28 protein-coding genes (2 of these 28 running past the window's edge) are annotated in these 57671 nt (G+C 71.3%); 7 read left to right on the top strand and 21 right to left on the bottom strand.

From position 1 onward, the window contains the following. The 12 genes from AB0M73_RS15975 to eccCa form a co-directional block, all read right to left on the bottom strand. On the bottom strand, positions 1-18124 hold the 5' portion of the coding sequence (locus AB0M73_RS15975) for a putative nucleotidyltransferase substrate binding domain-containing protein (protein ID WP_363891354.1). 9764 nt of this gene lie to the left of the window's left edge; only the first 18124 of its 27888 coding nucleotides appear in the window; the start codon lies at positions 18122-18124; its stop codon lies beyond the left edge, outside the window. A gap of 78 nt (positions 18125-18202) precedes the next feature. After that, a complete protein-coding gene (locus AB0M73_RS15970; protein WP_363891353.1) occupies positions 18203-19741 on the bottom strand; it encodes a hypothetical protein in 1539 nt (512 codons plus the stop codon). A gap of 10 nt (positions 19742-19751) precedes the next feature. Further along, complete coding sequence (locus AB0M73_RS15965; RefSeq protein WP_363891352.1) at positions 19752-20183, bottom strand: YbaB/EbfC family nucleoid-associated protein; 432 nt, start codon at positions 20181-20183, stop codon at positions 19752-19754. Between the two features lie 28 nt (positions 20184-20211). Further along, positions 20212-23340, bottom strand: coding sequence for a hypothetical protein (locus AB0M73_RS15960; RefSeq protein WP_363891351.1), 3129 nt, complete (start codon positions 23338-23340; stop codon positions 20212-20214). An 80-nt stretch (positions 23341-23420) separates the two neighbouring features. After that, positions 23421-23993: a hypothetical protein gene (locus AB0M73_RS15955; RefSeq protein WP_363891350.1), complete on the bottom strand. Its 573-nt coding sequence runs from the start codon at positions 23991-23993 to the stop codon at positions 23421-23423. Positions 23994-24009: 16 nt separating this feature from the next. Next, on the bottom strand, positions 24010-24297 hold the full coding sequence (locus AB0M73_RS15950) for a hypothetical protein (protein WP_363891349.1): 288 nt from the start codon (positions 24295-24297) through the stop codon (positions 24010-24012). 43 nt (positions 24298-24340) lie between these two features. After that, positions 24341-24670, bottom strand: coding sequence for a WXG100 family type VII secretion target (locus tag AB0M73_RS15945; protein ID WP_043724963.1), 330 nt, complete (start codon positions 24668-24670; stop codon positions 24341-24343). A gap of 71 nt (positions 24671-24741) precedes the next feature. Then, positions 24742-27900, bottom strand: coding sequence for a right-handed parallel beta-helix repeat-containing protein (locus AB0M73_RS15940; protein ID WP_363891348.1), 3159 nt, complete (start codon positions 27898-27900; stop codon positions 24742-24744). Then, a complete protein-coding gene (locus tag AB0M73_RS15935; RefSeq protein ID WP_363891347.1) occupies positions 27897-30926 on the bottom strand; it encodes a hypothetical protein in 3030 nt (1009 codons plus the stop codon). Before AB0M73_RS15935 ends, AB0M73_RS15940 begins: the two co-directional genes overlap by 4 nt. Position 30927: 1 nt before the next feature. Further along, entirely contained in the window at positions 30928-32283 is a 1356-nt protein-coding gene (gene eccB, locus AB0M73_RS15930) for a type VII secretion protein EccB (protein ID WP_363891346.1), read from the bottom strand. A 3-nt stretch (positions 32284-32286) separates the two neighbouring features. Beyond that, positions 32287-33771, bottom strand: coding sequence for a type VII secretion integral membrane protein EccD (gene eccD / locus AB0M73_RS15925; RefSeq protein WP_363891345.1), 1485 nt, complete (start codon positions 33769-33771; stop codon positions 32287-32289). A gap of 73 nt (positions 33772-33844) precedes the next feature. Then, positions 33845-37792, bottom strand: coding sequence for a type VII secretion protein EccCa (gene eccCa / locus AB0M73_RS15920; RefSeq protein WP_363891344.1), 3948 nt, complete (start codon positions 37790-37792; stop codon positions 33845-33847). Positions 37793-38666: 874 nt separating this feature from the next. Between eccCa and AB0M73_RS15915 the strand changes: the two genes are divergently transcribed. Together AB0M73_RS15915 and AB0M73_RS15910 are read left to right on the top strand one after the other, a co-directional pair. Further along, complete coding sequence (locus tag AB0M73_RS15915) at positions 38667-39737, top strand: phospholipase D-like domain-containing protein (RefSeq protein ID WP_363891343.1); 1071 nt, start codon at positions 38667-38669, stop codon at positions 39735-39737. Between the two features lie 25 nt (positions 39738-39762). Next, a complete protein-coding gene (locus tag AB0M73_RS15910; protein WP_363891342.1) occupies positions 39763-40749 on the top strand; it encodes a class I SAM-dependent methyltransferase in 987 nt (328 codons plus the stop codon). 43 nt (positions 40750-40792) lie between these two features. On the opposite strand, the gene AB0M73_RS15905 is transcribed toward AB0M73_RS15910, so the two are convergent. After that, positions 40793-42373: a hypothetical protein gene (locus AB0M73_RS15905; RefSeq protein WP_363891341.1), complete on the bottom strand. Its 1581-nt coding sequence runs from the start codon at positions 42371-42373 to the stop codon at positions 40793-40795. 77 nt (positions 42374-42450) lie between these two features. On the opposite strand from AB0M73_RS15905, the gene AB0M73_RS15900 reads away from it, so the two are divergent. Next, positions 42451-43188 carry a methyltransferase domain-containing protein gene (locus AB0M73_RS15900; protein ID WP_363891340.1) on the top strand — a complete coding sequence of 246 codons (738 nt, stop codon included), beginning with the start codon at positions 42451-42453 and terminating at the stop codon, positions 43186-43188. A gap of 57 nt (positions 43189-43245) precedes the next feature. Here the strand turns inward: AB0M73_RS15900 and AB0M73_RS15895 are convergent, their stop codons facing one another. The 3 genes from AB0M73_RS15895 to AB0M73_RS15885 all read right to left on the bottom strand — a co-directional run bounded on the left by AB0M73_RS15895 (position 43246) and on the right by AB0M73_RS15885 (position 47070). After that, positions 43246-43548, bottom strand: a complete 303-nt coding sequence (locus AB0M73_RS15895) for a DUF1540 domain-containing protein (protein WP_043724954.1) — start codon at positions 43546-43548, stop codon at positions 43246-43248. A gap of 289 nt (positions 43549-43837) precedes the next feature. Next, positions 43838-45076 (bottom strand): cysteine--1-D-myo-inosityl 2-amino-2-deoxy-alpha-D-glucopyranoside ligase, encoded by a 1239-nt coding sequence (mshC, locus tag AB0M73_RS15890; protein ID WP_363891339.1) that lies wholly within the window; start codon positions 45074-45076, stop codon positions 43838-43840. Positions 45077-45135: 59 nt separating this feature from the next. Then, positions 45136-47070: a DUF6541 family protein gene (locus AB0M73_RS15885; protein WP_363891338.1), complete on the bottom strand. Its 1935-nt coding sequence runs from the start codon at positions 47068-47070 to the stop codon at positions 45136-45138. Between the two features lie 143 nt (positions 47071-47213). Between AB0M73_RS15885 and AB0M73_RS15880 the strand changes: the two genes are divergently transcribed. Continuing rightward, positions 47214-47906 carry a dienelactone hydrolase family protein gene (locus AB0M73_RS15880; protein WP_363891337.1) on the top strand — a complete coding sequence of 231 codons (693 nt, stop codon included), beginning with the start codon at positions 47214-47216 and terminating at the stop codon, positions 47904-47906. A gap of 54 nt (positions 47907-47960) precedes the next feature. Here AB0M73_RS15880 and AB0M73_RS15875 read toward each other — a convergent pair whose 3' ends face one another. Beyond that, complete coding sequence (locus AB0M73_RS15875; protein ID WP_363891336.1) at positions 47961-48578, bottom strand: methyltransferase domain-containing protein; 618 nt, start codon at positions 48576-48578, stop codon at positions 47961-47963. A 138-nt stretch (positions 48579-48716) separates the two neighbouring features. Between AB0M73_RS15875 and AB0M73_RS15870 the strand changes: the two genes are divergently transcribed. Continuing rightward, on the top strand, positions 48717-49217 hold the full coding sequence (locus tag AB0M73_RS15870; protein ID WP_363891335.1) for an FBP domain-containing protein: 501 nt from the start codon (positions 48717-48719) through the stop codon (positions 49215-49217). A 67-nt stretch (positions 49218-49284) separates the two neighbouring features. Beyond that, positions 49285-50052 (top strand): hypothetical protein, encoded by a 768-nt coding sequence (locus AB0M73_RS15865; RefSeq protein WP_043724941.1) that lies wholly within the window; start codon positions 49285-49287, stop codon positions 50050-50052. Between the two features lie 48 nt (positions 50053-50100). Here the strand turns inward: AB0M73_RS15865 and AB0M73_RS15860 are convergent, their stop codons facing one another. Together AB0M73_RS15860 and AB0M73_RS15855 are read right to left on the bottom strand one after the other, a co-directional pair. Beyond that, complete coding sequence (locus tag AB0M73_RS15860) at positions 50101-52056, bottom strand: VWA domain-containing protein (RefSeq protein ID WP_043724938.1); 1956 nt, start codon at positions 52054-52056, stop codon at positions 50101-50103. After that, the gene (locus AB0M73_RS15855; protein WP_363891334.1) at positions 52056-53459 is read right to left on the bottom strand and encodes an ATP-binding protein; all 1404 of its coding nucleotides are present in this window, start codon (positions 53457-53459) and stop codon (positions 52056-52058) included. Before AB0M73_RS15855 ends, AB0M73_RS15860 begins: the two co-directional genes overlap by 1 nt. 150 nt (positions 53460-53609) lie before the next feature. Between AB0M73_RS15855 and AB0M73_RS15850 the strand changes: the two genes are divergently transcribed. Continuing rightward, positions 53610-54380 carry a nucleotidyltransferase domain-containing protein gene (locus AB0M73_RS15850; protein WP_363891435.1) on the top strand — a complete coding sequence of 257 codons (771 nt, stop codon included), beginning with the start codon at positions 53610-53612 and terminating at the stop codon, positions 54378-54380. 2 nt (positions 54381-54382) lie between these two features. Here the strand turns inward: AB0M73_RS15850 and AB0M73_RS15845 are convergent, their stop codons facing one another. Both AB0M73_RS15845 and AB0M73_RS15840 read right to left on the bottom strand, forming a co-directional pair. Then, positions 54383-55861 carry an alpha/beta hydrolase gene (locus AB0M73_RS15845; RefSeq protein WP_363891333.1) on the bottom strand — a complete coding sequence of 493 codons (1479 nt, stop codon included), beginning with the start codon at positions 55859-55861 and terminating at the stop codon, positions 54383-54385. A gap of 58 nt (positions 55862-55919) precedes the next feature. Then, positions 55920-57671, bottom strand: the 3' portion of a protein-coding gene (locus AB0M73_RS15840) for a BTAD domain-containing putative transcriptional regulator (RefSeq protein WP_363891332.1). 1113 nt of this gene lie beyond the right edge of the window; only the last 1752 of its 2865 coding nucleotides appear in the window; its start codon lies beyond the right edge, outside the window; its stop codon occupies positions 55920-55922.

Genomic DNA, 57671 nt, shown 5'->3' with positions numbered 1-57671 from the left:
CCCAGTGGCTGCCGGACTCGATCCGGTTCGCGATGTCGTCACGGGTGCGCTGGTCGACACCGGGCAGGTAGCGCTCCGGGTCGTTGCGCACCTCGTCCGCGACCTGCTTCCAGACGTCCCGGCTCTGGTGCTCGGCGCCCAGGTGCTCGTTCACCCGGCTGGCGAAGGACCGGCCGATGCCGGAGCCGGTGTACAGGTGGCGCTGGATCTGCGGCTCGGCCGGCAGCGGCTTGGCGTGCAGGCCCCGCGGCACCTCGTGTTCCCCGCTGAACATGCCGTGCGTGGTGTCGGGGACGGCCGCGTGGTCGTTCGCGACATCCTCGATGTCCTTGATGTCCTTGGGCTGGTAACGGGAATTCGGATTCGCCAGACCATCGCCCATCGGGCTCTTGCCGTCGTCGATCCGGTTGCGCAGATCGTGCCGACCACCGTCGATGTTCTTGGCCCGACGACCGTCGTCACTGTTGAGCACCCGGACGTTGTCGTCCTTGCCCGAGATCCGGTTCGGGTTGTCCTCGCTGTGCGCCCGGTCGTTGTAGCGGTCGGGCAGGCCGAGGTAGTGGCCGATCTCGTGCGCGTACTCGCGGTCGGTCGCGTCCAACGGGAACCGGTGCTGGTTCACCGCACCGTCCTGGTTGACCTTGATCGACTCGTGCGCCGCCGCGGGGTCGTCGTGGAACTCGACCCGGACGTGCAGCTCGTCGCCCGAGCTGGGCAGCTTGTGCTGGTTGTTGAACGCCTTGTCGACGCCGTCCTGGATGCGCTGCTTCAGTGCGTCCAGATGGGACTGGTCGACACCGGGGCCCCGGTCCAGGTGCAGCTTGACCGTGTGCTCCCGCACCCAGCGGCCCGGCTCCACCTCCATCCGGCGCACGTCGTAGTGGATCTTGCCGTCGACCTTGCTCAGGTCCGCCGGCCGGCCGTCGGCGTGCGTGCGCGCAACCTTGCGGACGACATCCGGGTCGTCCAGCCGTACCGTCCGATGTGGAGCCCGGTCGCGGCCCTCGTTGTACTGGCGGTTCCAGTCCTCTTGCGACACGTGTTCGGGCCGCCGCGGCGCCGAACCGGCGCCGGGCTCGACCGGGTGCGGAGCGGACACCTCGGTGTTGTGGTCGAACTCCGGGGCGTTGCGCTCCGGCAGCGTCTGCGGGTGGTCGGGATCGTGCCGCAGCGCGCCGTACTGGTCGACGTACGCGGCGACCTCGTCCGCCGTCGGCCGCCGCGGCACGATGGCGCTCAGCGGCCCGTGCACGTTCGGACCGAGCACCTCGCTGGCCGGGGTGTTCATCCGGAAGGTTGTCGTCTGGTAGTCCCGGACGGGGCCACCGATCATCGTCTCGCCCGGGTTCATGAAGGCGATGGCGTCGCCGTTGGCGAACGAGACGGTCTTGGTCAGCACCTTGCCGACCGGCTGGTTCGGGTCGCTCGGGTCGTAGCCGTGGATGAACTGCCGCTGGTCGCCCGGCCCCATGTTGCTGTTGCCGATGGCGACGCCCGCCGCGATGTCGAAGCTCTCGCTGAATGGCACGTACCGGGACTGGTCGGTGTCGAAGCTCGGCCGGTTCTCGGTGCCCCGCGGCGGGATCTCGCCGTTCTCCACCGCGTGCCAGGTCTGGTGGAAAGCGGCGATGCCGCGGTGCAGCGTCAGCCCCGTGGTCATGTACTGGTGAACCTGGTCGAGCACCTGCTGCTGCTCGGCCGCGCTCACCCGGTCGTCGAGCAGGTGCGAGCTGATGAAGACGTCGCGGTCCTTGACCTTGTAGAAGCCGCCGACGTCGTGCGCGTCGACGTGGTGGCCGTTGCCCAGGTCCAGATCGAACGTCGGCGGGCCGGTGAGCGTGGACAGCGCGTCGGCCGCCCGGTTCCACCACGGGGCCGGCCGCCCCTCGGACCGACTCGCCTCGGCCCGGTCGTCCTGGAGCTGCCGGGTGAAGTCCACGAACTTCTGCAGGTGCTCGGTCGGGTGTCCGCCCTGGCGCGCGTGCTCGATCTGCTGCTGGACGTGGTCGTGCACCATCCGCAGCTCGGCGTCGCTGTAGCCCCGCCAGCTGTGCGCGGTCGGGTCGTCCTCCTGCCGCAGCGCGTGCAGGGTGACCGCCGTGTCGCGCTCGTCGCGCAACTGGGCCAGGCGACGCTCCAGGCGCTGCACGTCGCGGTCCGCCGCCTGCTGGCGGTTGGCCTGCTCGTTGGCGCGGAACAGGTCCGCCACGTTGCGCCGGTCGCGCTGGGCCCTCGCCTCGGCGAGCCGGTTCTCGACGCCGCGCACCCGCTGGTCGACGATGTCCGGCCGGGCGGCATGCTGCGACGCCTCGATCATCCGCTGGATCGCGGCCGACCGCTCGGGGTCCCGCTCGTACGACTGCCGCATGTCGGTCAGCGTCTTGGTGTCCAGGCCGTACAGCGACGCCTCGAACGAGCGCAGCGGCGTCCCCTCGTGCACTGGACCGAAACCGCCGGGCACCACCATGTCGATGTCCGGCGCGGCGGACCGCGGCGGCTGCTCGGATCGCATGAACGGCTGGGGCTTCGGCTCGGGCCGCGGCGCGGGCGGCGCCTCATGGCCGGCCTCGTCGTGCTGCTGGTCGTCTCGATGCTGGTCGTTGTGCAGGGCGTTCAGATCGTCGATGCCGCGGTCACGCCCCAGCTGCCCGGTGAAGTCCACGAACTTCTGGAGGTGCTCGGTCGGGTGCCCGCCCTGGCGGGCCGGCTCGATCTGCTGCTGCACAACGTGGTGCACGGTCGCGAGATCGTTGTCGTCGTAGCCGCGCCAGCTGTGCCCGGCCGGATCGTCCTCCTGCCGCAGCGCGTTGAGGGTGATCGCCGTGTCGCGCTCACCGCGCAGCTGGGCCAAGCGGTTCTCCAGCAACTGCACCTGGCGCTCGTCGTCCTCCCGGCGGTTGGCCTGCTCCTCCCGGCTCGACCGGGTCCGAAGCGCGTCGGGCAGCCGGCTCGGCGCGGCGTTCTGGTCGCGGCGGGCCTTCGCGTCGGCGAGGCCCTCCTCGGCGGCCCGGATCCGGCGGTCGAACAGGTCGGGCCGCATCGCGTGCCGCGAGACGTCGATCATCTTCTGGACCGCGGCCGACCGCTCCGGGTCGTTGCTGTGCAGCTGCTGCATGGTGGTCAGCGAGTCGCGGTCGAGGCCGAACAGCGACGCCTCGAACGAGCGCAGCGGCGTTCCCTCGTGCACGGGGCCGAAACCGCCGGGCACGGTCATGTTCATGTCCTGGCCCTCGGCCCGCGTCGACGGTCCCGGCCGCATGAACGGCTGCGGCCTCGGCTCGGCCACCGGCGCGGGCTCCGGCTCGTGGGTCAGGTGCAGGTCGTCGTAGCCCCGGTCGCGGCCCAGCTGCTCGGTGAAGGCCACGAACTTCTCGAGGTGCTCGGTCGGGTGCCCGCCCTGGCGGGCCGGCTCGATCTGCTGCCGGGCATGGTCGTGCACGGTCCTGAGGTCGTCGTCGCTCAGGTCCCGCCACACGGGCGCGTTCGGGTCGTCCGGGTGCCGCAGCGCCTGCATGGTCAGCGCCGCCGCGCGGTCGTTGCCGACCTCGGCCAGGCGCTCCTCGTGCTGCTGCACCCAGCGCTGGGCCGTCGGGCCGGGATTCGCCTGCGCGTCGCGGTGGGCCCGCGCGTCGGCGAGCCCGTTCTCGATGGCCCGCAGCTGGTTGTCGAAGGTGTCGGGCCGGCCGGCGTGCCGCTCCAGGTCGATCATCCGCTGGACGGCGGCCGACCGCTCCGGGTCGTCGGCGTACGTCTGCCGCAGATCGGTCAGCGCCTTGTGGTCGAGGCCGTACAGCGACGCCTCGAAGGCCCGCTGCGACCGCTCCTCGTGCACCGCGCCGATGCTGCCGGGCATGAGGTGGTCCACGCCCGGGGTCCCGGTGTGCGCCGCACCCGGCCGCATGAACGGACCCGGCTCCGGCTCCGGCCCGGTCTCGTGGGCCGGGCCGCCGAACAGCGAGTGCTCGGGGGCGGCACCGCTCAGGCCCAGCTCCCGCACCTGGTTGTACACGCCGTACAGGCGCTCCGTCGGCTGCCCCTCCAGCCGCGCGTTGTGCATCAGGTCGTTGACGTGGTCCTCGATGGCGACGAGGTCGTTGCGCGACAGCTTCTCCCAGCCGGGCGCCTTCGGGTCGGCCGGCAGGTTCAGCGCGTACTCCGTGAGCGCCTCGGCGCGCTCCGCCTCCATCCGCCGCACCTCGGCGGCGAGCTGACGCTCGTGCTGTGCGAGCTCCTGCTGGGCCTCCTGGTGCTGCGCCTGCTCGCGCTCGGTCGCCGCCGGGTCCGGTGGCACGTCCGCGGCCTGCCGCAGGTCGTCGAGTTGCCGCTGCTTGTCTTCGATCTCGTGCCCGAGGTCGCCCAAGTGCTGCTCGAGGCCGCCTTCCTGAAGGCGGTTGATCCGCGTGACGGGGTTGTCGAGCCCCGGCTCCATCTCGAGTCGGCGGATCGGGACCTGCTGCTCGAACTCCTCGTTGCGGCGCTGCTGGCGCTCCGCGATGCCCTCGGTGAAGCGGTCGAACCGCTGGACCCGGTCGTTGAGCCGCGACGCCTCGGCCAACCGGTCGCGGTAGTCGTCGTGCTCGGTCAGCGCCAGCGTGTGTTCGATCTGCTTGACCAGATCCTTGGCGTCGGCCTCGGCCGCGCGGTGCGGGGCGAGGTCCTCGGCCGGCTCGAACATGTGGGTCACGCGGTGGCTGAGGGACTCACGCTCCTCGAAGCCCCGCCGGTAGTTCTCCACCGTGTCCTTCGCATCGTCCAACGCGGTCCGCAGCGCGTCGGTGCCCTGCCGCGCGACCTGCACCCAGGCCCGGCGCGCTGCCGGCTCGTTCTGCACCCGCTCGTGCAGCTTGCGCAGGTCCGACGAGTCGAAACCGGCCCGCTCGGCCAGCTCGACCTGCCGGCCCAGGTGCTCGTCGAGTTGGCGGAGCGCCGGGTAGCCGAGCTTGCGCAGCCCGTCGGCGTTGGGGCCGGCCACGTAGCGGTCGACCGCCTGCATCATGTTGGCCTTGCCCAGGTTGGCGTCCAGGTGGGCCAGCTCCTGGCTGGTGCTCCTGAGCCGGCCTTCGAGGCTGGTGATGTGCGTCTTGCGCTGGCTCTCGGCCGTAACGTCGCCGCCGCGCAGCAGCTTGTTCACCCAGCCGGTCCGCGACTTCGCGTCCCGGATCCGGTTCTGGAGGCCGGCGGCCCGGTCCTCGAGCACCTTCCGGTAGCCGGACGGGCCGTCGGGGTGGTTGGCCGCCCGCTTGAGGATCTGCGTCTGCCGGGCGTGGTTGTACGCCGTCCGGTCCTCGCCGTAGCTGGCGTCCTCGACGTGGTGGCCGACCTGCTCGGTGGTGCGGCCGCTCAGCCACGCCTCCGTGCCGTCGAGCATCTCCTGGTGGGTCTGCTCGCCCAGCGCGGAGTAACGGCCGTCGTGCGACTGGATCTCCACCGGCGGCGCGTCTTCCGGGCCGTGGTGGGTCTGCACGCCGTTGTGGTCGACGACGACGTGCGCGCCCAGCGCGTTGGCCACGGCGTCGGGCAGGTGCTGTCCCACGTGCGAGTCGTGCCAGGACGGGGTCTGCACGGCCTTGCCGACCAGGTCGGCCGACGACGGGATGGCGCCGTGCTCGACCACGGAGTTGGTGATGTGGTCGACGATGTCGTGGTCGCCGCCGGTCAGCCCGGGGCCGTCCATCATGCCGCGCACGGTCTGCCACCGCCGCGCCGACGGCGTGGCCAGGTCGTCGGCCAGGTTCGTCCGCCACTGCGCCAGCTTGGCGTCGCCGGTGAGCCCCGGCTGGTGCGGCTCCAGGTCGGGCGCGAACTTCTCCAGCGTGCGCTGGTCGACGTGGTCCGCGGCCCACCGGGACAGGCCCTGGTGGTCGAGGCCCTGGTACTGGTGCTGCTGCGGGTTCTGCTCGATGTGGTGCGCCACCGAGTCGGTGGCGGCGTCCACGGCCGACCGGCCGCCGAACGGCGTCGCGTGCGCAACCGGCACGTTCTGCATCGCCGAGCTGCGCAGGATCGACTCGACCAGCCCGTCGTCCACAGTGGACGGATGTGCCTGCTTCGGCGGGGCCGGTGGGGCCTCCGGCTCGACGTGGTGGTCGCCGACCGACTCGGCGTCGTAGGAGCCCGGCATCCGATAGGAGGACTCGCCGGCGTCGCGGTCGAAAGCCGGCGCCGCGCGGCCCTCGTCCTGCTGCTGGTGGAGGTGGTCCCGCATGTGCTGCTGGTATCGCTGCACGGTGTCGTGGGCCTGGCGCAGCTGGTTGGCCTCGTGCGAGCTCAGCACGTAGGTGTCGCCGTCCACCCGGGACTCGTGGTTGGTCCGGATGGGATTCCACTTCGACTGCGCCGGCGGCAGCCGGTAGTTGTCGTTCTCCACGCCGAACTTGCCGTGCATGCGCTGCCGGATCGCGGTGACGTCGTTCATCGCGTTGCGGACGTCGTGGGCCAGGTCGCTCGGGACCACGCCGCGCCGCTCCAGCTCGGTGACCCGGTCGATGGTGTTGGCGTGCTCGGTGATGCCGGAGTGCACGGCCAGCCAGCGGGTGCCCATGGTCAGCGAGCGCAGGAACTGGTCCTTGATGTTGGCCGGTCCGGCCGGCATCTCGCGCGGCCGGGTGTTGGCCCGCTCGGCCAGGCTGTCGCGCACCTCGTGGCGGACGTTGTCCGGCACGGTGGTGTAGCTCGCCTTCATGGCGTCGAAGGAGGGCGTGTGCCCGGTGCGGTCGGCGTGGTTCATGCCGTCGACCGGCACCACCCGGGAGTCGTAGATGACACCGAAGTTCGGCGCGCCGCTGGGCTGGCTCATGCTGCGGGTGGCCACGGCGTCCGGCCGCGCGTCCTGGTGGATCGGCAGCCACAGCGTGTCCGCCTCGAACAGCACCTTCTCGTCGCCGGTCGAACGCGGCAGCTTGCTGATGTAGCGCTCCCGGCCGAGGTTGAGCATGTCCTCGGTGAGGCTCTGCATCAGCTGGAGGTGCTGGTGCTCGCGCGAACCCGGCGGGACGTCGCCGATGATGGCGAAGTCCAGGTCGCTGGCCGGGCCGAGCTCGCGGCGGCCGTAGCTGCCGACGGCCACGACCGACCACGGGTGGTCGGGCTCGCCGATCATCTTGGCGGCCATCTTGGCCGCCTCGCCGACGATGTTGTCGGCCGAGGCCAGCACGATGTCCGAGGTGGTGCGGGAGATGTCGTGGTCGAGCCCGGTGTTGTTCTCGACCGCGCGGCGGGCGCTGGCCGACGCTGCCTCCATCCGGTTGGACAGGTCGTCGGCGGTGCTGAGCACATCGTGCAGGTGGGCGACGACAAGTCGGTTGCCCAGCTCGCCGGCGGTCTCCTGGCGCTCCCGCGGCGTCAGGTCGGTGCGGCTCAGCTTCTGGGCCAGGTCCTTGGCGTGCTGGTCGTCCATCCGGTCGGCCAGGTGCCGGGCCAGGTCGACCGAGGCCGGGTCGTGGTACTTGCCGACGTTGTTGGCGAAGTCGTCGGTGATCCGGTCGACCAGCTTGCGCTCGCCGCCGGTGTACATGTCGTCCGGCATGGTCGTCTCCGACAGCTTCGCCGGCCGGGACTCGATCTGCTCGGGCTGGTGCGGGTGCGGCTGGTCGTCGCCGCGGTGCGCGTGGTGCTCCAGCGGGTGGCCGTCGAAGTTGTCGGTGTGGAAGGCGTGCGGCGCGGCCTTGTTGGCCGCGGCCACGTGCTCCGGAAGCCAGCGGTCGCCGGACTCGATCCGGTCGGCGAAGTCGTCGCGGGCCTGCCGGCTCGCGCCCGGCAGGTAGCGCTCAGGGTCGTTGCGGATCTCGTCGGCCGTGCGCTGCCAGACGTTGCGGCTGTCGTGGGCCTCGCCGAGGTGGTGGTTGAGCATGCTGGCGAACGACTTCGCCACGCCCTGCCCCGGCTTTGGTCCGATGTGGACAGTGTCGTCGCCGGTCCGCGTCGGCGGCGTGTCCTCCTTGTGGTGCAAGCCTTCCGGCACCGGCTGCTTGCCGGTGAACATGTCGTGCGAGATGTCCGGCAACGCCGCATGGTCGTGTGCGACGTCCTCAATGCCCTTGATGTCCTTGGGCTGGTAACGAGAATTCGGATTCGCCAGACCATCGCCCATCGGGCTCTTGCCGTCGTCGATCCGGTTACGCAAGTCGTGCCGACCACCGTCAAGGCTCTTGGCCCGACGGCCGTCGTCACTGTTCAGGACCCGGACGTTGTCGTCCTTGCCCGAAATCCGATTCGGATTGTCGGGCGTGCCCGCCCGGTCGTTGTAGCGGTCCGGCAAGCCGAGGAAGTGGCCGACCTCGTGGGCGTACTCCCGGTCGGTGGCGTCGAGCGTCCAGCGGTGCTGGTTGACCGCGCCGTCCTGGTTGACGTGGATCGACTCGTGGGCCTGCCGCGGGTCGTCGTGGAACTCCACGCGGACGTGCAGTTCGTCGCCCGAGCTGGGCAGCTTGTGCTGGTTGTTGAACGCCTTGTCGACGCCGTCCTGGACGCGCTGCTTCAGGGCCTCGATGTGCGCGTGGTCGACGTTGGGGCCCTTGGCCAGGTGCAGCTTGACCGTGTGCTCCCGCACCCAGCGGCCCGGCTCCACCTCCATCCGGCGCACGTCGTAGTGGATCTTGCCGTTGACGTGGCTGAGCTGCGCCGGGCGGCCGTCGGCGTGGGTGCGCGGCACGTTCCGCTTCACATCCGGGTCGTCCAGATTGACCGTCCGATGTGGAGCCCGGTCGCGGCCCTGGTTGTACTGCTTGTTCCAGTCCCGCTGGCTCATGCCCTCAGGCTTGCGCGGGCCCGTGTGCGTGGCCGGCGGGGTGTGGGTGCCGGGCTCGTCGCCGGTGTGCAGGGTGTCGCCGATGTGCGGCGCGGGGTCGTTGTGCTGAGTCGTGTCGCCAGTGTTGTTGTGCGACACGGTGTTGTTGTCGTGCGGAGCGCCGTGGTCGACTGCGGGAGCGGAACGGCTCTCCAGCGGCAGCTGCGTGCGGGTGTGCCGGTCCAGGAAGTCCATGTACTGCCGGGTGGTGTCGTGGACCTTCTGCATCTCCGCGGCCTCGCCGTGGCTCAGCACGTACCGGTTGTTCTCGATCTTCGGCTCGTCGTTGGGGCTCTTGCCGAACGAGAACCGCGGCTTCGGCGGCGGCATCCGGAAGGTGTCGTTCTCGCCGCCGTACGCGCTGTGCATGCGCTGCCGCAGCGCCGACACCTTGTCCATGGCGTCGCGTACATCCTTGGCCAGCGCCGGCGGCAGCGCGCCCTGGTGCTCCAGCTCGGTCACGCGGTCGATGGTGTTGGTGTGGTGGGTGATGCCGGAGTCCACCGCCAGCGCGCGGGTGCCCAGCGTCAGTATCCGCTGGAACTGATCCTTGACGTTGACGTCGCCGCGCCAGTCCACCGGCTCGTCGCGGGCGGTGAACAGCTTGTCCCGCAAGCCGTTGCGCGCGTTCTGCCGGTCGGTCCGGTCCACGGTGGCGACGGAGTTCTGCATCCGGTCGTGCACCGGCGTGCCGTGTGAGTTGTCCACATTGGGCACACCGTCGATGTGCACCGGACGGGCGTCGTAGACCACGCCGGCCTTCGGGCCCTCGCCGTCGGCGCGCCGGCTGCGGTCCGCGACCTGCTCCGGACGCGCGTCGTTCTGCGTGTCCAGCCACATCGGGTCCGACTCGAACAACGACTTGCCGTGCGGGGAGCGCTCGTTCGGATCGGCCATCAGGTGCTCGCGGCCCAGGTTCAGCAGATCAGAAGTGGTGTCCTTGAGCAGTTCCAGGTGCGCGTGCTCCCGCGACCCCGGCGGCACGTCACCGACGATGGCGAAGTCGAGGTCGCTGGACGGGCCCAGTTCCTTGCGGCCGTAGCTGCCGACCGCGACCACCGACCACGGGTGCTCCGGCGCGCCGACCATCTTCACGGCCTGCTTCACGGCCTCGGCCACGACCCGGTCGGCCGAGTGCACCATGTGATCGGAGACCGCCCGCGCGGTCGAGCCGTCAAGCTTGCTGTTGCCGCCGGCCAGCACCTTCGCCGTCTCGGAGGTGAACTTCATCCGAGTGGCCAGGTCCTCGGCCGTCCGGTGCACGTCCTGGAGGTGGTGCGAGACCAGGCGCTTGCCCAACTCGTCGGCGTACTGCTTGCGGACGCCCTCGTCGATGTTCGGGTGCGACAACTTGGTGGCCAGATCCCTGGCCACGTCGTCGCCCGTCTTGTCGGCCAGGTGCCGGGCCAGGTCGAGGCCGGCGGCGTCGCCCCACTTGCCGGCCTTGCCGGCGAAGGTCTCCGTCATCTGGTCGACCAGCTGACGCTCGCCGGGGGTGTAGTCGTCCTCCGGCATCGTCCGCTCGGACAGCGGCCGGGTGACGGTCGGCGCCTCCGGCGGCGGTCCGTCGTGGTGGGCGGTGTTGTCGTGCGGCTGCTGGTCGTGGCTGGTCTGCTCGTGGCTCGTGGACGGCTCGTGGCTCGTGGACGGCTGATGGCTGGTGGACGCGCCGTGGTCGGCCGGCGGGACGTGGCCGGCCGCGCCGTCGTGGCCGGTGACCGGCGTGTGGGTGACCGGCGGGTTGCCATCACCCTCGCGGTTGAAGGACGGCGCCGGCCGGGACGTCACCGGGTTCGGGTCGTTGCGCAGACCGCCGTGCTGGTGGACGTAGTCGTCGATCTCCTGCTGCGACGGCTTGGGCGGCATGTCGTCGCCGAGGCGGGTGTTCATCCTCGGGTCGCCGAAGACCTGCGACATCGGGGTGTCCATGTGGAACACCTCGGCGCCGTCGTGCCGCACCGGGCCGCCGACCTGGGTCTCGGTCGGGTTGATGAACGCGACCGAGTCGCCGTCGTGCACGGACACGGTCTTGGTCAGCACCATGCCGACCGGGTGGTTGTCGTTCTTCGGGTCGTAGCCGGGCACGAAGCGGCGGTCGTCGCCCTCGCCCATCCCCTTGTGCCCCATGGCCGCGGCGGCGGCGACGGTCCGGTCGGCGCTGAACGGCACGAACCGGGTGTCCCGGGTGCTGAAGTCCGGCCGCTCGCCATTGCCCAGCGACGGGATCTCGCCCCGCTCCACCTGGCTCCAGGTCGGGTGCCAGGAGGAGATGCCCCGGTAGAGCTTGAGACCGCCCTTCAGGTAGTCGTCCACCTGCTTGAAGACGATCTCCTGGTCACGGTGGTCGGCGTTCTGCGCGAGCAGGTCCTTGCTGATGTACACGTCGTGGTCGTTGAGCTTGTAGAAGCCGCCCACGTCGTGCGCGTCGAGGGTGTTGTGCTCCAGGTCGAGGTGGACCGTCTCCGGCCCGGCCACGGCGTTCTTGATCTTGTCCCACCACGGGGCCGACCGCGAGTTCGGCGAGTTCGGGTCGTTGCGCAGCCCGCCGTGCTCGTCCTTGTAGGTCTGGACCTCGTGGTCGGACGGCTTGGGCGGCATGAACGAGCCCAGCGTGCTGCCGTCGTCCTTGCCGCCGAAGACCGCGTGCGCCGGCGTGCCCATGTGGAAGTGCTTGGCGTCGTAGTCGTGGATCGGGCCGCCGACCTGGGTCTCGCCGGAGTTGATGAACGCGACCTCGTCGCCGTTGTTGGCCGAGACCTTCTTGGTCACCACCATGCCGACCGGGTGCGCCGGGTCGTTCGGGTCGTAGCCGGGCACGAAGCGGCGGTCGTCGCCCTCGCCCATGCCCTTGTGGCCCATGGCCGCGCCCATCGCCACGTTGTGGTCGGCGGTGAACGGCACGTACTTGGTGTCGCGGGTGCTGAAGTCCGGGTGGTCGCCGCTGCCCAGCGGCGGGATCTCGCCGCCCTCGACGTGGTGCCAGGTCGGGTGCCAGGCCGAGATGCCGCGGTGCAACGTCAGCCCGTCGTTGCCCAGGTACTGCTTGACCTGGTCGTAGACGATCGCGGCATCGCGCGGGTCCCTGCCGTCGATCAGGTGCGAGCTGATGAAGACGTTGTGGTCGTCCAGCTTGTGGAAGCCGCCGACCCGGTGCGAGTTGACGCTGTGACCGCCGCCGAGGTCGATGTGCTCCGGCGGGTTGAAGGCGTTCTTGATGCTGTCGAACAGGCCGTGCCGGTCCTCGCGGGTGGCAGGACCGTGCTCGTGCGGCTTGCCGCCGCCGACCGGGTGGCCCTCGAAGTCGTGCGCGCCGAAGGCGTTCCTGGCGGCCTGGTTGGCGACGTCGACGTGCTGGGAATCCCAGTGGTTGCCGGACTCGATGCGGTTGGCCACATCGTCGCGGGCCTGCTGGCTCGCACCCGGCAGGTAACGCTCCGGGTCGTTGCGCACCTCGTCGGCCGTGCGCTGCCAGATGTCGCGGCTTTGGTGGCCGCTGCCGAGGTGGTCGTTCAGGTGGCTGGCGAAGGACCGGCCGACACCAGAGCCCGGGACCGGGCTGTGCGGCGCCGGCTCCTCGGTGTGCGGCGCGGGCTCCTCGCTGCGCGGCGGCGGCGTGTTCTCCCTGTGGTGCAGGCCTTCCGGCACCGGCTGCTTGCCGGTGAACATGTCGTGCGAGGTGTCCGGCAACGCCGCATGGTCGTGCGCGACATCCTCGATGCCCTTGATGTCCTTGGGCTGGTAACGAGAATTCGGATTCGCCAGACCATCGCCCATCGGGCTCTTGCCGTCGTCGATCCGGTTACGCAGATCGTGCCGACCACCGTCAAGGCTCTTGGCCCGACGACCATCGTCACTGTTGAGGACCCGGACGTTGTCGTCCTTGCCCGAGATCCGATTCGGATTGTCGGGCGTGCCCGCCCGGTCGTTGTAGCGGTCCGGCAAGCCGACGTAGTGGCCGACCTCGTGCGCGAACTCCCGGTCGGTCGCGTCCAGCGGGAACCGGTGCTGGTTCACCGCACCGTCCTGATCCACGCGGATGGTCTCGTGAGCACCCTTGGGGTCGTCGTGGAACTCCACCCGCACGTGCAGCTCGTCACCCGAGCTGGGCAGCTTGTGCTGGTTGTTGAACGCCTTGTCGACGCCGTCCTGCACCCGCTGCTTGAAGTTCTCGATGTGCGTGTCGGTGACGCCCGGGCCCTTGTCGATGTGGAACTTGACCGTGTGCTCCTGCACCCAGCGGCCCGGCTCCACCTCCATCCGGCGCACGTCGTAGTGGATCTTGCCGTCGACCCGGTTCAGCTCGGCCGGCCGGCCGTCGCCATGCGTGCGCGGCACGTTCCGCTTCACATCCGGGTCGTCCAGATTGACCGTCCGATGTGGAGCCCGGTCCCGGCCCTCGTTGTACTGCTTGTTCCACTCCTGCTCGGACAGGTGCTCGGGCTTGCGCGGACCCGAGTGGGTGGCCGGCGGCGGGGTCTCGGTGTGCGGCGTCTGCTCGCCCGTGTGCGGCGTCGGCGCAGTGTCGTGGTGGGTGGTGTCGTGGTGGGCAGTGTCGTTGTTGTGTTCGGCCGGCGGGCGGTTGTTCCCGGCGTGGTCGCCTTGGTGGTTCGAGTCGCCGGTGTTGCTGTGCGGAGCGGTGTTGCCGTCGTGCGTCGGGTCGCCGGTGCGGGGCGCGCCGCCGGTGTTGCTGTGCGGCGCGGTGTTGCTGTCATGCGGGGTGTGGTCGACCGGCGGCGCGGATCGGCTCTCCGGCGGCAGCTCCGTGCGCACGTGCTGGTTCAAGAAGTCCATGTACCGCTGCGTGGTGTCGTGGACCTTCTGCATGTCCGCGGCCTCGCCGTGGCTCAGCACATAGGTGTTGTTCTCGATCTTCGACTCGTCGTTGGGGCTCTTGCCGAACGAGAACCGCGGCTTCGGCGGCGGCGCCCGGAAAGTGTCCTTCTCACCGCCGTACGCGCTGTGCATCCGCTGCCGCAGCGCCGACACCTTGTCCATCGCGTCGCGCACGTCCTTGGCCAGCGCCGGCGGCAACGTGCCCTGGTGCTCCAACGCGTTCACACGATCGATCGTGTTGGTGTGGTGGGTGATGCCCGAATCCACCGCCAGCCCCCGGGTGCCCAGCGTCAGCGCCCGCTGGAACTGGTCCTTGACGTTGACGGGCTTGGTCCAGTCCACCGGCTTGCGGAAGTCGTGCAGGTTGTCCCGCAAGCCGTCGCGCACGTTCTCCCGGTCGTTCCGGTCCACGTTGCCGATGGTGTCTTTCATCTGGTCGTGCGCCGGCGTGCCGTGCGAGTTGTCCGCGTTGGGCACACCGTCGATGTGGACCGGCCGGGAGTCGTAGACCACGCCGGCGTTCGGCGCGTCACCCGGCATCCGCCGGCTGGTGTTCGCGACCGGGCCGGGACGCGCGTCGGCGTGGGTGTCCAGCCACAGCGTGTCCGCCTCGAACAACGACTTGCCGTGCGGGGACCGCTCGTTCGGATCGGCCATCAGGTGCTCACGGCCCAGGTTCAGCAGATCAGAAGTGGTGTCCTTGATCAACTGTAGGTGCGCGTGCTCCCGCGAGCCCGGCGGCACGTCGCCGACCACCGAGAAGTCGAGGTCGCTGGCCGGACCCAGCTCCCGGCGCCCGTAGCTGCCGACCGCGACCACCGACCACGGGTGCTCCGGCGCGCCGACCATCTTCACGGCCTGCTTCACGGCCTCGGCCACCACCCGGTCGGCCGAATTCACCACGTGATCGGAGACCGCCCGCGCGGTCGGGCCGTCAAGCTTGCTGTTGCCGCCCGCCAGAGCCTTCGCCGTCTCGGAGGTGGCCTTCATCCGAGTGGCCAGGTCCTCCGCGGTCTGGTGCACGTCCGCCAGGTGCTGGGCCACCAGGCGCTTGCCCAACTCGTCGGCGTACTGCTTGCGGATCTCCGGGTCGATGTCCTTGTGCCCCATCTTGGCGGCCAGGTCCTTCGACCCCTCGTCGCCCAACCGGTCGGCCAGGTGCTTGGCCAGGTCGAGGCCCCCGGCGTCGCCCCACTTGCCGGCCTTGTCGGCGAAACCGTCGGCCATCTGGTCGACCATCCTGCGCTCGCCGGGGGTGTACATGTCCTCCGGCATGGTCCGGTCGGCCAGCTTGGGGGTGATGTGCGGCGCCGCCGGCGGCGGGCCGTCGTCGTGGTGGCCGGTGTTGTTGTCGTGCGCCGACTGGTCGTGCGTGGTCTGGTCGTGGCTCGTGGCGGGTTCGTGGCTGGTGGACGGGCCGTGGTCGGCCGGCGGCACGTGGCTGGACGAGCCGTCGTGGCTGGTCGCCGCCGCGTGCGGGGCCGGGGTGTGGGTGGCCGGCGGGTTGCCGTCGCCCTCGCGGTTGAAGGACGGCGCCGGCCGGGACGTCACCGGGTTCGGCTCGTTGTGCCGGTCGCCGCTCTCCGTCTTCGGTCGCGGCGGTGCCGTCCGGTTCTGGTCGTCGCGGCCCTTCGGCGCCGTGTCCGGCTTGTCGTTGCCGCGGGTGTTCGGCCGGTTGTCCGAAGGCTGCGACCGGTTCGGCGTCGGCGACGCCGTCTCCCGCTCCGGCCTGCCGCTGGTGTTGTTCGACGGCCCGCCGTGGTGGTCGCCGCCGACGCCCATCGGTGGCGACGCGACCGGGTTCTCCTGCGGCGTCTGGGTTTCGTGCGGGGTCGGCGTCTCGTTGTGCGGCACCGGCTGCTCGATCGCCGCCTCGTGCGGCACCGGCGCGGCCGGGGTGTGGTCGACCGGCGGGACATGGTTGACCGCCGGAGCGTTCTCGGCCGGCGGGGTGTGGTTGACGGCCGGCGCGTTCTCCACCGGCGGCGTGCGCTCGGCCGGCGGGGTGTGGTTGACGACCGGGGCGTTGTCGGCGGGCGGGGTGTGCTGGGCCGGCGGCTCGTGCGGGGCCTGCTGGGTGAGCGGCTGCTGGACCGGCGCCTCGTGCTGGGTGACCGGCTCGTGGTTGGTGGTGGTGTTGTCGTGCGTGACCGGAGCGCTGTCCTTGGGCAGGTTGCTCTCGGTACTGATCTTCGGCGCGTCGGTCTTGGGGGTGTGGTCGACGGTGACGGGGCGGTCCGAGCCGCGCGGCGGCGGGGTGGCGGACGGCTGCGTCGGGGTGTTCGTGGTGCCGCGGCTCGGCGGCGGCGTGTTGCTGACGCCGCGTTCGCCGCCGGTGGTGGTGTTGTTGCCGCGGTTGTCGGTGACGGGGCCGTCGTGCTGGCCGCCCATCATCGGCGGCGGCGCGGATTGCTGCGGCTGCTGGGTGTGCGGCTGCTCCTGTGGGGCACGGGCCGGGCCGCCACCGGCGTCGGAACTGGTGCTGGTGTTCGCGGTCCGCCCACCGCCGAGGTTGCCGGTGTCGGTGTCCGAGCTGTGCTGCTGCACGGTCGAGTCGTCGTGGTGCTGCTGCGCCGGCGGCGGGGTCTGGTGTTGCTCGACCGGCGCGTTCTGGTGCTCGACCGGCGGCGTGGACTGGTGCTCCGCGGGCGGGGACTGGTGCTCCGCGGGCGGGGACTGATGCTGCGCGGGCGGAGTCGACTGCACCGGCGGGGCCGAGTGCTCGGCCGGCGGGGTGGCGTGCTGCACCGGGGGCGCGGCGTGCTCTACCGGCGGAGCCGAATGCTGCACCGGCGGGGTGGCGTGCTGCACCGGGGGCGCGGCGTGCTCTACCGGCGTAGCCGAATGCTGCACCGGCGGGGCCGCGTGCTGAACCGGGGGCGCGGCGTGCTGCACGGGGGGCGTGGACTGCTGCACGGGCGGGGCCGCGTGCTGCGCCGGGGGCGTCTGGTGCTGCGCCGGAGGTGTGGCCTGCTCGGGCGGGGGCGTCTGGGTGTGCTGCACGGGCGGCGGCGCGGACGTCTCGGTGCTCTGCTGCACCGGAGGGGCCGCGTGCTCGGTCGGCGGGGTCTGCTGCGTCTGCGGCGGAGTCTCGTGGGACGGGGGCGGAGTCTGCGAACCCTGCCCACGCGGCGGAGCCGACTGCTGCACAGGCGGCGTGTTGCTGCCACGAGAAGGCGGCGGCGTGGTGGACGAGGAGCCGCCACGCGAAGGAGCCTGCGGCGGCGGGGCGTCCTGGCCCTGCTGCACGGGCGGCGGCGCGCCCTGCGAGCCAGTGTTCTCGGCCGGCGGCGGCACGTTGTTCTGCGACCCGGCGTTGTTCTGGGAGCCGGAGTTGTTCTGCGAGCCGGAGTTGTTCTGGGAGCCGGTGTTCTCGGCCGGCGGCGGCACGTTGTTCTGCGACCCGGACGACGACGCGGGCGGCGGGGCCTCGGAACCGTGCGAGTTGCCGTTGCCGGTGTTGGCGAAGTTGTTGCCGCCGACAGGGGGCGGCGGGCCCTCCAGGCCCTCCAGGCCGGAGTGGTTTCCGTTGCCGTTGCCGGAGTTGAAGTCCTCGGAGTGGGTCTCCGGCGGGGTGAAGTCGCTGGAGGTGTTGGGCTTGTTGAAGTCGCCGGAGTCGAACTTGGGGGCGTTGACGTCGCCGACGTGGATGTCGCCCATGTGCGGCGAACCGCCGCCGTGGCCGCGCTTGCCGCCGCCGCCCAGCGCGCCGGCCAGGCCCGAGGTGAGGCCGTAGCCGAGGTTGGCGTCGTCGCCGTTCATCAGGTTGCTGATCTCGGTCATGCCGAGGCCGGTGGCGCCGCCGGCGATCAGCTGGCCGCCGAAGGTGTCGCCGAAGCCGGTGGTCTTGAACTTGCTGAGGCCCATGCCGATGCCGCCGCCCAGCGCACCGCCGATCGCGCCCATCTCGGCGGCGCTGCCGGTGTTGGCCCAGTTCCACGAGAAGTCGTCGCCGTTGAGCTTGGCCTTGATCGCCTGGATGGTCTGGATGGCGACGTCCAGCGCGACCTGGGAGACGACGCCCATCAGGATGGCCATCGCCAGCCGCCGCAGGATCATCGTCACGGTCAGCCGGGTGGCGGCGACGAAGCCGGGCACCAGCGCCTCGCTGGCGCCGAAGGTCCAGAACGCGTTGGCCGCGGCCCAGGCCAGCTCGGCGGCCAGCAGCACCAACTGGCCGATGATCATGTACTTGGAGTACTCGGTCTGCTGCGCGGTCTTGTTGGACAGCTTGGTGATCTGCTTGCCCGCGTCGACCAGGGCCGGCAGCTGCTTGTGCATCTGGGTGACGAACTGCGCGAACGCCTCGGCCGGCTGGCCGCTGAGATTGCCGGTGACCAGATTGAACAGCGGCTCGAACTCGCCGGAGATCTCCTGGATGGAGTTCGAGAACTCGGTCCACGCGCGGCCGAGCTCGCGCAGCTTGTCCTCGTCACCCTTGGGCCACGCCTGACCGGCAACGATCTTGAACAACCAGTCAAGCTCGGAGGGCATCTCCAGACTCATGGCCTGTCCTTCGTCCTTCTCACGGCAATCCGACGGCGGTCGGGCCCGGCCCGCCGGTGGCGGACCGGGCCCGGTCGGTCACTGCTCGGGGACCGCGGGGATTCGCGGTTCGAGCGGGGTGAACCGCTCCGGCTCCAACTCGGCGAAGCCGGCCGGCTCGGCGGGCACGCCCTCACGCGCGGGTTCCAGCAGCCGTTCCGACACCGGCAGCGCCGGCTCGGTCGGCCGCACCGGTTCGTCCATCCGGACCGGTTCGAGCCGATGCGCCGGCTGAAGCGGGGTTGCATCCTGGACCCGCTCGAACGCGTGCACCGGCTGCGCCGGGGTGCCTTCGTGCACTCGCTCGAACGAGTGCGTCGGCTGCAACGGCGTTGCTTCGTGCACCCGCTCGAACGTCTGCACCGGCGTGCCCTCGTGCGTCGGATACGTCACGCGGCCCTCGGCGGACGGCATCGAGTCAGGGACGGCGACGCCCTCGTGCACCGACTTGACGAACCGGGGCTCGGCCGGGATGGACTCGTGGGTCGGCAACAGCGTGCCTTCCCGCAAAGTCCCGTGCTGCAACGGCTGCAACGGCTCGGCCGCCTCACGGGCGTACAGGTGATGTGCCGGCGTCGCGGGAATGGCCTCCTCACGGGCCAACAATGGATGCTGCGGCGTCGCCGGAATCGCCTCCTCGCGCGCCAACAGCCGATGCTCAGGCGTCGCGGGAATGGCCTCCTCACGGGCCAACAGCGGATGCTGCGGCGTCGCCGGGATCGCCTCCTCACGGGCCAACAGGTGATGCTCAGGCGTCGCCGGAATGGCGTCCTCACGCGCCAACAGCCGATGCGCAGGCGTCGCCGGCAGCAGCCGGCCCTCGGCCAACTCGCCGCGCTCCAGCGGCTCGGCCGGGATGCCGGGCTGCGCCGCCTCGAACCGCGCCGGCTGCAACGGCTCCATCGGCTCCAGCGCGTCCATCCGCCGGGCGGGAATGCCCGGCTCGGCCGGCGTCAGCGCGTCGAACTGAGCCGGCTGCAACGGCTCCAGCGGGGTGCCTTCCTCACGGCGGAGCGCGATGCCGCGCTCCGTGGGCAACAGCGCGTCCATCTCCCGCCGGGCCTGCAACGGCTCAAGGGGCGTGCCGTCGGCGTTGGTGGCCGGGATGCCGGGCTCCCTTTCCAGGGCGTCCATCCGCCTGGCCTTCATGAACTGCCGCGGCTGCATCACGTCGTCCATCCGGCGGGCCCGGGTCAGCGGCGGGTTGTCGCCGCCACCACCGCCACCGCCGTAGTTGCCGCCGCCGGAGCCGTCGGAGTCCGAGTTGAGGTTCCGCGCGGTCTCCTTCGCCGAGTCGTCGATCTTGCTGTAGCCGGTCATCATGCCCTTGATGCCCTTCGCCACACCGTGCGTGGCGTCGGCCATGCCGGACGCGCCCTGCAGCGTCTGGTCCCGGCTGGTGCCGTACTGCTTCCAGAAGTTCTCGCCGTTCTTGTCCTCGCCCCACGGCTTGCCCAGGCTGTCCAAAGTGGACTCAAGGTGCTGGGTGATCTGCGCGATCCGGTCGCCCAGGCTCTGCAGGCCGGCGACCGCGGGCGCCATGCCCTCGGTGCTGACCGAGAAGTTGCTGTCGGCCATCGGAACCTCCTCAGTCCTCGGCGCCGGGAACGCGGCCGTTGTCCACGTACTCGCGGACCGCGTCCGACATGAACGGGTTGCGCGGCAACGCCTTGCCCAGCTCGGAGTTCTCGCCGAACAGCTGCGAGATGTCGATGCCGGCCGGCGCGTTGGCCGCCATCAGCTCCTGCTGCTGCTTCATCACGTGCGCGCGGGCCGCGTTGAACGTCTCCGTGATCACGTTGGCCAGCTCCATCGGCGCCATCTCGCGGTAGGCGTCGGTGGGGAACTTCAGCTCGAGGATCTGACCCTGCGGACCCACCGTCACCGACACCGACTTGCGCTGCGAGGCGGCGGTGCCGGTGATCTCCTGCATCTGCTTCTGGTGCTCGGTGATCTGCTCGAGCTGGCGGTGGTAGTCGGCCATCATCTCGTTGATGGCCTCGTCGTACGGCGACGACATGGTCAGCTCCTCTCACTCGTCGAGACGGTCATCCCAGCACCCCCGGCAGGTCCGAGCCGCGGCCGTCCCACTGGTCGGACCGGCGGTCGAGCAGGTCGGCGGAGGTGCGCTCCGGCTCCTCCTCGCCGTCCTCGGCATCCGCGTCGGGCTCGGGTTCGGGCTCCACCATCGGCTCGGGCATCGCCGCCGAGCTGCGCAGCACGACCTCCTCGGCCGGCTGCCCCGGCGCGGTGACGACCTTCTCCGGCCGCCACGTCGCCAGGTGCGGCTGGTCCGCCGGAGCCGGCACGCCACGCATGTCGCCCTGCACCCACTTGTCGTTGTCCTCGACGGGCGCGTCGGTCTGGACATCGCCGTCATTGTTCCGGCCGCCGCGGCCGAACAGCCACGGCAGCACCGCGACCGAACCGGCAGCACCCGCCTCCCACGCCGTGAAGTCCTCGGCGCCGTCCTGACCGTTCACCATGGCCACACGGTTGGGAGGCGTCATCGGTTCAGCCGGCACGGCGTCGTGCTGGGTTCCGCCCGGGTGGCCGTGCTGGTGCTCGGCGAAGCCGGACTCGGAGAACGCCGTCCCGCCCGGGGCGAGCAGCTGCGAGGCCTCGGACCGATGCTCGCCCGGCGCGGCGCCGGTCGGCGCCGACGTCGGCAGCGGCGGGATCATCATCGGGTCAGCGGAGGCGGTCGCCTGCGGCGGCTGTCCGTCGCCGACCACGGTCGCGTCGGTCGCCGGCAGGTCGGACAGGCCGCCGCCACCGCCGACCGCGCCGGTGCCACCGGTGATCAGCCCCGACGGGTCGCTGCCGCCGTCCTCCACACCACCCGGGAACTCGGTCGGGTTGAGCAGGCCGCTGGCGTCGGACCGGGTCGGCGCGTTGTTCTGGCCCGCGCCGGCGGCGGCGCCGCCCATGCCGCCGCCCGGCATCATCGGCATGCCCGGGGTCCCGGCCGGGCCGCCCGCGGACGCGAGCTGTTGCGGGTTGGCCTCCAGGCCGTCCGGGCCGAGGGCCTCCTCGACCGGCAGGTTCGGGTTGTCGACGGAGGTGCCGTCCGGCGCGGTGGCCGGGCCGAGGTCGCCGTCGAACGCCGACACCTGCGGGACGTCCAGGCCGGACAGGCCGCCGGAGCCGCCCTCCGCGGCGCCCGCGCCGCCGGTGATCAGACCCGACGGGTCGCCGATGGTGTCGTCCAGGCTGCCCGGGAACGCCGTCGGGTTGAGCAGGCCGCTCGCGTCCGACTTGACCGGCTGGTTGTTCTGCCCGCCCTGGCCGCCGCCCATGCCGCCCATGCCCGGCGACATCGGCATGCCCGGCGCACCGGGGCCGCCGGCCTGCTGCTGCTGGCCGCCGCCGAGGTTCTCGGTGCTGAGGCCGCCGTCGCCGAGACCGGCCAGCGACGGGTCGCTGACATCGGTGCCGCCCGGGAATCCCTCCAGCGACGGCAGGTCGGCCGCGCCACCGAGGCCGCCACCGCCACCACCGGCGCCGGTGTCGAGTCCGTCCAGACCGGACAGTCCGCCGCCGAGGCCGGACAGCGCACCGGGGCCGCCGGTGAGCAGGCCGGACGAGTCGAAGCCGCCGCCGAGGTCGCCGGGGAACGGCGTCGGGTTGAGCAGGCCGCTCGCGTCCGACTTGACCGGGTTGTTCTGGTTGCCCTGGCCGCCACCCATGCCGCCCATACCGGGCGGCATCATCGGCATGCCGGAGCCCATGTTGCCCTGGCTGCCGGGGCCGTTGGCGCCGCCGAGGCCGGAGTCGCCGAGGCCGGGGAAGCCCTGCAGCGCCGGGTTGTCCGACACCAGGTTGTTGCCGAGGTCGCCGAGACCGCCGGCGTCACCGAGGCCGTCCGCGCCACCGCCGACACCACCGCCGGCCCCGCCACCGAGACCCGGGAAGTCCTTCAACGCCGGATTGTCCAGGCCGCTGGTGTCCAGGCCGCTGCCGTCGGCGAACGGGTCGCTGCTGTTGTTCAGGCCGCTGGTGGCGAGGTTGTTGTCCAGCCCGCTGTTGCCCAGGCCGCTGTTGCCCAGGCCGGGGAAGTTGGACAACGGCGGCGGCGAGAAGGCCGAGCCGCCGCCGAGACCGCTGTCGCCACCGGGGCCACCAAGGCCGCTGTCGCCGGAACCGGGGAAGTTGGACAACGGGGGCGAGTTGAAGTCGCTCAGGCCGGGACCGCTGCCCCCACCGAGACCGCTGTCGCCGCCACCGGGGAAGTCGCTCAGGCCCGGACCGCTGTCCCCACCGAGACCGCTGTCATCGCCGCCGGGGAAGTCGCTCAGGCCGGGCCCGTTGTCGCCGAGGCCGGGGCCGCCGGTGCCGTCACCGGGGCCGGCCGCGAAGTTCTGCAGGGGCGGCGGCGTGAAGTCGCTGCCACCGGGGCCATTGCCGCCAGGGCCGTTGCCGCCGGGGTTGAACGGGTCGGGGCTGCCGAACGGGTTGTTGCCGTCGCCGAAGGGGTTGTTGCCGTCCCCGAACGGGTTGTTGCCGTCGCCGAAGGGATTGTTGTTGCCGTTGCCGAACGGGTTGTCGTCACCGCCGTTGGGCCCGGGGTTGTTGTCGGTGCTCGGCGGGGTGAAGCCGTCATTGGTGACCTTGTAGTTGTTGGACAGGTTGGTGATGACGGTCCGCATGTCGCGGTTGAGCGCGTCGACGACCTCCTGCTTCTCGTGCACCATCACCACGCCGTCCACCACATGGGCACCCATCTTGATCGCCTGGTCGGCGTACCAGTGGTCGATGGCGTGCAGCGTGTTGATCGCGGTGGCCAGGTGCTGGCCGCTGGCGTACACCTGGTTCGGGATGTCGTCCCCGGCCACGTCGCCGGTCAGCACCTGCGCGTTGGCGTGGATGTTCTGGCCCAGCGAGTACATCATCTGGTTGAACTGGCCGGCGGCCGCGCCCTTCCAGGGCGCGTCGTCGCCGTAGGACAGGGCGTCGGCCTGGTCCTTGATGCTCTGCGCCACCATCTGGAGCGTGTTCTTCACGTACTCCAGGGCGTTGGCCGCGGTGTAGAGGGAGTTCGGGTCGGACAGGCCGCTGTTGGTGTTGTTGCCGTAGGCGCCGACGACCGCCGTCATGATCTTGTGCCAGTCCCACTGGGTGAAATCATCCGGGGTCCCCTCGCCGGGGTTGTTGCTGTCCGGATTCGGATCCGCCATGGCTCTTCCACTTCTCTGATCTCAGCGGGACGTGGGCACAGCCGGCCGTCCGTCCACTTCGGACGGACGGCCGGTCGGCACTACGAGCCGTCGCCGAACTTGGAACCGGCCGAACCGACCGCGGTGATGTCGGAGCCCACGTCGCCCATCGCCCGCGACAGCTGCTGGCCGGTGACCTTGTTCAGGTCGTCGATGTTCTCGTAGTCCCTGGCCAGCTTGAGCACCGCCTCGTGGGTGTCAGTGACCGACTTGACGCACTTCTTGAGCACGGTCTCGAAGCCGGACTGGAGCATGCCGTCGCCGGAGTCCCCAGTGAGCATCGTCTTGATCACGTGCCCGGTGTTGAAGTCGCCCGCCTGCACCTTCGGCATGCTCTGCACGTACGACAGCGCCTTGTTCAGCGGGTCGATGAGCTGACCGATGTTGTCGGCGAAGATCTTCATCGACGGCGTGCTCACCGTCGTGGTGCCGCTGCCGCCGTGGCCCTTGCCGGGCACGTTCGGCGGCGTCAGCGACGGCGAACCGTCAGGGTTGGTCGGGCCCCCGCCGGTGACCGGCGGCGGCGTGTTGTTCGGGTCCCAGTTGGTCAGACCCGGCTTCGACGACGAGGACGAATCGCCCTTGCCGCTGACGAAATCTCCGTAGCCACCCATTGTCGACCTCCAGGGGTCAGGACCAGGTCTGCGTGCCGACCTTCTCGCCGTGCGTGATCAGCTCGTGGATCTGCATCAGGTCGTGCTGGGCCCGCTGCAGCTTCTGGGTCATTTCCTCGTGCGCCTGGTTGTAGTGCTGCTGCACCAGCATGAACTGTTCCTTGGTGGCGCCGTCGGTGTCGGCCAGCCGCGAGTTGATCGCGCTGACCAGCGCCTCGCCGACCTGGGTCAGCTCGTTGGCGATGCCCTGGAGCGCCTCGCCGATCTGCGGGGTCGTGTCCAGCTGCATGGAGTAGTCGGCCATCGTCTTCTCTCTTCTCGGTTCGTTCAGGTCAGGGGAAGGAGGGTCACAGACCCTGCAGGCCGCCCATGGAGCTGGTCGTGCCGCGCGCCACCACGTTGATGTTCTCGTGGGTGCCGCTGAAGTTGCTGTGCGTGCTGACCATCTTCTCCTGCATCTCGCGCAGGGTGGACAGCACCTTGTTGGCGCCTTCCTGGAAGTTGCTCATCGCGTCCTGGAACAGCGAGGCCGCGTCGCCGGTCCACGCGGCGGCGAGCGAGTCGCACTCGCTGATGACGCGCTGCAGGTCGCTCTGCACCGAGTCGACGGCCTCCTGCTGGCTCTGCGCGGTCCCGGAGAGACCAGCAAGATCAATCTTGGAAATCGACGACGCCATGTGGCTTCGCTCCTCACAGCTGGTGGTGCGCTAGGTCACCACGTTGGGTTTGTTTCGGTGTCCGGTCCGGCTCACGCCGGCACGGGCACCGCCTTTCGCTCCTCGACCGACGGCTTGACACCGTCGAGGTCGGCCGTGGTGACCGTCCTTGAGGTGGTGCCCGCCGCGATTGCCGCGGCGAGCTGGTGCGCGTCCCGGACACCGCCGGCCGGAAGCCCGGCCGTCAGCATCGCGGCGACGCCTTCCCCCGCCTGCCAACCGTTCTCGGTCCACCAGCGGACGACGAGTTCGGCCCTCTCGGCCGGCGGGTAGTCGGTGAAGCGCAGGTGCTCGGCGAACCGACCGGCCAGGTCGGTCCGGCCGAGCAGCGCGCCGATGAGTTGCTGCTGCCCCACGAGCAACAGCACGGTCTCCGCCGGGGCCGCCGCGAGCACCTCGCGCACCGCGTTGACGACGCGGCCCTTCTCGGCGTCCGACCGCTGCAGGAACTGCGGGTCGATGTCGACGAGCAGCGCGCCGCCGGCGGCCGCCTCGACCGCGGCCCGCACCCGGATCTCGGCCTGGCCGTCGAACTTGCACGGCAGGCCGGACAGCGGCAGCTCGACGACCGCGCCGGCGGCGATCAGCCCCAGCTCGGCCAGCGAGCGGGTGAACAGCCGGGCCATGGTGCGCCGGCCGCTGCCGACCGGGCCGTCGAACACCATGTTGGCCAGCCCGCCCAGCGGCTGCCGCCGCCGGTGCAGGGCCAGCAGTCCGGTCAACCGGGCCAGCAACGCGTCCTTCACGGCCTGCTGACCGACCATTGTGGACAGTCGGCGGGCGCTCGGGCCGGGCGGCAGGTTGTCCTCGGGCGTGTCGGTGCCGTCGTCGCCCTCGGCCATCGGCACGTCGGTGGTGGCGAACCGGCTCAGCTCGTTGTCCGCGCCGCCGGAGATCGCCAGCCGGGAGGCCTGGGTGGAGATCATCGACTCGAACAGCTGCCGGGCGACCCGGCCGTTGCCGAAGGTCTTGCCCTTCGGCGTCTTGTCGAAGTACCGGTGCAGCGCGTTCAGCACGTCGTCGTCGAGCTCGTAGTAGTGCTTGGCCGCCATGCCCCGCACGATGGTGACGAGCTCGTCCACCGTGTAGTTGGGGAACTCCACGGTCTTGGTGAACCGGGAGGCCATACCGGGGTTGGAGGCGAGGAACTGCGCCATCTGGTCGGTGTAGCCGGCGACGATCACCACGATGTCGGTGCGGTGGTCCTCCATCAGCTTCATGACGGTGTCCACGGCTTCCTGGCCGAAGTCCGGGCCGGAGCCGCCGGACTGGCTGGTCAGGGTGTACGCCTCGTCGATGAACAGCACGCCGCCGAGCGCCTTCTCGAACACCTCGGTGGTCTTGATGGCGGTGGCGCCGATGTACTGCGCGACCAGGTCCTGCCGCGCGACCTCGATCATGTGGCCCTGGCGGAGAATCCCCAGTTCGGCCAGCACCGAGCCGTAGAGGCGGGCGACCGTCGTCTTACCGGTGCCGGGCGGGCCGGCGAAGACCAGGTGCCGGCTCAGCGCCGGCATCGGCAGGCCCATCTGCTCCCGCCGCTGGGCCATCCGGTTCAGGTTGATCAGACCGGTGACCTCGGCCTTCACCGAGTCGAGGCCGACGAGGCTGTGCAGGTCGGCCAGCGGACCCTCGCCGCGGTGCCCGGCCTGCTCCTCGCCCTGGTCGGCGGCGGCCGCCGCGGCCGCGGTGGGAGCGGCCGGCGCGGCCGGCTGGGCGCTCACGGCCGGGGCCGGCGCGGGAGCCGCGGGGGCGGTCGGCGGCGTGGACGGGGCCGGCGGGGCGCTGCCCTCGTTGTCGAAGATCTCGCAGGAGTCCAGTTCGGACACTCCGCTGCCCTGGACGTCGATGCCCGGCCCGGAGTTGTGGTGCACGCGGCAGCGGGTGGCGCGCAGCGTGCCGCCGTCGGCGACGACGATGCCGGCGCCGCGAACCTCGGTGACCTCGCTGGCCTCCAGCGTCAGCACGCTGCCGGAGCCGATCTCGATCGGGCAGCCCAGCGCCGCCGCCGAGCTCACGGTCGCCCGCGCCTGGCCGGTCAGCAGCAGGCCCGCGCCGGCGGTGGTGCGCACCCGCAGCTCGTCGACCCGGCCGGTGGACGAACCCTCCAGCGCGACACCGACTCCGCCGGCCAGCTCGATGACGGCGCGGCGCAGGTCGATGCCGGAGTCGACGACCCGCACTCCCCCGTCCACGGAAAGCCCGTCGATACGCGCCTTTCCGCCGCCGCTGACCAACACCGCCGACTGGTCGGCCCCGGTGACGGTCAGCATCCTGATCGACGGGTCGGCGGAGGCGTCGACCAGCAGGCCGATCGGGCTCTCGCTGATGGTGCAGTTCTCGATCACCGGCGAGGCGCCGCCGGTCACGTGCACGCCCTGGCGCGCGGCGCCGGTGAAGGTGCAGCCCGTCAGCGTCGGCTTCGCGCCGTTGGCGATGTGCACGGCCTGGCCACCCGAGCCGCTGAACGTGCAGTCGGTCATGGTGACCGTGCCCGCGCCGGTCAGGTAGGCGTCCAGACTGGCGCTCTCGGTGATGCTGACCCGGGTCAGCTCGGCCCGGCCGTCCTGCTCGATCACCACCGCCGGCTTGCCGCTGCCGACGATCTTCGTGTCGACGATCTGGCCGACCCCGGAACCGTTGACGCACAGGCCGTTGCCCTTGACGTGGTCGAAGACGCAGCCGCGCACCTGCACCCGGCCGCCCTCGGCCACGACCATCGCCGACGAGCCGACCTCGGCGATCACCGTCTCCTCGACGGAGCTGTTGCCCACCGAGGTGACCACGACGCCGGCGCCGGTCGGGTTCTGCACCCGGCACTGCCGCATCGCCAGCACGCCGGTCTGCCGGGCCAGCACGGCCGTCCAGGCCGCGCCGCCGACGCGGCAGTTGTCCAGCGCCGCCTCGCCGTGCCGGACGTCCAGCACCGGCAGCTCGGCGTCGTCGCCGGTGATGTCCAGACCGGACAGCTGCACCGCGCCGCCGGCGACCACCAGTGTGCTGCCCTTGGTGGCGTGCAGGCGAACCGTGCCGGGGCCGTCCTGGGCGCTGATGGTCACCACGCCGGTGATGGCCAGCGACTCGTCGTACCGGCCGGCGGCGACGTTGATCACCGAGCCGTCGGTGGCCTTGGCCAGCGCCTCCGCGATGGTGCGGAAGGCGCCCGGCACCTCGAGAACCTGCCGGGTCATGCGCTCGTCCTCTCCATGGCGGTGGAAAGCAGTCCGGGCGGGGCGCTGGCCGTCGGCCGCGCCCCGGAGGGACCTGCGACCTGGGCCCCGGCGACCTGGGCCCACGCCTGCGCGGCCTGGTCGAGGCCGCCGAGCGCCAGGTCGTCGAACATGCTGCGGCCGGTGTTGACCTGGCCGTCCTCGCCGATCTCGGCGGTGGACAGCTCGCGCAGCAGCACCACCGGGTTGGGCTCGTCCCGGACTTCCAGCACCTTGAAGTTGGTGCCTGGCACGAACAGCACCTGGTCGGCGACGGACGGGTCGATCAGCTGGGTGCGGCGGGCGGTCATCGACCACACGCGGAACTCCACCTCGCCGGCCGTCCCCGGCCGGCCGGCCGTGGTGGCGGTCAGGAAGGCCCATTCGCTGACCAGCAGGCGATTGCGGTACCAGTCCAGCTCGGACTCGCCGGCCGCGGCCCACAGCTGGGTCGCGCCGCGGTAGGACGGCAGGCGCTTCAGGCCGGAGGTGACGACCCGGGCCAGCGGCACGTGCGGGCCGGGAGCGGCCGAGCGGACCGCCTCGTCCAGGCCGGCGCTGTCGCCGGTCAGGTAGACGCGGACGCCGACCAGGTCGGCCAGCACCTCGTCGGCCTGCATGCCGACGCGCAGGCCCGGCACCTGCGACAGCATCCGGGACACCGTGCTGGCGGCCACGTCGTACTGGGAGTTCAGGGTCTTGCGCAACCAGGCCCGCTCTTCGGTCAGGCCACGGGATGGCGGCACCGCGCACGCCCCCGGCACCGGCACCGGCTGCACCGCGACGGCACGGACGGCGACGACCTCCGGCTCCGCGACGGCGACCGGCTGGGGCTCCGGCGCCACGGCGGGCGTCGGCTCCGGCAGCGGCTCGGGCTCCAGGATCGCGGCCGCGTCGGGCTGCGGAACGGACTCGACCTTCGGCGCCCCGGTCTTCGGTGCTTCGGTCTTGGGGGCCGGCGCCGGGACCGCGATGGCGGCGAAGTCGATGCCGAAGTCCGGCACCGAGGACTCCAGCCTCAGGCCCGTCGGCATCGCCGCCGGAGGCGCGTCCACCGCGGCGGTGACGATCGGCTTCGGGGCGACGTCGTCGACGACCGGCGGCTCGGCGACGGCAGCGGCGGCGGGCGGCGCGGCCGCAGCGGCCACGGCAGCGGCGGCGGCGGCGACCGGTTCGACCACGGCGGGCGGCTCGACGGCCACGGCCGGACCGGCCACCGGCATGGCGGCGGGCGGTTCGGCGACGGGCGGTTCGGCGACGGGGGCCACCGGCTCGGCGATCGAGGCGGGCGGCTCCGCGACGGCGGCGGCGACGGGACCGGCGACCGGAGCGGGCGCCTCGATCACCGCGGCCGGCGCGACGACGGGCTCGTCGTCGACCATGCCGCCGGCGAGGCCGATGACCGCCGACTCCAGCACGATGTCCTCGCCGGCAAGGCGAATCGCCGGCCGCACGGGCTCCGAAGCGACCGGCTCGGCCGGCGCCGCCGCCGTGTACGGCGCGGAGATCGTCGGGGAGTCCAGCTCGTCGCCCTCGACGACGTCGGCGTCCACGATCATGTCCGCCGACACGACCTCGGTCGCCTCGGTCGGGGCGTCCACCGGACCGGACGGCAGGGCCGGCAGCGACAGGCGCGGGGCCATCAGCTCGACGCCGTGGTCGGCCGGCAGCTGCACGGACTCCGAGCTCCACCGGCCCGGCACGGATTCGACAACCATGCCCCGGGCCGGCAGCACCGGCACGTGGTGGCTGTTGGCGACGAGCACGGCGGCCGGCAGCGCGCGGAACATCCGGCGCATGGCCGGATCCATGGTGGCCAGGATCTCGTCGGCCAGCGCCTGCATCCGGTCGGTGAGGTGCCGCGAGGAGGTGTCGAACACGACGGCGGCGAACCGGGAGTCGATGGGCGCTGTCCGCACGTGGTCGGCGTTCACCGGAGCGACCGGCGGCCGCAGCCACAGTCCACTCTGGACGACCTCGACGACGGCGTCGCTGGCGTACCAGTAGACCCCGGGCGACAGCTCGGCGGCGCCGGGCATCGGGTTGTCGTGGGCGACCAGCTGCGGCGGCAGGATCCGGCCGGCGGCCGCGGCCCGCGGCAGGTACCGCAGCTCCCGGGCGAAGGAGCGCCAGCCGAGGTTGCCCTCCGGCGACACGACGTGCAGCGTGCCCTCGACGGACGGCATGCCGGCGTAGAAGGTGACGGGCGCGCCGAGCTGGTCGGCCAGCGCCTGCCCGACGGAGGCGCGCAGCACCTCGACCGGGCCGTACTGGAGGAAGCGGACCTTGGCGCGGTGCTCGGGCGGCACGGAGTGGCAGAACCGGGCGATCTCGGCCATCGGCACCGGCCGCGAGTTCGGCGACCCGAGCACGACGATCAGCTCGTCGCGGTTGGGCACCAGGCCGGAGATCAGCAGCGCCCGCTGGTCGTCGGCAGACTCCAGCGGCCGGATCCACACGCCGGCCGGCAGCGGCTCGACCACGCTGATCGGGCCGGGCTGCCACACCTGCTCGGTGCCCGGGTAGGTCCAGTCCGGGACCGGGAAGCGGCGCGAGTCGTGCTGCGGCGCGCGGCCGCGACGGAACCGCACCCAGCCGACGCCTTGCAGCGCCGAGCTGAACAGCGCGCCGCCGGGGGCCATCACGACGTCGCCGTCGGGCACGAGAACCGGGCAGTTGAGCCGTTCCGCCAGCCACTGGGCGGTCATCACGGCGGCGTCGCGGGAATGCTTGCCCAGCACCAGCCGGTAGCCGCCACGGCGACGGCCGAGCAGCGCGGCGACGGCGTGCCACAGCTCGATCGGGCCGTCCGGCGGCACGTCCGCCACGACGACGGTGTGCTGGGGGTCGGCCGCGATCGTGCGGGCGAAGGCCAGCGCGCGAGGGTTGAGGTGACCCTCGATGTGCAGCAGCATCGCGTGTCCCGCGTCGACGCACGCGACCTGCGGCATCGTCACGGAATCCGGCGTGCTGACCGCCCAGGTGCGCAGCCTCGTGCCCAGCGCCATGTCACTGCCCTCCTCGGGTGTTCGCCGCCAACACGGCCGGGCCCATCACCAGGTCGGGCCCGGACGGCATCGCGTCGAGCACCTCCTTGGGCATGCCGACCGCGGTGCCACCGATCTGGAGCGGGCCGAAGGCCTGCTGGGCGACCCGGAACTTCTCGCCGAGATCGGTGATCAGGTAGTACACACGCTTGTCCGACTGCTGCGGGGCCGGCTCGGCCACCGCGATCAGGCCGCGGCCGGCCGGCACGTTCATGGTGATCCGGCCCGCGGACACCGCCAGCTGCTCGGTGACGAGGAACCCGGTGCTCACCGCGTCGCCGCTGGACTTCTGGCGCACGCACACCGCCGCGTTGTCCGCCGCGTACGTCTTGGACGTCACCATGTTCGGCATGCCCTGCAGCGTCGAGTTGTCCTTGGACTCGGGCAGCTCGGCCAGGCCGGCGGTGGTGATGTCGCGCGGCTGGTGCGCGCCGGGCTTGGCCAGCAGCAGCGCCAGCGCGGTGTCGTTGACCGGGGCCACGCCGTCCTTGCGCAGCACGTAGGTCTGCTTCTCGCCGCCGACGCTGGTGTCCACCAGGTCGCCGATCTTCGTGGCCTGGCCGTCGACCGAGGGGCCGGCCTGGCCGGCGCCCTCGACCACCGGCACGTCCAGGGTCTGGCCCTGGTGCAGCTGGTGGATCCACACGGTCGGCACCAGCGTCGGCGCGGTGTCGCCGAAACCCAGCGCCACCAACGCGTTGTGCGAGCCGATCGGGTAGATCGTGTTGCGCCACACCACATAGTTGATGTGGTCCTGGCCCTGCACGAGGAACTTGGCGTCGGCCGGCATCGGGGTGGCCGCGGTGTTCGGGTCCACGTCGACGCGCATGGACGGCTCGTCCGCGCCCGGGGCGGCGCACAGCGACCACTGCGGCGGCAGCATGTCCTGGGCGCGCGGCACCGAGTCCGGCGCGCCGGGGATGCCGACCGAGCGGCCGTGCGGCACGCCGACCAGCGAGTTGCGGGAGACCGGCGTGAACGTGCCGCTGACGTTGGTGCCGGCGAAGAACAGCATCGCCGACGCGGTGTTCAGGGTGGGGTAGAGCGTGCCGTTGATGTAGAGGTACCGGTTGCCGGTCTCCTTCTCCACCACGATCGCGCCGGGCTTCTTGTAGTCGAGGTTGCCGCCGGGGTTGATCAGGCCGTAGATGGCGAACCCGCCGCACAGCAGCACGGCCACCAGCACGCCCCACATCAGGCCCAGCGAGGAGCGGCGCAACGGCGGTTCGCCGCGGCCGGGGTCGCCGGTGGTCAGGGCGCTGGCCAGCCGGGAGGTGACGAACTGGTACGCCTGGACGTGGTCGCGTCGACTCTGCATGCCTCAGCCCGCCAGTGCCCGGAAGAAGGCGTACGTGTCCAGCACGACCAGCAGCAGCGGCACCAGCGCGATGGCGGTCCACAGCTCGGCGATGTCCGCGACCTGGCCCCAGATCGGCAGCAGCCGGGTCTGCGGCAGCCGCCAGGCGCCGATCACCAGCATCGCCACGACCAGCAGCACGCCGACCAGAAGTCCGATGCGCCCCACCGGGGCCAGCGAGAAGGCGTACGCGATGACGACCGCGGTGATGATCAGGGCGCCGGCCCAGACGGTCGCACCGCGCTGCCACACCGACAGCAGGGACTTGGCCCGCAGCAGGCAGGCCAGCCCGAACACCAGCGGCAGCACCACGCTGATCCAGCCGTCCACGCCGATCAGCACGACGCTGTCCACCAGCGACAGCACGGACGACGCGACGATCACGGCGGTGAGGTAGCCGTCCGCCAGCGCGGACCGGCCGGCGATCAACGACGCCGGCGCGGGGTCGATGTCCTGCTGGAGCTCGTCGGTGGTGCGCGGGAGGGTCGGCACCCGCAGGCGGGCCAGCCGGGCGGAGACGCGGGCCCCGAGCGTGGCGAACAGGAACAGCGTCACCGCGACGATGCTGACCGCGCCGGGGGTGTCGGCCGAGGTGCCGGTCCGCAGCACCGAGCCGAGGATCGCGCAGATGCCGAGCAGGCCGGCGGTGCCGTAGATGGCGACCCCGCCCCGGGTCGCGGCGGCGAGCGCGCCGGCGACCAGCACCACGCATATCCCCGACAGCAGCACCCCGGACGGCTGCGGGGCGAAGAGGCTCGCGACGTCCTGCTCGCCGATCAGGCCGGCGGCCGCGGCGAACGCGCAGGCGGCGATGCCGCCCACATAGGACAGCACCTTGTCGTCGGAGACGGCGTGGATGGCGACCGTGCCGCCGCCGAGCGCCAGCACGATCACTCCGCAGTACAGCGCGAGCAGCCCGCCCGGGCCGCCGGCCACCAGCGTGGCCACGCCCAGCGCGGACGCCGCCAGCACGGCCAGGCCGATCATCGTGCGGCGGGTCGACTCCGGCCGCCAGCGGTCCGGCCGGGCGGCGATGGCGTCGCCGACGCCGTCCGCGAGGTCGTCGTAGGTCAGCTCCGGGATCGGGGCCTCGGCGGCGCGCAGGTAGAGCACGTCACCGTCGTGCAGCTCGGCCTGCTCCGGGGTGGCGTCCAGGTCCAGCGGCCGCTCGCCGAGGCGCTGGAGCACCCAGTCCCGGCCGGTGTCCTGGCCGCGGTTGACGTGCCGTGCCAGCACCGGCACCAGCAGCCCGAACGTGGCGGCGCTGGGGATCGCCAGGTCGGCCCGGCCGTCCGGGCCGTGCACGGTGATCCGGCACAGGTCCGCGGGGCCGGATCCGCCCGTGCCCAGGGGAATCTGGTCGATCGAGGAGTCCGACACGGCCACCATCTGCCCGTGGGGCATGGCCGGGAACGACGCGTCGGCGCCGATCGCGTCCGTTGGCCTCATGCTGACGTCGCTCCTGTCGTGGATCCGTAGTGGTGAGACAAGCTCGGTTCGGTGTCGTGACGGGGTTTCGGCATCACGCCATCCCGGTCTGCAGGAGACGCACGTCACGCCGGGTGACCAGCTGGGCCCGGCCCGGCGGCAGCTGCCGCGGCTTGGCCTCGCCGAGGAACTTGCCCTCTTCCTTGGGATAACTGAGCAGCACTCCCGGGTTGCCCAGCTCCCACATGCGGCGCAGCAGCGGGTCCATCATCGCCCGCATCGCGCCGGAGGTGCTGCGGGCGATGACCACGTGCAGCCCGATGCTGGCGCCGTGGGCCAGCAGCGGGATCAGCGGCTGCATCGGGGACGCCATGCCGCCGCCGCTGACGAAGAGGTCGTAGTCGTCGATCAGCACGAACAGCTGCGGCCCGGTCCACCAGTCCCGCTTGGGCAGCCGGTCCGGGGTGATCTCCGGACCGGGCATCCGGCGGGTCATCGACACGCCGGCGTTCCCGATCAGGTCGGACAGCGCGTCCGGATCGACGGCGTAGCCGATCCGGTACGCCTCCGGCACCTCCTCGTGCAGCTCCCGCCGGGTGTCAGCCAGCAGGATGCGCGCCTCGGTCGGGCTGTAGCGGGCGATCACGTTGCGGGCGATCAGCCGCAGCATGTTGGTCTTGCCGGTCTCGGTGTCGCCGAACACCGACAGGTGCGGCGTCATGTCGAAGTCGTGCCACATCGGCGCCAGGCGCTGCTCGTCAAGGCCGATGCAGAACCGGGCGAACTGGGGCTCCGGCGCCGGCAGGTCGGCGATCGGCAGCTTGTTGGGCAGCAGCCGGACCTCGGGCGCGGCCTGGCCGGCCCAGAAGGTGGCGATCTCCTCGACGGCCGCCTTGGTGGCGGTGGTCAGGTCGTCGGTGGCCGACGAGCTGTCGATGCGCGGCAGGCCGGCCAGGAAGTGGAACTTGGCGCTGGTCAGGCCGCGGCCGGCCTGCTCGGGCACCCGGGCCGCCACCCGGGCGCCCAGCTCGGACTCCATCGGGTCGCCCAGCCGCAGCTCCAGCTTGGTGCCCAGCACGTCGCGCATGGCCGGCCGGATCTCCGACCAGCGGTTGGTGGCGATCACCACGTGCAGGCCGAAGGCCAGGCCGCGGGCGGCCAGCTCGGTGATGCGCGGCTCCAGGTCCTGGAAGTCGGACCGGATCGTGCCCCAGCCGTCGATGATCAGGAACACGTCGCCGTTGGGGTCGCTGATCTTGCCGGTGGTCCGGCCCTGCCGGTAGGCGACCATCGAGTCGATGCCCATCTCGGTGAAGATCTGCTCGCGGCGCTCCAGCAGCTGCGCCAGTTCCTCGATGGTGCGCAGCACGCGGTCGCGCTCCAGCCGGGTGGCGATGGAGCCGACGTGCGGCAGGCCCGCCGTCGAGACCAGGCCGCCGCCGGCCAGGTCGAGGCAGTAGAACTGGACTTCCTCGGCGGTGTGGGTGAGGGCCAGCGACAGCACCAGCGTCCGCAGCAGCGTGGACTTGCCCGACTGCGGCGCGCCGACCAGTCCGATGTGGCCGTTGGCGCCGGCCAGGTCGGCCACCAGCAGCTCGCGCAGCTGCTCGTACGGGCGGTCGACGATGCCCAGCGGCACCCGCAGCGACCGGGTGGCCGGGTGGTCCAGCGCGGCCATGCCGCGCACCGGGTCCGGCACGATGCCGGGCAGCAGCTGGTCCAGGCTCGGCGACTCGGACAGCGGCGGCAGCCACACCTGGCGGGCCGGCGGGCCCTGGTCGACGAGGCGGTCGATCAGGACGTCCATCAAGCTGTCCTCGCCGTCGCCGGCCGACTCCAGCTGGACCTCCTCGGTGGTCCTGGCCGGCGCGTCGTCCTCGGGACGGCGGATCCGGCCGGGCATCAGCCCGAACGGCGCGACCTCGCCGACCACCTTGGACTGCGCGGCCGGCGAGCTGTCCGGGGCGTCCGGGCACGGGCCGGACACGTAGGCCGCCTTGAACCGCACCAGGTTGGTGGTGTCGATCTTGAGGAAGCCGTGGCCGGGCGCGGACGGCAGCTCGTAGGCGCTGGCCACGCCGATGACGCTGCGGGACTCCATGGCGGAGAAGGTGCGCAGCGCGATCCGGTAGGACAGGTGGCCCTCGACGCGGTGGATGCGGCCCTCGTCCAGGCGCTGCGAGGCCAGCAGCAGGTGCACGCCGAGCGACCGGCCCAGCCGTCCGATCTGGACGAACAGGTCCATGAACTCCGGCTTGGACGACAGCAGCTCGGAGAACTCGTCGACGACCACGAACAGCACCGGGAACGGGGCCAGCTGCGCGCCGCCGGCGCGGGCCTTCTCGTAGTCGTACAGCGACGAGTAGCCGTGCTGGCGGAGGAACTCCTGGCGGCGGTTCATCTCGCCCTGCAGCGAGTCCTGCATGCGGTCGACCAGGGGCAGCTCGTCCTGCAGGTTGGTGATCACCGCCGAGGTGTGCGGCATCTTGTCCATGCCCATGAAGGTGGCGCCGCCCTTGAAGTCGACGAGCACCATGTTCAGCACTTCCGAGGAGTGCGTGGCCGCGAGGCCGATCACCAGCGTGCGCAGGAACTCCGACTTGCCGGAGCCGGTGGCGCCGATGAGCACGCCGTGCGGGCCCATGCCGCCCTGCGCCGACTCCTTGATGTCGAGCTCGACGACCTCGCCGTTCTCGGTGACGCCGACCGGCACCACCAGCCGGGCCCGCTGGTTGCGGCGGGGCCGCCACTGCTGCTGCACGTCGAAGCCGCGGGCGTCGCGGATGCCCAGCAGCGTGGTCAGGTCGAAGTTGCTCTCCAGCGGCTCGTCGATCAGGTCGACGGTGCCGCTGGTGCGCATCGGGGCCAGCAGCCGGGCCACGTTCTCCGCGCCGGCCACGCTCATCTGGTCCGCGTCGGCCTTGCCGGTGGAGTCGCCGGCCGGGAACTCGACCTGCTCGCCGGCCACGGTCAGGCGCAGCACGTCCGGGCCGCCGTGCATGCCGCCGGTGACGTCGAGCAGCACCACGTTGCGCAGGCCGGTGTCGAGCAGTCGGGAGTGCTCCGGGATGTGCACCCGGTGCGCCACCACGACGTGGAACGGCTCGTTGGGGCCGGGCGGCACCGTGCGGTCGAAGTCGGGCCGGTCGGTGACCGATGCGCCGAGCAGGTCCATCAGGGTGTCGTGGTCGCCGGACACCACGCGCACCGGGCCGGCCTCGTCACGAGCGGTCGCGTGGGAGATGTGCGGCAGCCACTTGCACCAGTCCCACTCGGCGCGGCCGGGCTCGTCGGTGAGGATCGAGACGCGTAGGTCGTCCGGGGAGTGCATGACGGCCAGCTGGCACAGCATGGCGCGGACGAGCGCGAGCACCGGGCCGGCCTCGCCGGCGAACTCGACGCTGGTGAAGCTGCGCAGGCCGACCGCGATGGGCAGTTCGGACACCGTGCGGTAGGCGCGGATGAAACGACGCAGCGCGATCGCCGTCAGCGGTTCGAGGTCCTCGATCGGGCGAGTGCGCGGCGGCACGAACTCCAGGGCGGCCCGCTGCGCGCCCAGGCCGATGCGGACCCGGCCGAAGTCCTCGTGGCTGGCGCGACGCTCCCAGAGGCGCGGGCCGGACACCAGCGACCAAAGCGAGGAAGGCTCGGGATTGTCCCAGCGGGAGGCGGCACGCTGGTCGTCGGCGGCGGCGCGGGCCTGGCCCCGCAGCTGCGCGAGATAGCGGAGGTAGTCGCGGCGCTCGGCGCGCATCTTGCGCTTGCGCTCCATACCCTGGCGCCCCAACTGCGTGACGCTCATGCTGACCATGGAGACGCCCATCATCCCGGACATCATGTACACGGTCGGGGAGCTGCCGGCGATCGAGAACATCATCACCATCGCCGCGCTGCCCAGGCCCATCGGCAGGTACACCATGGCCGAGCCGAAGTCGAGGCTGGCCGGCTCGCCGAGCACGGGGGGCTCGGCCAGCTCCACCTCTCCGGTCGGCAGGGCGGGACCGGCGACGCGCTGCGATCGTTTGACGATCACGATGCTCATCAGTCTGGCTCCAGGGCTAGCGGCGGCAAGCTCGTCAAATGCTATGTGAGGCTTTAGGGCACTGTTGTACTACTGGCACCTACGGCAACCGATGAGTGCCCTAACTTCCCTGCACGGTGACCGTCACAGTAGTGACCGATCCACAGGTCTCCCTTACCGGGTAGCACAAAGCCGAAGGCGGGACGAAACTTTCGAACGGTTCTTCACCGCAGCGAAAACGCGCGTCGAAAGAACTTCACAACAATGTCGTACCGTTTCCGTTACGTAGTTTTTCCGCTCTTCGACTTCGCATGCATCCCACACGGCCGAGCGACAAAACCGGTTCGCCCTTGTGACCTGCTTCACACTCGTGCGAGTGGTTCGCACGTCACCCGGGCGTGCGGTAACCGTTGTGCACCCACGGCCGGCCCTCCTCGACTGCGCAGCAGGTCCATAGTGGACGGAGGCCGGGCGCCGCGCCACACTTCGGCACGCACCGCCAGTTCCTATGGGCTCGACGGCGGCCGTGGCGCGACCGGCCCGCGATCCTGCCCGCGAATCCGACCAGCGCTGCACGTTCGTTCACGTTCTTGATCCGGACTTGATGGAAGCGCTCTCCTCTCGATCCGGCTCCAACCATGCCCAAGGTCTATCAACGTCATCTCCACGAGTTCTCCATGGCTGTCCAGGCGCGCGCCTATCCCCAGGTCGGGGGCCATTTCCCGATGTCCGGGCCACGGCGCGCCCGCCCGTGCGGGCGGCTCAGCGGCGAGCAGAATCGCCACGAGCGTGGCGCCGGTGACACCCACGGGAGAACCCCGCACGGCGGCCGAGTGAAGGGTGGCATCCGTCCGGCGGTCCCGGACCGAACCACGCGCGGACTGTCATGGACCTCATGACCGAGATCACCCTTTTGCGTGACATCACCCATGGCGGCCGGATCGCCCAGCCGGCCCGGATCGCCGCCCGGCTGGCCGCCTTCGTCGGGGCCGCCCGCACCAGCGCGCACCTGGCCGTCTACGACTTCCGCCTCGGCGACGAACTGGCCGAGCCGGTCGTGGCGGCGCTGACCGAGGCCGCCGCCAACGGCGTCGACGTGCGAATCGCCTATGACGCAAGCAAACCCGCTACCGGTTTCGCGAAGCTCGGCGCCGACCCGGCGCCGCCCGGCACGGCCCAATGGCTTCATTCCAGGCTCGGCGAGAGCAAGGTCGGGCTGAGACCCGTCACCACTCCGTCCGGACAGCTGATGCACGACAAGTACGTCGTCGTGGACGGCCGGCGGGTGTGGACCGGTTCGACGAACTTCACCGACGACGCCTGGACCCGTCAGGAGAACAATGTCGTGCGGATCGACTCCACCGCGCTGGGCGCCGCCTTCGAGCGGGATTTCGAGCAGTTGTGGGAGTCCGGCGACATCCGGCGCACCGGCCTCGGCGACCGCGGCACGATCACCGTCGGCTCGGCGGCCGTCTCCTGGTCGTTCGCGCCCGGCGAGGGCCCGGCGATGGACTCCGACCTGGTGGCGATGGTGAGCGGCGTTCGCAACCGACTCGTGATCGCCTCGATGGTGGTCACCTCGCACGCCCTGCTGTCCGCCCTGGCCAGGGCGGTCGACGCCGGCGTCGGCCTGAGCGGCATGTTCGACGCCGGGCAGATGGGGCCCATCGCCCGCGCCTGGGCCAGGAGCAGGTCGGCGGCATCGGCGCAGGCGCTGGCCGACTGGACCACGGTGTCGGCTCGTCTCGTCGGCAAGAAGTCCACGCCCTACACCCCGACCGGCGTGCACGACTTCATGCACCTCAAGGTGTTGGTCTGCGACGACACCGTGGCCACCGGCTCGTACAACTTCAGCGCCAACGCCGAGGCCAACGCCGAGAACCAGTTGCGCATCACCGCCCCCGCGATCGCCGACAAGTACGCCGCCTTCGTCGCCACCCTGGTCAGGGCCTACGGCAGAGCCTGACCGCGGCCGGCCGTATCGTGGCCGCGTGGACAGCGACCAGATCCGGCGACGGCCCCTCGACCCGACGCTCGTCCGGGACGAGATCGACGCCCGGGCGGCGATGCGGGCCGGCGACTTCTCGCACTGGGCGCGGGCCGGCGAGCACGTCATCCGCGAGGAGCACCACAACTTCCCCGAGCGGCTGTTCCTGTTCCGCCTCGGCGACGTCTGGCACGTCGGCTCCAAGACGATCTCCGACCTCGTCGTCGAGCACGGCCTGCCCGGCCTGTTCTGCAGCCGCGTCCACTGGCACAACGTGCTCGGCCCGCTGACCTCGGTGCGCACCTCCGACGCCGACGTCCGGGTCAGCTTCCGGCCGTTGGACGAGGCCGGCCGCCGGGCCGCCTTCGACGCCATCACGCCGGAAACCGAGCTGACCCACCCCTTCGCCCGGCACCGCGAGCCGGGTCAGGAAGTCGTCGCCGAGGCCTGGGAGGTCAACGACCACGAGGCCGCCCTGCTCAACCTCGGCGAGGAACACATCCGCCGGTACACGCTGGAGCGGTTCGGCCCGCGCTTCGCCGACCTGGACACGGATGTCGTCGCCTACGACCCGGCCTGCTCCACCGGCCGCTTCCTGGCCGACTTCGCGAGCCTGAACCCGGCGCGGATCCGCACGGTCGGCCAGGACCTCAGCCAGGAGATGGTGGACTACGCCGCCGCCCACCTGGAGCGGGTCCACGTCGGGGACGCCCTGGAACCGGCGGTCCCGCCGCTGAGCGTGGACATCGTGTTCGTGCGGTTCCTCAACAACGAGGTCGTCTCCACCGCCCAGGCCCGCCAGATCCTGCCCCGGCTGGCCTTCTGCCTGAAGCCCGGCGGCACCATGGTCCTGCTCGGCCACAGCCCGCTCCTGGTGGACGCCATCGACCTCGTCGGAGCCGGCATGACCGTGACGCAGACCGTGGCCCGCCAGGACGACCACGTCTTCCAGTACTACGTCTGCGAAACGAGGCGCCTCCGCTCAGCCTGACCCGCCGGGTTTCGGGGACTGCGCCGCCACCGCTGCTACCGCCTTACCCCGGCCCTGGGCCCCGGCCAGGCTCGCCCAGCAGCCCCGGCAGGTCGACGACGACCCGGGTCAGGCTGAAGCCGTCCGGCGGCACGCCCTTCGGGGAGCTGATCCAGTTGCCGCGGTCGCGCACCCGGAAGGTCTGGTCCCCCACCAGCAACAGCGAGACGTAGCAGCCGTAGTCGATGGCGAAGCCGTCGTAGAGCCGGCCGGGCTGGTGCGGGTCGACGATGCCGCGCCGGAGCAGGTGCAGCAGGCGGGCGTCGTAGAGCTCGTCGATGGTCTCGTACGCGGCGTAGTCGAGCTGGTCCAGCACGAACGTCCGGGACCGCCGGACGCCGACGATCTCGTCGACCAGCAGTTGCAGCGTCCGCCGGGCCGGCTCGTTGACGGTGAGGGCGTTCTGTTTATCCCGCAGGAACCAGTCCTTGGCGGCGTTGCGGACCTCGGCGATGCCGATCGGCTCGGCGTTGGCGTGCTGGGCGGCCAGCGCGGCGATGTTGATGGCGTCGCGGGGCACACCCTCGGCCGCCCGGACCAGCTCGCCGAAGGCCCCGCGCCGGAACGTCTCGTCGACGAAGGCGGTGGCGTCGACCGGCGGCTCCCGGACCATGGTGGCCAGCTTCGGCCCGGCGTGGTTGTAGAACAGCTGGCCGAAGAACTCCTGGGCCCGGTTCTGGGTGTGGTCGAAGATCATGAAGTCGTCCAGGCTGACCGCCGAGGCGGCGTCCGAGCCGACCTCGATACCCAGGTAGTCGCCGCCGCTGGGCAGGAAGAACCGGGACCGGCGCTCGATCGCCGCGATCTTGACGCTGACCCCCGGCACCGGCAGCACGCTGCGCCGCAGCAGGTCGGCCAGCAGCGGCTGGAGCTCCAACGGCAGGCTGCTCCACTCGTCCAGCAGCAGCCACAACCGACTGGGGCGCAAGGCTTTTGTCACCGCCCGGAGCGCCCGGCCGAGCGGCCCGAACAGCACGTGGTGCCGCTCCACACCGGTCCGCAGCAGCCGGCTCTCGGCCCGCACGGTCCGGCGTTGCCCGGCGGAGAACCGCAGGCCCGGCTTCATGGAGGCGAACAGCTCGACCGCCGCGCCGGCGCTTTCCTTCTCCCCCGACCGGGTTTCCGCCTCCACCTCGCCGACGACCTCCACCGCCGTGGAGGCGTCGACGAGCGCGTCCATCGCCGCCAGCAGGGCGTCCGGATCGGCGATATCCCGTTCCATGGCAACGGAAAGCAGCTCCTCGTGGATCGCCTCCATGGTGTCGACGAGCAGGTGCGTGCCGCGCGTCGACGGCGTCAGCGTGCTGTCGGCGTACAGGCCGCCGGCGGAGCCGATCGTGCGCAGGTCCACGTACACCGGCACGTCGCCGGTCCGCTCCACCAGGTCGCTCAGGTACAGCAACGCGTGCGTCTTGCCCGTTCCCCTGCGCCCGTACAGGATCTGGTGGTCCTCGGAGTTCAGCATCGCCGAGAACGAGCCGGCCGCCACGTATGTCGTGGCCAGCGTGTAGCGGTCGGTGCTCTCGGCGCGGCGCGGGATGCGCATCAGGGCCTGGTTGACGTGCCGCTGTCGCCTGTCCGTCATGGTGGCCAAGCGTGCCCGCCACGCCGTGACCCCACATCGGCTGCACGGGTGGCGCGTTGGGCGATACGTTGCTGCTCATGGCGGAATCCGATGAGCAGTACGACGCGCTCGGCCAGACCTACGAGCGGGCCAAGCACATCCCGACCGGCCTGGCCGAGCAGGCGACCTTCCTGGCCGCGCTGCCGCCGCTGGCCGGCCGGTCGGTGCTGGACGTCGCCTGCGGCACCGGCTTCTACCCACGCCGGTTCGTCGACCTCGGGGCGTCGCGGGTGATCGGCGTCGACTCGTCGGAGGAGATGGTGGCGTACGCGAACTACGTGGAGCGCAAGGAACCCCGCGGCATCTCGTACCGCAGGGAGGACGCCGCCACGCTGCCGGTGCTGGGCCGCTTCGACGTCGTGACGGCGGTGTGGCTGCTCGGCTACGCCGACGATCCCGCCGCGCTGGACCGCATGGTCGCCAACCTCGCGGCGAACCTCGCGCCCGGCGGCCATCTGGTGGTGGTCGTGCCCAATCCGGACGCCGACTTCGCCGTGCTGGCCGGACCGTACGGCCGCTACGGCTACCAGGTCATCCGCACCGGCACGGCGACGATTCGGACTCCGGTGTCCGTGCGGGTGCTGGACGAGCCGGCGTTCGCCTTCGACTCCTTCTACTGGCCCGTCGGCGCCTTCGACGGCGCGCTGCGCCGGGCCGGGCTCGTCGAGATCACCCGCGCGCCGACGGTCCTGCCGGCCGACGACCGCGGCGCGGAGTTCTGGGCGGATCTGCTGCGCAGCCCCAGCTTCGCCGTATTCACCGCGAAGTCCGAATAGCCGACACGCCACCGGCCGGAAACCGCTGATGCGGTTTCCGGCCGGGGCTGCTCTCGGCTACGCCCGGGCGTAGGTCATGCAGTTCGTCGCGTTGCCGCCCTCGCCCGGCGCCACCCGCACGCCGCCCGGCGCGGTGCACTCCAGGTCGCGGTTGTGCGTGCAGTCTCCGCGTGAACAGGCCCCGACCTGGGCAACCGCCATCGGCAGGCCGCCCTTGCGGGCCAGCGGAATGAACGTCGCGCAGTCGGCGTGGCCGTTCTCGCCGCTGACGGTGATCGCGAAGGCGTGGCAGCCGTCGTGGTTGTACGAGCACCCTGTGACGGTGCATTCGCTGACGGCGGGCATCGCGGTGGCGGTCATGAGCACTCCTCATGGCGTTGGTTCGGTGAATCCGACCGTGCCAGCGAATACCCGTGATCGCAACCCGAAAACAATTAGGCGAGCCTTGGCTAAATGTGAGAAAGAATGCGCAATGACACCCCGGTAGCGTGACCGTGCCGGATGACCTGCCGCCGACCGGTCCGAAGTGGACGCTTTCGCGGCGGAGATGGCGTTCAAGGGCTACTACGCGCACTGGTCGCCACCCGCCTGCGGCACGCCGTCGCACGCCTGACGGGGGCAGCCGGTGCGGCCACCCCCGTCAGAGCGGTCAGAGCTCGATACCCAGCAACGCATCCACGGCCGTGCGGATCAGGCCCGGCGCCTCGGCGTCGGAGCCGCCGTGGGTCAGCGCCTGCGCGACCCAGGCGTCAACGGCGGCAATGGCCTTCGGCGTGTCCAGGTCGTCGGACAGATGATCCCGCAGCCGGGCCACGGTGTCGGTGGCGTCCTGGGCCGATGCCAGGGCGACGGCCTCACGCCAGCGCGCCAGCCGGGCCTGGGCCTCGGTCAGCAGGCCGTCGGTCCAGGCCCGGTCCTGGCGGTAGTGCCCGGCGAACAGGGCCAGCCGGACCGCGCCCGGATCCACGTTGTCGGCCCGCAGCCGGGACACGAACACGAGGTTGCCGCGGGACTTGGACATCTTCTCGCCGTCCAGCCCGATCATGCCGGCGTGCGCGTAGTGCCGGGCGAACGGGTGCCTGCCGGTGAGGGCCTCCGCGTGCGCGGCGCTGAACTCGTGGTGCGGGAACACCAGGTCCGAGCCGCCGCCCTGGACGTCGAAACCGTCGCCCAGCCGGTTCAGCGCGATGGCGCTGCACTCGATGTGCCAGCCCGGACGGCCCGCGCCCAGCTCGGACTCCCACGACGGCTCGCCGGGGCGGGCCATGCGCCACAGCAGCGCGTCCAGCGGGTCCCGCTTGCCGACCCGGTCCGGGTCGCCGCCGCGCTCGGCGAAGAAGCCCAGCATGGTCGGGACGTCGTAGTTCGACTCGTACCCGAAGTGCCCGGAGGCGTTGCGGTCGAAGTAGACGTCCGGATACTCGGCGTCGTCGGCCCGGTAGGCCGCGCCGCTGGCCAGCAGCTTGCCGATGACCTCGACGATCTCCGGGATGGCCTCCACCGCGCCGACGAACTCCCGCGGCGGCAGCACCCGCAGCGCCACCATGTCCTCGCGGAACAGGGCCGTCTCCCGCATGCCCAGCACGACCCAGTCGTCCTGGTCGCGCTGCGCCCGCTCCAGCAGCGGGTCGTCGATGTCGGTCACGTTCTGCACGTAGTGCACCTGGTGCCCGTTGTCCAGCCACTGCCGCTGCACCAGGTCGAAGGCCAGGTACGTGGCGGCGTGGCCGAGGTGTGTCGCGTCGTACGGGGTGATCCCGCAGACGTAGATGGTCGCCGTCTCGCCGGGGGCGGTCGGCCGGACCTGCGCGGTCGAGGTGTCGAACAGCCGCAGGGGCCGGGGCGTGCCGGGGACCCGGGGTACCGGGACTGAGGACCAGGTCTGCATGACACCGACACTAACTTGGGCTCCGGTGTGGGACAGCACTCCCCGTCCGACCGGCCGATTCACCCGTCCACGATCTGGGACGAGACCCGGTAGACCTGGGCCTGGGAATTCCGGTACACGAGCGTGAGCCCCTTGACCTGGTCGAGGCCGGTGAGGCCGGGCGAGTGGCCGGCGGTCGAGCCGGTGATCGAGCCGTCGGACAGGAAGACGTACTCGATGTGCAGGTCCCGCACCGCGGCCTGGACGGCGGGGTCGGTGTCGAGGCGGTTGAAGCTCTGGAACAGGTGCAGCCGCTGCGGGCCGATGGCCTCGGCGTCGTTGGGGAAGATCGGGGCGTGCCCGAACACCGGGTGCACGTCGGCCAGGGCCCACATCCAGGGCGAGCCGTCGTACGGGTCGTTCATCACCATCGAGCCGGCCGGGGCCAGCTTCGCCAGCTCCAGCATCGCGTTCTGCTCGGTGTGCGTGACCACCGGACCGTCCGGGAACGCCACGGCGAGCCGTTCGGTGTTGCGGTTGAGGTAGAGGCCCTTGGTGGCGATGATCACCAGCAGCGCCACCAGCGACACCACCATGACCGACGGCAGCTTCGGCACCAGCCGTGACAGCAGGTTGGCCACCGTGACCAGGCCTACCGCGGCCAGGACGACCAGGCCCATGGCGCCGATCGCGTACAGCCGCCAGGAATCGTTCCACCACGGCCGCGTGATCGCCTGCACCCAGGCCGCGCCCGAGGTCGCGTCGAGCACGAACAGCAGGCCGAACACCGCTCCGGCGACCAGCCACCACGTCAGTTTTGCCATGCCGCGCACCAGGAACAGCCCGACGAGCCCGGCGGCGCACAGCACTGTCAGCCACACCGCCGGCAGGCCCGTGGACCGGCTGCCGGTGGCGAACTGTGTGGCGGCTGCGGCGGCGTTGAGCCCTGGCGTCCACGTGACGGCCGCGCCGCCCGTCGCGGTGAGCACGCCGAGGACCTGGAAGATCCCCGTGACGCCGCCGACCACGGCCACCAGCAGCAGGGTGCGCAGGTCGGTCATGGGCACCTTGCGGGCCGAGATCCAGCGCTGGGCCAGGAAGAGCGCCGCCGGGATGGCCGCGGCGATGGTGATGCTGGGGTGCACGGCCGTCAGACCCACGCCGGCCAGGGCGGTGGCGATGACCGTGCCGGTGGTGGGCGTGGTCAGGACCCTCGACAGCAGCGCCAGGAACGCCGGGCTGAGCGCGACACCCGCGGTGAACGGGAACAGCGGGCCCCAGGTGAGCGTGTCATACGGGAATTGCGTGAACGCGCAGGCCAAAAGGCCCGCGGCGGCCGCGAGGCCTGGCCTTTTGGTGATCTCGGCCACCAGCACGGAAATCGACAGGCTGAACAGTCCGATCTGAAATCCGTTGCTCACGTCGAGCACCTGCGGTATCGACCAGCCGCCGATCTGCGCCACCGTCGCGTCCAGCACGTGATAGGCGTTCGGATAGAAGAAACTGGCACTTCCGGTCGAATTGATCGCCGCGAGCGCCGCCGGCGACGAGTTTCCGGTGTCGGCGATGAACCGCACGGCGTTGGCGTGGAACTCCGCGTCCCACCACTGCGGGATGGCCGTGAAGCCGCTCGCCCGCAGCATCGCCAGCAGGCCGACTCCCGTCGCCACGACCACCGCCCCGGCCGCCATCCAGTGCCTTGACCTGGGCCAATCCAGCGCGACCCGCTCCTGCGGCCGGTTGATCAGCCGGCGGACGCCGTAGACCACGGCCGCGCACAGCACACTCGCCGCGAACAACGTGAGCGCATTCCAGCGAATGCCCACAATCGGTGCCAGCGGTCCGACAATTCCGACCACGCCATAGGTCAGCACCGGCGACGCCCCGGCCAGCAGCCAGCCGCGAATTCCCGTCGAAAATCCGATGACAAAACCCGGCACAATGACGACCAGCAGATAGACCGCGGCCGTCATCGCGACGGCGAACGCCGCCCCGATCATGTATTTCCCCCCCATCTAGTGTTCCCGCCGGTCTCCCCAGATCAACGGGTTCATCTCACTGGATGTACGACCACAAGACGGCCATAGGGAATTGCCCGTTGTCCTGCGATCCGGGTCGTTATCGACCCGAGACCATCCAGCTGGTAGAACCGCACACCGTGACGACTCGTGTGGACGCCGTCGGCGACTTCGATCTGCCGGTGTGGTTACCGGCCGGCGGGCAGGGCCCCGCAATCGTGCTGGTCCAGGAGATCTTCGGCCTGGACGACTACCTGCGCTCCGTGGCCGCCGACCTGGCCGCCGCCGGCTTCGTCGTCGGCGTGCCCGACCTGTTCTGGCGCACCGACCCCGGCTGGTCCTCCGGCCACGACGAGACCGGCCTCACCGCCTCCATGGCCGTCGCCGCCGAGTTCGACCCCGCCCTCGGCGTCTCCGACGTCGCCGCCAGCCTCGCCCACCTGCGCTCCCTCCCCGAGGTCACCGGCAAGGCCGGCGCCCTCGGCTTCTGCCTCGGCGGCTCCCTCGCCTACACCCTCGCCGCCACCTCCTCCCCCTCCCCCGACGCCGTCGTCTCCTTCTACGGCTCCACCGTCCCCGCCCAGCTCGACCTCCTGGACCGCATCACCTGCCCCCTCCAGTTCCACTTCGGCGGCCAGGACCCGTACATCCCCCGCTCCGACATCGCCACCGTCGAGGCCGCCGTCGCCGCCCGCCCCAACGTCGAGATCCACATCCAGGAGCAGGCCGGCCACGCCTTCCACAACCACGCCGCCCCCCTGTTCCACAACCCCACCGCCGCCGCGGCCGCGTGGAACCTGGCCACCGCCTTCCTCACCACCCACCTCCGCTGAACTCCGCGAGTCCCGCTCTCAGGCAAGCATGTGTCGAGTTCCGGAACTCGACATTCAGTTGCCCGAGAGCGGGACTCGCGGGGCTTGGCGGTAGGTCATGAGGTAGCGCCAGAAGAGGAGGATGCGGATCTTGCGACCCGGGAGCTGGGCTGCCGAGTCCCGGCGGATCTCCGTCATCGACGGCATCTCGGCCTTCATCGGCGGCGGGGGCAGCACCGGGTCGCCGCCGAGCCGCTCCCCCACGTGCACCGCGAACCGGGCCGCGAGGTTCACCGGCGGGCCCAGCACGCCCCACTTCACCCACTCCTCCGCCGACCTGGGATGCCCGAGCCCCAGCACCGCCAGCACTCCGCCCGGGTTCAGCCTCTCCCGCAGCGCAGCCATCGCGTCCGCCGGCATGTGATGCAGGGCCGCCACGCAGGTGATGAAGTCGTACCGCCCCGTCGCCTCCCGCCCGTCCTCGTGCCGGTACTCGATGCCGTCCGGCCCGATCGCCCGGGCGATGTCCAACACCCTCGTCGACACGTCGACGCCCGTCACCGACAGCCCCCTGACCGCCAGCCTCCGGGCCAGCTTTCCCGTCCCGCATCCCACGTCCAGCGCCGTCCGCGCCCCCTGCGGCACCTGTCGTAACAACAGTGGGTGATAGAAGTCATTGTGGTTGAACGGCATCCGCCCATCCAACCGCATGCGCCCATCCAACCACCTGCCTGAAACCGACATTCGGTGTGCCGGAGAGCGTGACTCGCGGGGGCTCGTCGCCGGGTGGTGAGCGGAAACCGGTTGCGTCGGTGGGGGATGATCGGCGCCGTGGAACCTCTCGACGAAGCAACGATCCGCGCGTCCTTTGTGAACTGTTCGAAGGGGGAGGCGCGGCGGCTGAGCATGCCGGGGCGGCTGGACGAGGTGGGGTGGGCGGATCTGGACTTCCTGGGGTGGCGGGATCCGAAGGCGCCGGCGAACGCGTATCTGGTGCTGCCCCGGTACGGCGAGGTGGTGGGCCTGGCGATGAGGGCGGCGGCGCCGCACAAGAGCCAGCTGAAGCGGTCGCTGTGCGCACTGTGCCAGACGACGCATGCCGCGGCGGACGTGTCGCTGTTCGCGGCCAGGAGGATCGGGCAGGCGGGCAAGCTGGGCAACACGGTGGGCACGTACATCTGCGCGGATCTGGCCTGCAGCCTGTACATCAGGGGCAAGCGCAAGCCGTCGACGCCGACCCCTCGGGTGTCGTCCACTGTGGACGAAGAAGTGGCCAGGACCATGGCCAGCCTGAACAAGTTCGTGGACGAGGTGCTGACGGACAACGCCTGAGTCCCCTTGCGACAAGTGGATCAAGGGCTTCAGCTCACGGTCAGCCCCCGCGGTTAAGGTCCCGCGCGTGGAGACGATCGACGACTTCGGCACGGTGCTGAGCACCCACCGCGTGAACAACAAGCGACGCCTGGTGACGGGCTTCGCGGCACTGGCCGTCGGGGCCCTCTTCGGCGTGCCGGGTGTGCTCCTGCTGATCACCGTGGACGACACGGTCAGCTACGCGGCCAACCGCACGATCGGCGTCGCGGTCGGCATCGGCCTGGTCGGGCTGGTGATCGCGGCGATGTCGCTGAGCCGGGCGATCCGGGGCGGCGCGGACGAGTACTTCGAGGTGCGCGAGCACGGCATCGTGCACGCCACGGCCCGGCAGGTCCGAGGCTGGACGTGGGACAGCATCAGCGACGTGGTGATCAGTCGCCCGGTGCGGGAGACGCGGCTGTCCCGGGGGCTGGGCAACGGGCGAAGCCTGGTGTCCTTCGATGACGGCAACAAGGCCCGGTTCGACGGCACGGCGGCCGACCGGGAGGCGCTGGAGGCGGCGATCCGGGCGCGTTTCCCCGGTGTGGTCCGCAGCGACCGCCTGGACGTCCTGCGCAGGCTCGGCGCGTGGTGGCTGGCGTTCGCGGCGGTGTTCCTCGCAGCCGGCATCTGGATGGTCGTCACGATCGCCGGCTCGAAGTCCGAGCAGATCGTGGACAACGGCAGCGGCAGCACGGCGATCGAGATCTCGACGGTCAGCGACGCCGGCTACGCGTGGCTCGCGGTGGGCCTGGTGGTGTGCCTGGCCGGCCTGATCACCAGCCTCGTCCTCTACTCCGCGTCCCGGCGTTGACGCCGGACCGCCTGACACCCGGGGAACGGGCGTCAGGCGGTCACAACCTCACCGCTGGCGGCGGTTGCGGAGGTAGTCGCTGACCACGGCGGCGCCGAGGCCGTCGAGGTCAGGCGCGATCACCCGGCCGCCGCTGCGGCGGGCGATCACGTCGACGAAGTGCTCCAGCCGAGGGTCGTCGCCGAGCCGGAACACGCTGACGGACGCGCCCAGCTTGGCCAGTGCGTCGACTTCGACCAGGGTCTTGCCCAGGGTCCGCTGCATGGGCGGATAGTTGAACACCGCCTCGCCGTCGGACTCCAGGTGCGCGGTCGGCTCGCCGTCGGTGACGACGAGCACCACCGGCTGCGCGTCGGGATGCCGCCGCACGTGCCGGCCGGCCAGCAGCAGCGCGTGGTGCAGGTTGGTGCCCTGCTCCCAGGCGCCCTCCAGCGCGGTCAGCTCGCCGATGTCCACAGTGGACGCGTGTCGCCCGAACGTGATGAGCTGCAACGCATCCGTGCGGAACCGGGTGGTGATCAGCTGATGCAGGGCCAGCGCGGTGCGCTTCATCGGCAGCCACCGGCCGTCCTGCACCATCGACCACGACGTGTCCACGCACAGCGCGACCGCGGCCCGGGCCCGCTGCTCGGTCTCCCCGATCTCGACGTCCTCGACGGCCAGCCGGACCCGGCCTCCGCCCGAGGAAGCCGTGCGCAGCACGGCATTCCGCACGGTTCGGGACACGTCCCACGGCTCGGTGTCGCCGAACTCCCAGGCCCGCGTGGACCCCGTCGGCTCGCCGGCCGCGCCGGCCTTGTCGCTGTCCCGCTCGCCACGGCCCCGCATCTGGTCGACGACCTGACGCAGCGCCGTCTCCCCGAGACGCCGCAATGCCTTGGGCGTCAAGCGAAGGCTGCCGTCGGCGGCCCGTTCCAGCAGTCCCTGCTGCTTCAGCTCACGCTCCAGTTGGGACAGTCGCCGGGCGTCGACGCCCGCCTCCTGCCCGAGCTGACGCACCAGCGCCTCGGCGTCGATGTCCTCCAGCGAGGCGCCCGGGTAGGACTGCGCCAGCTGTTCGGCCAACGCGTCCAGCTCGGCCAGATCCTGCATGGCCTGGGCGCCCTCGCCCAGTCCCATCGGGTTCTTGCCGCGGAAGCGGGCCGAGCCGGTCCAGTCCTCCCCCGGCCGCAGCTGCTGGAGGTGGGCGTCGAGCAGGTCGAGCTGCGCCCCTAGGCTCGGGTCGCCGAACGCCTGTTGGCCCAGTTGAGCCAACTCCGCCCGCTGCTCGTCGGTCATCGAGTTCAGCATCCGCTGCGCCGCCGCCGACCGCTGCGCCAGCAGATCGGCCAGTTCGTCGGTGTTCTGCGGGTTCTCCGGGAAGAACTCGCCGTGCTTGCGCATGAACTCCTGGAACTGCTCGGTGGTGTCGTGGCCCGCCGAGTGCGCCGACAGCAACGAGTTCAGATCAGCCAGCATGTCCCTGATCCGCGCCACGTCCTGCGGCGTGGCATTTTCCATGGCCTGCTTCATGCCCTGGAAGCGCTGTTCCAGCATCTCCCGGCCGAGCAGGTCCTGGATCTTCTGGAACGACTCGCGGGCCTCGGAGGACTGCCAGTCGTAGTTGGACAGCTCCGTGACCTGCGCGGCGGTGCCGGGCGGCAGCGCGTCGAGCTGCGCCTCCCGGAACCGCGCGTCGTCGGACGGGTTCGGGAACAGCTCCCGCCGCTCGGCCGTGAGGGCCTCGTTCAGCAGCTGCTGCACCTCACGCATGGTGCCGTCGAGGTTGTTGCGGCGCTGGATCTGCGCGCGCCGCTCCCACACCCGGCGGGTCAGGTCGTCGAGGCCCTGCGTGCCCTGCACGCCCCTGCGCATCAGCTCACGCAGCGCGGCCTGCGGCGACGAGCCCTCCATCACCTCTCGCCCCAGCTCGTCCAGCGCCGCCCGCAGATCCGGCGGCGGGGCGAGTGGATCCGCACCACCGAGCCATTCGTGGTAGCGGTAACGCCGTGCCGGGGTCGCCATCAGCCGTAGACCGTGGTCTCGTCGTCGGCGTCCTTGCCCAGCTGACGGCTCAGGTAGAGGTACTCCAGCGCGAACTCGACGGCTGACGCGATCCAGCCGGCCGGCTGGTCGGCCTTGACGTCCAGACGCGCCGCAACCTCGTGCAGCACCGGCAGTTCCGGCAGCGCGGCCAGCACCTCGTCGGCCGGCACGCGCTCGCCCGTGGCCACCGGGTGGCCGTCGGTCACGGCCTCGGCCAGCGACTTCAGGTTGAGCCCGGCCAGCTTGCCGCGGGCCGTGTCGGCGACCGAGCGGCGCAGCAGGTGGTCGAGGATCTCGTGCTCACGGCCTTCCTCGCCGGACTCGAACTCCAGCTTGCCGCGCAGCACCGACGGCACCGCCTCCAGGTCGACCGGACGCGCGACGGCCGGCGACTCGCCGGTCAGCGCGGCCCGACGCATCGCCGCCGCCGCCACCGTCTCGGCCGCCGCGATGGCGAACCGGGCGGACACGCCGGAGCGCTGGTCGATGGACGGCGACTCGCGCAGGTGCCGCACGAAGCGCGCGATCACCTCGATCAGGTGGTCGCCGACCTCGGCGACGAGCTGGGCCTCCTGGTGGATCAGGTCGATCTCGCCGGCCACCTCCAGCGGGTAGTGCGTGCGCACCTCCGCGCCGAAGCGGTCCTTGAGCGGCGTGATGATGCGGCCGCGGTTGGTGTAGTCCTCGGGGTTGGCCGTGGCCACGAGCAGCACGTCCAGCGGCAGCCGCAGCGTGTAGCCGCGGATCTGGATGTCGCGCTCCTCCATGACGTTGAGCAGCGCGACCTGGATGCGCTCGGCCAGGTCGGGCAGCTCGTTGATGGCCACGATGCCGCGGTGGGCGCGCGGCACCAGTCCGAAGTGGATGGTCTCGGGGTCGCCGAGGCTGCGGCCCTCGGCCACCTTCACCGGGTCCACGTCGCCGATGAGGTCGCCGACGGACGTGTCGGGGGTGGCCAGCTTCTCGGTGTAGCGCTGGGAACGGTGCAGCCAGGCCACCGGCAGCTCGTCGCCGAGTTCGGCGGCGCGGCGGCGGGAGGCGGGGCTGATCGGGTCGAGCGGGTGCTCGGCCAGCTCGGCGCCGTCGATCACGGGCGTCCACTCGTCGAGCAGTCCGGCGAGGGTGCGCAGCAGGCGGGTCTTGCCCTGGCCGCGCTCGCCGAGCAGCACCACGTCGTGGCCCGCGATGATCGCGCGCTCCAGCTGCGGCAGGACCGTGCGGTCGAAGCCGAGGATGCCCGGCCACGGGTCACGCCCGGCGCGCAACGCGTCGAGCAGGTTGTCCCGCAGCTCGGCCTTCACGGAGCGGGGCTCGTGCCCGGCGGCGCGCAACTGGCCCACGGTCGTCGGGAGCGAGTGGGATGGGGTCGGAACAACTGTCACCCTGATGAAAGTAATAGCCGTGGGCAAATAGGTCGACGTGGAGCAACTCCACCGCCCGACTTCGTGACCTCGCGCGACCTGCCGTTTCCCGCCGCGGTGGCGTATAATTCGGCAGACGCGCGGGCCTCGGCTCGGGCAGACTCCGTGACCATGGTCGACCTGCCGTCTTTCGCTGCTCGGATAGCCGATGTGTCCGGTGTGGTCGGCGTCGTGCTCGGCGGCTCGCGTGCCCGTGGCACCGCCGATGCCCATTCCGACACCGACATCGGCGTCTACCGTCGAGGCGAAATGGATTTGTCCGCTCTCCGCGAAATCGCCGCCGAGTACCCCGGATCCAGCGTGACCGAGCCCGGCGAGTGGGGTCCCTGGGTCGACGGCGGCGCGTGGCTGAAGACGCCCGGTTCCAAGACCGACCTGTTGTGGCGGGACCTCGACCGGGTCCACGTCGTCCTGGCCGAGGCCCAGCGGGGCGTGGTCCGCTGCGAGCAGCAGGTCGGGCATCCCCTGGGTTTCTTCTCGTACGCGTACCTGGCCGAATTGGCCACCTGCAAGGTGTTGGACGACCGGTCCGGGGCGTTGGCCGAGGTGCTGGCCGCCCTCGACCCCTATCCCCCGTCGCTGGCCGCCGCGATCGAGGGCTCGTACGGCTTCGAGGCCCGATTCAGCATCGAGAACGCGGTTGTCCCCGCCGCCCGGGGCGATCGCTTCTCCGCCACCGGTTTCCTGTTCCGGGGCATCGGCTGCCTGGTGCACGTGCTGCACGCCCGGGCCGGGGCGTGGCTGGCGACGGAGAAGAACGCCGTCTCCTCGGCCGCCCGACTGCCCGGCGCGCCCGAGGATCTCGCGAAACGAGTGGAGCACATACTGTCCACAATGGACACCGAGGCCGCGCGGGACCTGTTGTCCGAGTGCCGCCTCTGAGGTCAGTGCCGCAGCTCAGCGACGACCGAAGGGGCGACGGAGCCGGCAGCCGGCGCGGTCGGCCACTCCGCCGGGCAGTGCGTGCCACGGGCCGGCAGCTTGAGGTCGACCAGGTAGGCGTCGATGGCGTCATGGGCGCAGAGGCTGTTGCCGTAGTCGCCGTGGCCGGTGCCGTCGTAGGTGAGCAGCGTGGCCGTGGGGATCTGCTTCGCCACGTTCGTGGCCCACTCGTACGGGGTGGCGATGTCATGGATGCCGTTGGTCATCAGCACCGGCGGGGCGTTGCGGATCCGCAGGGTGTGCTGGGGGTTGTTCAGCGGGCCGGTCCAGCCGAGACAGCTGGTGACGTCGGAGAAGAAGTCGGAGAAGTGGGTGTGCGGCGCGGCGGCCTCGGACACGGACCGCAGGTCGGCCAGGGCGTGGTAGGAGTTGACGGTCGGCCAGGTCCAGTCGGAGCACCAGATGGCCTGGTAGCTGTTGTCCTCCGTCGTCACCGGGGCGAAGGCCGGCGTTCCCAGCTTCTTCAAGGAGTCGGCCAGGCCGAACCAGGCGCGGGCGGGGTGGTACATGGCCTCGAAAGCCAGGTCACGCAGTTCGTCGGCGGACACCGCCTTGCCGGTGGAGTCGACCAGCGTGCCGGCGGAGGCCCTGGCGTACAAGGAATCCCACAGGGCCAGCACGTCCTGGCCGTGCAGCGAGCAGGAAGCCGTCCGTGCGCACCAGGCAGCGAAGTCCTTGAAGGAGTTCTCGAAGGCCAGCGCGGCGGTGGCCTCGTAGCGCGTGGCGCCGATGCTGTGGTCCATGTTGGAGTCGATGGCGATGGCACGCAGGCGGTCGCCGTACAGCTCCAAGTACTGCTGGCCGATCTGGGTGCCGTAGGAGACGCCGAAGTAGTTGATCTTCGACTCGCCCAGGTCCTTGCGCAGCAGGTCCATGTCGCGCACCACGCTGACCGTGTCCACGTGGTCGAAGAGCTTGCCGTTCAAGGCTTTGCAGTTGTCGGCGACGCGGTCGTTGTGGGCCAGCAGGTCGCGGTACTGAGTCCGGGTGGCCGGCACCCACTCCACCGGTTCGTCTAGAATGGACTGGTCACAGGCGATGTCGGAGCTGCGGTTGGTGCCGCGGGGATCGAAGCCGACGATGTCGAAATCGTCGATCAGCGCCTGGTAGCGGGGATTGGCCGAGATCGACAGGGCGTAGTCGACGCCGGATCCACTGGGACCGCCGGGGTTGACGAACAGCACGCCCTTGCGCTGCAACGGCTTCGACGCCTTGTGCCGGGCGATGGCCATGCCGGTGCTCGCGCCGCCGGGTCGGTTCCAGTCCACCGGGATCGACACCGTCGCGCAGTCGGCGTCGGGACGGCCCGCACAAGCCTGCCACTGCACGGAATCCACGCCGGCCGAAGCGGGGGCGATCGACGGGACCACGCCTAAGGCAAGAACAGCGAGCCCGACCAGCACTCTGCGCAACAGCACCATCGGCCAACCATGGCGAACGGGTGATCCGGCCACAAGCGTGACGTATTCACACCGGGACCTACTTGGCCCGGCGCACCCCGGCCGCGGCGTCGATGGCGGCCAAACGGCGGCGCACCTGTTCCACCCGATGGTCGCCGACCTGCTCCAGAATGGCCAGTGACTGCTCCCAGGACTCCTTGGCCTCGGCCAGCCTTCCGTCCTCGTGCAACACACTGGCCAGCTCGTGCAGCGACCACGCCTCGCCGGGACGGCCGCCGGACTCCCGGAACAGGCGAACGGCCCCGCGGAAGCAGTCGGCGGCCCGGTCGAGCTTGCCGAAATGCCGGTGCGCCTCCCCCAGCTCCCGGTACACCTTGATCGCCCCGGCCCGGTCGTCCATCTCCACGAACAGCCGCAGCGCCCGGTCGAAGTTGGCCACGGATTCCTGGTACCGCCCCAGAACCCGGCAGTACGAGCCGAGGTGGCTCAGCGACCACGCCTCGCTCCACCGGTCCCCGCTCTCGCGGCTGGTGGCCAGGGCCCGGTTGGTCAGCTCGAAGGCCTCGTCCACCCGGCCGGCCCAGAAGTAGGCCGACCCCAACGCGCCGCCGACCACGTGGTCCAGCGGGCCGCCGGACAGCGGCTCGTACACGACCCGGGCCCGCTCCATGCACTCCAGCACCTGCATGTGCCGGCGGAGTTCGTTGTAGCAGTAGCCGAGGCCGATGAGCAGCCGCACCTCGCCGTACCGGTCCCCGGCCGCGACTGCGGCGCCGATTCCGGTCTGGTGGCTGCTGATCCACTCCGGCCACGGGGTGCGCAGCGCGAAGAACGCCCACATGGCACCGGGAATGCCGGTGGCGTGGTAGGTGTCGCCGAGCTCGGCCGCCTGGGCGGTGGCGGCGACCAGGTTGGCCAACTCCGTCTCGCACCAGGCCAGGGCGGCGCTGCTGTCGACGAACGTCGCCGGCTGCCCGCCGGGCACGGGCGGCGGCAGCTCGGAGCGCCGTCGGTACGGCGCGAGCATCTCGTCGACGGTGTTGGCGGTGTGCAGGTAGAAGTCCAGCAGCCGGCTGACGGCGGCGATCCGCTCGGCCCGGCTGTCGTGCTCGGCGGCGCACTCGGCCGAGTACACCCGCAGCAGGTCGTGGAATCGATACCGGTCGCGGCCGACGCCCTCCAGCAGGTGCCCGCTGGCCACCACGTCGAGCAGCCGCCGCGCCCGCACCACCGGCACGTTGGCCAGCGCCGCGGCGGCGGCCACGCTGATCTCGGTGCCGGCGTGCAGCCCGAGCATGCGGAACATGCGCGCCGGCTCCGGCTTCAACGCGTGGTACGACCACGAGAACACGGCCCGTACAGCAGTGCTCTCGTCGTCGACGGCGAGCACGTCCAGCCGGGCCCGCTCGTCGGCCAGCTCCTGGCACAAGTCGTCGAGATCGAGGTGCGGACGGTCGTTGAGCTGCGCGGCGGCGATCCGCAGGGCCAGCGGCAGGTGCCCGCACAGCCGGGCCAGCTCGGCGGCGGCCTCCGGCTGCGCCTCGATCTGCGCCTTCCCCACCCCGGCCGCCAGCATCTGCACGGACTCGCGCTCGTGCAGCACGTCCAGGGTCACGCGGTGGGCCCCGTCGCGGGCCACCAGCCCGCCGAGCCGGCTGCGGCTGGTCACGATCACCGAGCAGCTGGGGCTGCCCGGCAGCAGCGGCCGCACCTGGTCGGTGCTGGCGGCGTTGTCCAGCAGCACGAGCATGCGCTTGCCGGCGATCAGGCTCCGGTACAGCCCGGCCTGCTCGTCGGTCTCGGCCGGGATCGCCGCCGCCTCGACACCGAG

It is taken from the genome of Kutzneria sp. NPDC051319 (assembly GCF_040682195.1).
In the GTDB taxonomy this organism is placed as follows: Bacteria; Actinomycetota; Actinomycetes; order Mycobacteriales; family Pseudonocardiaceae; genus Kutzneria.
This window is presented reverse-complemented; position numbering and strand designations above follow the sequence as displayed.

Excerpts from the sequence above, each read along its gene's own strand:
- AB0M73_RS15970 (WP_363891353.1), bottom strand. The coding sequence starts at position 19,741 with ATGGCCGACAGCAACTTCTCGGTCAGCACCGAGGGCATGGCGCCCGCG.
- AB0M73_RS15965 (WP_363891352.1), bottom strand. The coding sequence starts at position 20,183 with ATGTCGTCGCCGTACGACGAGGCCATCAACGAGATGATGGCCGACTAC.
- AB0M73_RS15960 (WP_363891351.1), bottom strand. The coding sequence starts at position 23,340 with ATGGCGGATCCGAATCCGGACAGCAACAACCCCGGCGAGGGGACCCCG.
- AB0M73_RS15955 (WP_363891350.1), bottom strand. The coding sequence starts at position 23,993 with ATGGGTGGCTACGGAGATTTCGTCAGCGGCAAGGGCGATTCGTCCTCG.
- AB0M73_RS15950 (WP_363891349.1), bottom strand. The coding sequence starts at position 24,297 with ATGGCCGACTACTCCATGCAGCTGGACACGACCCCGCAGATCGGCGAG.
- AB0M73_RS15945 (WP_043724963.1), bottom strand. The coding sequence starts at position 24,670 with ATGGCGTCGTCGATTTCCAAGATTGATCTTGCTGGTCTCTCCGGGACC.
- AB0M73_RS15940 (WP_363891348.1), bottom strand. The coding sequence starts at position 27,900 with ATGACCCGGCAGGTTCTCGAGGTGCCGGGCGCCTTCCGCACCATCGCG.
- AB0M73_RS15935 (WP_363891347.1), bottom strand. The coding sequence starts at position 30,926 with ATGGCGCTGGGCACGAGGCTGCGCACCTGGGCGGTCAGCACGCCGGAT.
- eccB (WP_363891346.1), bottom strand. The coding sequence starts at position 32,283 with ATGCAGAGTCGACGCGACCACGTCCAGGCGTACCAGTTCGTCACCTCC.
- eccD (WP_363891345.1), bottom strand. The coding sequence starts at position 33,771 with ATGAGGCCAACGGACGCGATCGGCGCCGACGCGTCGTTCCCGGCCATG.
- eccCa (WP_363891344.1), bottom strand. The coding sequence starts at position 37,792 with ATGAGCATCGTGATCGTCAAACGATCGCAGCGCGTCGCCGGTCCCGCC.
- AB0M73_RS15915 (WP_363891343.1), top strand. The coding sequence starts at position 38,667 with ATGACCGAGATCACCCTTTTGCGTGACATCACCCATGGCGGCCGGATC.
- AB0M73_RS15905 (WP_363891341.1), bottom strand. The coding sequence starts at position 42,373 with ATGACGGACAGGCGACAGCGGCACGTCAACCAGGCCCTGATGCGCATC.
- AB0M73_RS15900 (WP_363891340.1), top strand. The coding sequence starts at position 42,451 with ATGGCGGAATCCGATGAGCAGTACGACGCGCTCGGCCAGACCTACGAG.
- AB0M73_RS15895 (WP_043724954.1), bottom strand. The coding sequence starts at position 43,548 with ATGACCGCCACCGCGATGCCCGCCGTCAGCGAATGCACCGTCACAGGG.
- mshC (WP_363891339.1), bottom strand. The coding sequence starts at position 45,076 with ATGCAGACCTGGTCCTCAGTCCCGGTACCCCGGGTCCCCGGCACGCCC.
- AB0M73_RS15885 (WP_363891338.1), bottom strand. The coding sequence starts at position 47,070 with ATGGGGGGGAAATACATGATCGGGGCGGCGTTCGCCGTCGCGATGACG.
- AB0M73_RS15875 (WP_363891336.1), bottom strand. The coding sequence starts at position 48,578 with ATGCCGTTCAACCACAATGACTTCTATCACCCACTGTTGTTACGACAG.
- AB0M73_RS15860 (WP_043724938.1), bottom strand. The coding sequence starts at position 52,056 with ATGGCGACCCCGGCACGGCGTTACCGCTACCACGAATGGCTCGGTGGT.
- AB0M73_RS15850 (WP_363891435.1), top strand. The coding sequence starts at position 53,610 with ATGGTCGACCTGCCGTCTTTCGCTGCTCGGATAGCCGATGTGTCCGGT.
- AB0M73_RS15845 (WP_363891333.1), bottom strand. The coding sequence starts at position 55,861 with ATGGTGCTGTTGCGCAGAGTGCTGGTCGGGCTCGCTGTTCTTGCCTTA.